Genomic DNA, 57,671 nt, shown 5'->3' with positions numbered 1-57,671 from the left:
GCACGGGGCTGGCCAAGGACCTGCCGCTGCCCTTGCGCACGGCCTGGTCGCTGCTCGGCGCGTCGGTGCTGGGATGGCCGCTGAGCAGGGTCAATCGGCATCTCAACAGCCGCGCCGCCGCGGGCAGGACGCTGGGCGACCTGGCGCTCGGCCTCGCCACGCCACCGGAGGGCCAGGTGTACGCGGCCCTGCGGCGCGGACGGCTCACCTGGCCGGCCCCTTCGGAGCAGGCCCGCAGCGACGAGCTGGCGCGGGTGTTGTGGAACGACAGCGCCGGGCTCGTCGGGCTGCCGGCCCGCTGACGTCACCCGTACGATTTGGCGACCCCGTCGAGCAGGTGCTCCAGCGTGTCGTAGGAGGGGATGTCGACCACGTCGATGAGGTCGGTCGCGACGGGCACGTCGTGCTCGGCGGCGAACTTGGCCAGCGTACTCGTGTCACCGGCCCGGAATCCGTGCTCGGCGGCGAGCCCGCGCAGCTCGGGGTCGGTGCTCAGCAGGCGTCCCACGCGGTCGCCCGAGGCGTTGAGCGGCACCAGCGTGTGCTTGGACAACACGGTCGGCGACGGGTACATCAGCACCATCCCGGGCTTGGTCTGCCCGCGCGTGGCCGCGTCGACGAACTGCGACTCGTAGATCCAGACCATCGGCGCCGGGCCCATGCCCACGGTGAGGTACTCGTTGAACGGGCCCTCGGAGGTGTTGTCGGTATAGCCCTGGCCGGTGAAGAGCCGCGTCACCAGGGGCAGCACCTTCTTCTCCGCCGCGGCGCCGTGCACGACCTTGTTGCCGTTGGCGACATAGCCGGCGATCGCCAGGTACATGGCCGCGGAGTTGGACGTGCGCGGGTCGGTGGTGGAGATCAGGATGTTCTTGCCGACGGGGTAGGCGGTGTTGCCCTTGAGCCGGTTCCACTGCTTGTCGGAGGCGACGAGGTCGAGGTAGCGGCCGACGTCGAGGGTCGGAACGGGTTTCCGTTTCACCACGCCCGCCTTGGCGAGCAGGTCGGCGATGGGCTGGAACGTCGCGATCGCCATGGGCGAGGAGAACGGTGTGTACTTGGTGCCGATCTTGCGCTTGCGCTGGATGTACTCGCCCGCCGGAGCGCTGGAGGGGAAGGCGAAGTCGTAGCTCCCGAGGTCGGGCGAGGTGGCGATCTGGCGGGAGCCCGCCGTCGTCACCTCGACCTTGACCCCCTCGGCGGCCAGGGCCCGCGTCACCCGCGGGTCCTCGAAGAAGGACTTCTTCTCCGAGCCGATCACGCCACGCACGAGCGTGAGCGCGGGTGCGGACGGGGGCGCCGGCGCGGGCTCCTGCCCGAGGTTCACGATGACCACGGCGGCGACCACGGCGATCACCACCACGCCCGCGCCGATCGGCAGCAGCAACTTTCCGCCCCGTGCCGTTCCCGCCGCTGCCTGCGCCGACGAGCCGGCCTCGGCCGGTGCCGTCACCGTTGCGGGCTCGCTCGTCGTGATCTGTGCGGTCAGCTCGGCGCGGGCAACGCGTTCTGCCAGTACGGGGACGAATTCCCGGACGGGGAAACCGTCGAACCGCCGATGGGCCGCCCCCATCGCCTCCTCGACCCGTTCTGCGGAATGAACACCGGCGAAGACCTGAATCAGATGGTCGGTCGTCCTGCGTATCGCCTGTTGCTCGCGGAGGGCCTCGACACTCACCAATTTCTCCCCGACATCGCATGGTCAGAAATCGCGGCAGGCTGCCGTGCCTGCATGCGCGTCGAAGCCCAACCCTATAGGGGTTTTCGGCCAGGTTGATAACCAGTCAGGACCTCCATTCAAATTCGCGGCAAATGACGTCCGGCGCATCGAGCCGCAATTGTTTGTTCATAAAAGCGATCGCCCCGTTCACCATTGAGACCGTCCGAAGGGAGACCACCGCTGTTCACGAGAAGTTCCCTGTGGCGTTCTACCCTGGCGGGCCAGGAGGGCTTCGATCGTCCGGAGCCCGCACCAGATCTCCGGAGGAATCTTGCGCAGCACACGTCGGCCCGCGCAGGCCATCGCGGCCGCGGCGGCCATCGCCCTGCTCGGCCTGGCCGTCCCCACGGCGGACGCGGCTACCGGGGCGGCGGTCCCGGACCGTCCGGCACACGGGGGCGGCGCCCGCTGTTCGGCCGGCGCCTCGCTGCTCGGCTTCACCGACAGCCTGGACAAGACCACGTTCGAGGGCACGCCGGTGGCCGGGCTGTCGGCCATCGCGCCCACCCGGGAGTCGCGGGCACTGGCGCTGGTGGACAACACCGGCACCGTCCCCGCCCGCCTGTACGACCTCGCCCTTGGCTCCCGCCGGGGCAAGGGCCTGACGGCCGAGGTACGGGGCATGACGACGCTGCGGCGGCCGGACGGCGTGCCGTACACGGGCGGCGACTTCGACGGCGAGGGGCTCGTCGCGGAGCGTGGCGGGCGGACCGTGCTGGCCAGCTCCGAGACCGAGCCGTCGATCCGGCGGTTCAGGCTCTCCGACGGCCGGCAGGTCGCCGAGTTCGAGGTGCCGGACAGGTTCCGGGTCGCCCCGGCCGGGCAGGCGGCGACCAACCAGACCTTCGAAGCGCTGGCGGGCACGCCCGACGGGCGGGTGTTGTACGCCGGCATGGAGGGCCCGCTGTCCGCCGACGGCCGCGACGCCGAGAACAGGGGCCTGCAGCGGATCCTGCGGTACGAGGGCAAGCCGGGCCGCGACTACGCGCCGGCGGCCCAGCACGCCTACCGCACCGACCCCGGCCTGGGGCTGGTCGAACTGGCGGCGCTCGGCGACGGGCAGCTGCTGGCTCTGGAACGCGGTTTCACCAGCGGGGTGGGGAACACGGTCCGGGTGTACCGGGTCTCCGCGCGTGGCGTGCCGGACGTCTCCGGTGTTGAGTCGCTGGCCACGCTCACCGACCAGCGTTCCTGGCTCGGCAAGCAGTTGCTGTTCGACCTCGCCGACTGCCCGCCTTCCGAGGCTACCGCCAAGCAGCCGCAGCCCAACCCGCTGCTGGACAACGTCGAGGGCATGGCACTGGGCGACCGCCTGCCCGGCAACCGCCGCACGCTCCACCTGATCTCCGACGACAACAACAACGCCACCCAGATCACCCGCGTGTACGCCCTGAGCATCCGCCTCCCACACTGAACCGGCCCCGCCCCGGTGGCGGCCCCGCCCTTGTGCGCGGGCCGTCCCGGTGGCGGGCCATTCTTGTGGGCGGGCCATTCTTGTGGGCGGGCCATCCTCGTGGGCGGGCCACCCTCGTGGGCGGGCCACCCTCGTGGGCGGGCCACCCTCGTGGGCGGGCCACCCTCGTGGGCGGGCCACCCTTGAACGGGCCGTCCTGGTGGCGGGCGGCCGGTTAGCCGCGTGGCGGGGCGGTGGCCGTTACCAGGGCATGGCCAGGTGAGCGGGTGAGCTCTTGCCAGGGGCCGGCGGCACATCCCGCCGCCTCCAGCCACCCCCGGATCGTCTCCGCCGGATACAGCCCGCCTGCCTGGGTGTGCCACAGGTTGAGCGAGAATCCCGCTGCGAAGGCGAGGTCGGCGGGGTTGCCGCCGCGTTCGGGCAGGCTCTCCATGACGACCAGCAGACCTCCGGCCCGCAGTGTCCCCGCCGCCCTGGCGACCAGCGCGACGGCGTCGGGCGCGGCGAACCCGTGCAGCACGTTGAACAGCACGGTCACGTCCTGCTCACCCGGCAGGTCGGCGGTGAGCACGTCAGCGGCCCGCCACGTCAGCCTCCCTGCCGGCCTCCCCGTCAGCCTCTCCGCCGAACGTTCCGTGACGGCGCTGTCGATGACCGTGCCCGACAGCCCAGGGTGGGCCCGGCAGAACGCCTCGGCGTACAGGCCGTGGCCGCCGCCCAGGTCGAGCAGGCTCTTTCCGCCCTCCGGCAACGGCACCAGCGAGACGACCTCTTCCGCCAGCCACTCGGCCATGCCGCGCTGCAGGTCGTGGAAGGCGGAGGAGAGGTCGGGGCGGGTGGCGAGCCAGGTGTAGAAGCCGCCCGGCGGGGTGCCTGAGCGGACCGCGTCCGCGAGCCCTCCCCACTGCTCCTCCACGATGGTCTGCCAAAGCCCGAGGATCCGGCCGTAGTCGACGGGCGAGGCCGAGCAGAGCCAGGCCGCCGTCGCGGCCGTGTTGGCGTACCGGCCGTCGTGGCGTTCCACGTACCCCGTGGCACGCAGCAGTCCGAGCAGCTCGCCCAGCCCGCCGGGGTCGGCGCCGACGGCGGCGGCCAGCTCGTCCGACGTCAGCGGTCCGGCGGCGAGCACGTCGAACAGCCCCAGCGAACGCGCGGCCCTGACGGCGTGGCAGGCCATGAGGCCGATCAGATCCAGCATCGGCGCGGGGGCCTCACCCCGGCGGAAGGCGGCGGCCTCGTGCGGTGACAGGTCAACGGGCATGAGGTTCCTCTCAGACGACGGGACGGCGACGACTCAGGGCCGGGCGCGGCTCAGGGATGGAGGCGGCTCAGGAATGGGGGACGGTGCAGGCTCGGGGGGTTCAGGGGCGGGGGGTGGTTCAGGGGCGGGGGGTGGGGACCGGCTCGGGTGATAGGGACGGGGTCGGGGGGTGGTCGAGTCGGCGCAGGGCGGGCAGTGCGGCCAGGATGGTGGCCACGGCCAGCAGGAGCAGGCCGTCGAGCAGCAGGACGAGGGCGATCCCGCGGCCCTCGCCGACGCCGACGATCAGGCCCGCGCTGCCGGCGAGCGCCCCGCCGGGCAGCAGGGCCGGGTTCAGCAGGTGCTCCGCGACGGGCGCGGCCAGCAGGTAACCTACGGGGACGGCGGCCGAGCCGAGCGTGTGCACGGTGCCCATGGCCCGTCCCAGCACGGAGGGGTCGATGCGGCTCTGCAGTACGGCGTGCGCGCAGCCGTTCACCACGGGCAGCGTGAACAGGAACCCGGCGGCGGCCAGCCCCACCAGCAGCGGCGACGGGCTCAGCGAGTGCAGCACGAGGAAGACCCCGCCGAGCGCCATGAACGCCGTCATCCCGGCGATCCTGCGGCGCGGCCCGCCCCAGGCGCCCATGACGAGGCCGCCCGCGAGCATGCCCGCTCCCCCGGCGAACATCAGCACGCCCAGCACCCCGGGGTCGGCGAAGGACAGGATCAGCGGCTGCACCAGCACCCCGGCGACGGCAAAGGTGAAGTTGAACCCGGTCAGCGCCGCCACCAGCGCCCCCAGCCCGGCCTGAGCGCGCAGGTGCCGCAGACCGGCCCCGAGATCCTCCAGCACAGCGGGCCGCAGCCCGGCCCCGGCATTGCGTTCGGCCGCGCTGTTGGACTCGGCATTGCGTTCGGCCGCGCTGTTGGACTCGGCATTGCGTTCGGCCGCGCTGTTGGACTCGGCATTGCGTTCGGCCGCGGCGTTGGGCTCCGCATTGCGGTCGGCCGTGGCGTTGGGGCGTAGGACCGCTGTGGGTAACCTGATCAGGAGTAGAGCCAGCATGGCCAGGCCGAAGGTGGTCAGGTCCAGCACCACCACTCCGGCCATCCCCACTGTGGCCAGAAGCGTTGCGCCGAGGACGGGGGCGGCGATCTGGATGCCGGTGGACAGGTGCATGAGCCCGTTGGCGCGGCCCAGGTGCCGTTCGGGGATCAGCAGTGGCGTCATGGCCTGGTAGGCGGTCAGGTGGAAGACGCCGCACGCGCCGCCGACCGCGCCCGCCAGGGCGACGTGCCACACGGCCAGCGCCTGCGTCCAGATGAGCACGGCGACGGCGGCCGTCGCCAGCGCCGCCAGGGAGTCGGTGACGATCATCACCCTGCGCCGGTCGAACCGGTCGACGATCACCCCCGCGAACGGCCCGATGAGGATGCCCGGCAGCATGCCGCTGAGCACGACCAGCGCGAACTCCGTCGGCGAGCCGGTGCTCTGGTACACCCAGACGCCCAGCACGAAGGTGGTGAGGCTGGAGCCGACGGACGACAGCAGCGAAGCCGTCCAGATGAGGGCGAACTTGAGGATGTTCATGCGGGAGCCGCCTCGGCCAGGTGATCGGCGTAGCGCCGGATGAGTGCGTGGTCGGCGGGCGGGCACACGATCCCGGCGCGGGCCAGGACCCGCTCGGTGTGACGGCAGTCGAACGCGGGCCGCCGCGGCTGCGGGGCCGCCCCCGACAGCACCGTCGCGAACGGCGCCATCGGACTGTCCGCGCCCAGCTCACGGGCCCGTTCCCGCCAGGTGTCCCAGGGCACGCACGCGCGGTCCAGTGCCTTGGCGATCTCCCGATAGGTGATCGTCGCGCCGTTGTGATAATGGAAGTCGCCGACTGCGGCGGGATCGGCGACCAGGTGCGCGATGCCCGCCGCGACGTGGTCCACGGGCGCCAGATCCTCCTCGGCCGGCAGGTCGGGCACCATGCCGAGGCGTACGCACGTGGCCAGCAGCCGGCCGAAGTAGTCTTCCGCGTTGCCCGTGCCAGTACGGCTGTGCCCGCTGACCCTGGCGGGCCGGTGCACGACGACCGGCAGTCCCTCGTCCCTGGCCCGGCGTACCAGGCGGTCGGCCACCCACTTGCTCTGGTCGTAGCCCGTCTCCAGCCCGGCCGGATCGTCGGGGGCGGTCGTCTCGGTCACCACCCGGTCCCGGTGAGCCAGGCCCAGGAAGACGCCGAGGGTGGAGACGAAGTGCAGGCGCGCGCCACCGAGCCCGGCCAGCCGGACGGCTTCGAGCGTGCCGCCGACGTTGACCGGGCGCATGCGCAGGAAGCTCGCGTGGAAGTTCACCTGACCGCCGTTGTGACAGATCACCTCCACCGCGCCGGCCAGCTCCGCGAACCGCTCCCGCTCCAGCCCGAACCGGGGCGCCCGCAGGTCGCCGGGCAGCCCCCGCAGCCTGCCCGGCGACCCGTCCAGCCCGTATGACCGCAGGTTGTCCAGTACGCGCTGCCGGGCCTGTCGCTCGTCGGCGGCCCTGACCAGGCAGATGATCTCGGCGTCGGTACGCGCCAGCAACTCGCCGATGAGATGGGCGCCAAGAAAACCGGTGGCCCCGGTCAACAAGATCGCCCGCCCGGCCCGCGCCGGCAATGCGGACGGCAGCCCAACCGAGCGGGACCTGTCCGGCGATTCGGCCGGTGGACGCGCCGTGCTGTGCCCGGCCGAGGGTGTGGCCGGGCGTAGGACGAGATCGGGTGGCAGTGTGGTGAACGGTTCGAGGTCGAGGTGTTCCTCTTCGCGCCCGCCGTCCACGGCGGCGGCGAGCTCGGCCAGGTCCGCGGTTTCCAGCAGCGTGCGCAGTGACACGTCCGTGCCGAGCTCGCGCTTGATCTCCGCCGCGACCCGGGCGGCGAGCAGGGAATGGCCGCCCACCTCGAAGAAGTTGTCCGACCTGCGCACGTCACGCACGCCGATGACGCGCCGCCACACCTCGGCCAGCACCGCCTCCGTACCGCTCGCAGGCTCCTCACCCGCCGGCGCCGGCACGGGCGGCAGCGCGGCCTGATCCACCTTTCCGTGGGTGGTGCGCGGAATGGCGGCGACCATCACGAACGCCGCCGGCACGAGATACCCGGGCAGCCGTTCACGCAGAAACGCCCGCAGGACCCCCGGTGTCAGCCCCGGCGCGATCGGCCCGTCCAGCGCGGCCGGCGCGCGCACGCTTCCCGAGGCGACCGGCTCGGGCGCCGCCCCCGAGGTGATCGGCTCCGGTGCGGTTGGCGCGGGCGGGGCCGATCCTGGCGTGGTTGTGGCCGCGTAGGCGATGAGCTGTTGGCCGGAAACGACGACGGCGCTGTCGGTGACGAGCGGGTGGGTCATGATCGCGTGCTCGATCTCGGCCGGTTCGATCCGATGGCCCCGGATCTTCACCTGGCGGTCGCGCCGGCCCAGGAACTCGATCGCGCCACCGGGCCGTACCCGCGCCAGATCGCCCGTCCGATACAGGCGCGCCCCAAGGGGGCCTTCGGGGTCGGGTGCGAAGGCCGCCGCCGTGAGGGCGGGCTCGCCGGAATAGCCGTCCGCCAGACCGGCCCCGCCCAGGCACAGCTCGCCCACGCCGCCGATCGGCGTCACCCGTCCCGACCGGTTCAGGACGCGGGCCCGTACGTGCGGCAGCGGCGTGCCGATCGGCACCCGGCCCAGCGGCCCGAGCTCGTCCGTGCCGCCGATCCGGTGCACGGTGGCGCAGACTGTGGCCTCGGTGGGCCCGTAGTGGTTGAACAGGACGCACCTGCCCCGGGTGACCCGCTGCCAGGTGCGTACGTCCTCGACCGGGACTTCCTCGCCGCCCACCATCATGATCTCGACCGGCCAGCCCTCGGGGACGCCCGTGCCGTCGAGGTCGGCCACCCAGCGCCGCCACAACGCCACGGGTGCGTCAACGGCGGTGACACCGTACTCGACGCAGAAACGCACCAGCTCCGCGCCGTCCAGCCGGGCGGGCTCGGGGTGGATGACCAGCGTGCCGCCCGAGGTGAGCATGGGGAACAGGTCGCCGACCGAGGCATCGAAGGTGAGCGGCGGCAACATGAGCACCCGGTGCCCCGGCCCGAAGCCGTGCACGTCGACGAACGCGCGGGTGAACTCGGCGACGGCGCCGTGCGGCACCTGTACACCCTTGGGCGTGCCCGTGGAGCCCGAAGTGAAGATCACGTAAGCCGGATCCCCCGGTCGCACCCGCCGGCCACCGGCCGCCTGCGCGGCGCCACCGCCCGGGATCGGCACCTTCGTGCCCGCGAAGGTGTTCAGCTCGGCCAGTCTGCCGGGCGGCGCGACCACCGCGACCGCCCGCGCCCTGCGCAGCAGCAGTTCCGCCCTGGCGGGCGGATGGCCGGGGTCGAGCGGCAGGTACGCGGCCCCGGCGAGCAGGATGCCGACGACGGCGGCGATCCCGTCCGGGCCGGCCGGAAGCGACACGCCCACCACCGCGCGCCCGTCGCCGGACTCGGCGAGTGGCTCCAGCTGTGCCGCCAGCTCAAGGGCCCGTGCCATCAAGCCGCCGTACGACAGGCACTCCCCCTGGGCCAGGACTGCGGGATGGTCCGGGGTTCGCCGGGCCTGCCGAGCAACCAGGTCCGCCACGCTTTCAAAGCCCTGGGATGGCGGTGTGGTGCGGTGGCCGGGGCCGGTGGTGAAGGGGATTCGGCTCACGGGCAGGTCCGGGTCGCCGGTGAGGGCTTCGACGGCGGTGGTCAGGTGGGCTGCCAGGGCCGCCACGGTGTCCGCGTCGAACAGGTCGGTCGCGTAGTCGAGGTACAGCTCGATGTCGTCCCCGACCGTGACGAACAGGGTGAGGTCGAAGCGGGCCTCGGGGGCGGGAAGTTCCCAGTGTTCGATCAGCAGGTCGCCGGCCGCCCGTACGCGGTCGTCCAGGTGGTCCATGACGAGCATGACCTGGAAGAGCGGATTGTGGCTGAGGTCGCGGCGGCCCCCGGTCAGCTCCACCACCTCGTCGAACGGGGTGCCGCCGTGCGCGAGGGCCTCGGCCACGGCGCGCCGGGACCGCCGGAGGAGGTCGGCGACGGTCGGGTCGCCGCCGAGGTCCAGCCGCAGCGCGACGGTGTTGGCGAACATGCCGACCGTCTGGGCGAACTCCCGCGTCCTGCGGCCGTCCATCGGGCATCCAATCACGACGTCGTCCTGGTCGGCGCACCTGCCCAGCGTGACGCCCAGGGCGGCCAGCACCATGGCGTACACCGTCGTCCTGGCCCTGCGCGCGCCGTCCACCAGGCCGTCCCGCAGGTGGGCGGGCAGGGTCCAGCTGTGCCGCGCGCCACGCCCGCTCGGTACGGCGGGGCGGGGCCGGTCGGTCGGCAACCCCAGCAGGGACGGCGCACCGGCCAGCCGGGAACGCCAGTAGTCGCGATCGGCCGCGGCACGTTCCCGGCCGACCCTGCCGAGCCAGGCGACGTACTCGGAGAACGCGACGGGCGTGAGGGGTTCGGAGTCGGAGCCGGAGCCGGAGTCGGAGCCGGAGCCGGAGTCGGAGTCGGAGTCGGAGTCGGAGTCGGAGTCGGAGTCGGAGTCGGAGTCGGAGTCGGCGGTCAGGGTGTCGTACAGCTCGGTGAAGAGGATCTGCAGGGAGCGGCCGTCGCAGATCGTGTGGTGCAGGCACAACACCAGCACGTGATCATCGGGTGCCAGCCGGACCAACAGCGCCCGCATCAGCGAGGTCCGGCCGCGTGCGAACGGCCGGGTCACGAACGCGTCGCACACCGCGCGCGCCGCCGCCTCACCCCCAACCGCCGCCTCGCCCGCGACCGCCGCCTCACCCCGGACCGCCGTTTCGCCCCCGACCGCCGCCTCGCTCCCGGCCGCCACTTCGTCCCCGACCACCATGTCGTCCCCTACCACCACAAGCTCCAGCTCCACGTCCACCGTCTCGCTGACGATCTGGAGCGCGGGCCCGTCCCCGGCGTCGGCCGGTCGGGTGCGCAGTGCCTCGTGCCTGGCGGCCAGGCGGTTCAGCGCAAGGCGGAGCCGGTCGGGGTCCAGGGGGCCGCGTAGCCGGTGTCCGTCCCACACGTGGTAGGCGGAGGGGTTGCGCCCGGCGTGGCGCAGGAACCACAACCGTTCCTGGGCGGGTGTCAGCGGGAAGCTCAGGTCCGTCATGGCTTGGCCACCAGGTCCCGCAGATGTCCGGGCACCTGCTCGCCGAACAGATCGCGGTACGCGGCCGCGTGCGCCTCGTCGGAGATCAGGAACGGCAGGTCGGTCGGCACCATGTGCCTGATCACCAGCATCGGCACCGGGCTGCGCAGCGGACGAAAGTCCGGGTTCCACAGCCCGGCCTTGTCCGGGGGCCCGTCGTGGAACTCGCCGATCATCAGGCCGTGGACGACGTAGGCGTCCTTGAGCTCACGTTGCGCGGCGTCGATCACCGGCCGGGCATCCCGCATGCCGGGCAGCAGGACGAGGATGGTCGTCGACTGCGCGGCGGGCCTGCCCTGCGGGGCGAGGTCGAGGAACCAGTCACGGTAGGGCGCGAGCGCGGCGCTCAGTGACTCGACGGTGTGGCCGCCGCCCGGCTGTACGGCCAGCAGGAACGTCCTGCGGTCGAGGGAGGACTGGGCGTACGGGCAGACCGGCCCGCGCCGCCCCAACTCGGGGTGTGGCCGGCACAGGTAAGCCCGCGCCCACGCGACGACGGCCCGCAGGTCGGCCCGGTGCTCGGCGACCAGGGGATGGGAAACGCGGCCCGATTCCCACCCAACCTCCAGGTCCTGCGGGTGGAGGACGTGCCCGGCCTCGACGTCCTGCGAGTGAAGGACGTGCCCGGCCTCCAGGTCCTGCGGGTCGAACAGGACGAGGGAGGCGTCGTGCGGATGTCTGATCATCGAGGTGTCCTCTCGGAGCGTCGCCCGAGAACGGCGAGCAGGCCGGCCACGGCGACGCCCGCCCCGGCCGCGGCCAGGGCGGCGGCCACCGCGGCGGCCGCCCGGTCCTGGCGCCGGGCGCGTCGCAGCGCCTCGCCGTAGGGCACGGTGGTGTGCGAGACGAGCGTGTACAGCGGCACCCAGGTACGCGGGAACGCCTTGTGCAGCATCAGGTCCAGGCGCTTCCTGGCCAGGCGCAACGGCGAGCGCATGCCGTCGCGCAACTCCAGGAAGTTCTGCGCCGACAACTCGGCCAGCACGTCGGTGTGCGGCTTGCGGGCGCTCTCGTAGGCGGCGAAGGCGGCCCGCCGGTCGTGCGGGTGCCGGCCCAGCATGCGGTCGAGGGTCAGGCAGTCCTCGAAGGAGGCGTTCATGCCCTGGCCGTAGAAGGGGTAGACGGCGTGGGCGGCGTCGCCGACCAGGACCGTGGTGTCGCGGTGGTGCCAGGGCGCGGTGCGTACGGTGGTGAGGTGTGCCATCGGGGCCTCCGACGCCTGCTCGTCGAGGTCGGGCACGAGCTCGGCCAGGCGGGGGAACGCCTCGGACACCGGGTCGGGCGGCTGTTCGAGCGGCAGGAACAGGGTGCAGGTCAGACTGTTGTCGATGTTGGGGTGGGCGACGCCGAGGCCGCGCTCCCCCGGCCACAGGTGCAGCGCCTCCAGCGGGATCGCGGGCCCGCCGCCGGGTGCGGCGCGGATGGTGATCTCCTTGTAGCCCCATTCGAGGTACTCGCGGCTGAAGCCGGCCGGGAGCCCGCGCTGCATCTCGGTCCGTACGAGCGAGGACGCGCCGTCGGCGCCGACCACGAAGTCCGCGGCCAGCCGCCGCCCGTCCTCCAGGGTGACGGCGGCGCCGTCCCTGTCGAGGGCGGCGCACCGGGTCTCGAAGCGCAGCCGTACGCCGGGCTGCTTCTCGGCGTGCTCGACCAGCAGGCAGGCCAGCGCGTCCCGGTTGATCGAGTGCAGGATCTGGGACGGGTCCTTGCCGTAGGGGTAGAACGCCGGCCGCTTGCCGGCGACGTGCACCATGCGGCCGCGCATGGGCACGGACAGCCGCTCGGCCTCCTGCCACAGGCCCGCCTCGCGCAGGGCGGCGATCGCGCGGGCCGACATGCCCAGGTTGATGGATCGGCCGCTGTCATTGCGGGCCGAGCGGGGGTCCGGCCGGCGTTCCACCAGCTCGACCCCGTATCCACGGCGGGCGAGCAGGCCGGCCAGCAGGGGGCCGGCCAGGCCGGCGCCGACGATGACGACGTTGGTGCCCACGGCCCGCTCACCCCCCGCCGCGCGCGCTCAGCGGACGCAGATCGGTCCAAACGGTCTCTATGTGCGCCAGGCACTCCTCGCGGGTCCCGGCGAAACCGGCCGCCCGCCAGCCGGGAGGCAGCTCCCGGTCCGCGGGCCAGACGGAGTACTGCTCTTCGTGGTTGACAACCACCAGAACGTCGCTCATACCTTCTCCTCAAGAGCGCGCCGATCGATCTTTCCGTTCGGGGTCAGTGGCAGGGCCTCCAGGCGGATCACCCGGGTCGGCACCATGTACGCGGGCAGGCGCGCGGCCAGCCGGGCCCGCAGGTCGGGACATTCGCCGGCCACGAACGCCACCAGCGCGTCGCCGGACACGGCCGCGACCGCCTGCCGTACCCCGGGCAGCTCGTCCATGGCGGCCTCCACCTCGCCGAGTTCCACCCGGTGGCCGCGCACCTTGACCTGGGTGTCGGCCCGGTGCAGGAATTCCAGGGCGCCGCCGGTGCGCCGCACGATGTCGCCGGTCAGGTAGAGCCTGCCGCCGGGCTCGCCGTGGGGGTCGGGGACGAACCGTTCGGCGGTCAGGGCGGGCCGGCCGAGGTAGCCGTCGGCCACGCACACGCCGCCGATGGCGAGCTCGCCCTGGCCGGCCGGGTTCAGCCGGTCGTCAACGACGTGGACGGTGGCGCCGGGCAGCGGGTCGCCGAGCGAGATCGTCTCCGGTTCCGGTGGCACCTCCCAGGAGGTGGCCCAGACGGCCGCCTCGGTCGGGCCGTACATGTTGATGAGCCGTCCCACGCGGGGGCGCAGGTCTCTGGCCAGGGCGGTGGGCAGCGCCTCGCCGCCCACCAGCGCGGTCAGGCGCGGGCCGCGGAACCCGGTGTACAGCAGGACCCGCCAGCCGGACGGGGTGGCCTGCATGTGGGTGACGCCCTCGCGCTCGATCAGCGCGGCGAGGTGTTTGCCGAGGATCGCGGCCTTGGGCTCGACGAGGACCAGCCGCCCTCCGGTGACGAGCGGCAGGTAGATCTCGGGTACGGACATGTCGAAGGTGAGGGAGGCGGCCGAGAGCCAGACGTCGCCGGCCGTCGAGGCCACCAGTTCGCGCATGCCGGCCAGGAGGTTGGCCAGCGCCCGGTGCGAGACGATCACCCCTTTGGGGCGGCCGGTCGAGCCCGAGGTGTAGATCACGTACGCCGGGGACGAGGGCGGCCCGGGGACGTACGACGGCGGCGAGCCGCCCCCGGGCTCTCCGAGTCTCAGCACCGGCACGGCGGTCGTGACCGGTTCGCCCTCCGTCACCAGCAGCCGCGCGCCGGAGTCCGCCAGCACGAGCTCGATCCGTGCCGACGGGTGCGCGGGGTCGAGCGGCAGGTAGGCCGCGCCGGTCCGCAGCACGGCGAGCATCGCCGTCACGCAGGCCGCCGTCTTGCCCGCGCAGATGCCGACGAGCGATCCGGGCCCGGCCCCGGCCGCGGCAAGCCCGGCGGCCAGCCGGTCCACGGCCGAGTCCAGCTCGGCGTAGGTCAGGCGGTCGTCGCCGCAGACCAGAGCGATCCGGTCCGGGGTGCTCGCCGCCTGCCGGGAGAACAACTCAACAACGTTTGGGAACGCTCCCAATTTTGGCATGGTCCACTCCGGTGACAGGTCCGGTCGAGTCAGGAGTTCAGCAGGGCTTCGACGGCCTCGGCGGCCGGCCGCAGTCCCGGCTGCGCGGCCTGCGCGTACGTGGCGGCTCTTGCCCGATAACCATCGGCGACCAGCGCCTCACGCAGCAGGGGCACGATCTCCCCGGGTGTCCACCGCCGCTCGGGCAGCCAGGACCCGAGCCCCAGCCTGGCCAGCCGCATGCCGTTGTCGGAACGGTCGAAACCGTGCGCGAGCAGGACCTGCGGGACCCCCGCGGCCACGGCCCGCACGGCGGTGCCGATGCCGCCGTGGTGCAGCACCGCGCGGGCACGTGCCATGACCTGGTGAAAGGGCAGATGCGCGAACCAGGAGACGCCGTCGGGCAGGCGTTCGGGCACGAGGTCCCGATGCCTGGCCACGACCAGGGCGGGAACCCGCGCGGCCGCGCACGCCGCCACCGCGGCCGGGTAGAACCGCTCGTGGATCATGCGCCCGGTCCCGCCGGTCACGATCACCGCGCCACGGTCGAGCAGCCGCCCGGCCTCCGGCGGGACCGGCTCGACGAAGGTGTCGTCGCCGTAGGGCGCGCCGGTCAGGCGCACCCGCGACGGCGCGGGGACGCCGGCCCGGTCGAACCATTCCGGCCACAGGCCCAGGTGCAGCCGGGCGGAGGTGAACCATGCGGCCCAGTCGTCCACCGGCGCCAGCCCGAGCATCGCGCGGACGGCGTCGAGCCGGTCGCTCATGCTCTGCCGGTACATGTGCACGGCGGCCCTTTCCGACATGTACTGCAGCGGCGTCACGGCTATCCAGGCGGTCGGCACCTCCAGCGCCTCGCCGGCGAAGAGCGTCGAGATCGCCGTGGTGTGGCGGCCGACGAACACCGTCTCGCCGGGCACGTGCCGGGCCTTGAGCACCTCGCACTCGAACCTGATCTGGTCGAACAGCCCGCTGGCGTCGTAGAAGCGCCGCCAGCGCTCCAGGCCGGCGCCGAGCAGCAGCGGCGTGTCCGCCAGGTAGCGCTCGTAGTCGCGCTCGGTGTCGATGGGCGTGAACTCCAGACCCTCGCGCCGCGCCACCGCCTCGAAGGGCGCGTGCGTGAGGATCTCCACCCGGTGCCCGCGCCCCCGCAGGATCCGTCCCAGGCTCACGAACGGCAGGACATCGCCGTGCGTGCCGTGGGTGACCATGATCACGGTCGTCAAGAGTGCTCCCCGGCCGGCGTCAGGGTGCCGGACTTCTCGATCGCCCGCGCCGCCTCGGCGACCGTCAGCCCCTCGACGAAGAGCACCTCGACCGGCAGCTCAATCTGAAACTCGCTCTCCACCATCGCCAGGAACTGGACCATCGCCAGCGACTGGCCTCCCAGCTCGAAGAAGTCCTGGTCAGCGGAGGTGACCGCGACGCCGAGGATCTCGGACCAGAGCCGCATGACCTCGGTTTCGAGCACATGGAGCATCGCCATAACACATTCCCCTCGTAGCGAAGAAAAAGAACAGCCGTAGCCAAGCGAGAGAAGAAAAGTTCGCGCCATGAGCGGCGCTCATCGCCTGCGAAAGATGTGACACCCCGAACGCGGATCGCGCGCCGGACTTCCAAGATCGCGGATCGCCCTTATTCAAAACGCTAGGTCCGCCCCGGCGCGCCAGTCAACCTTTTCACGGCCATCTTCGCTTTTGTTAGGATGGTGGTTGGGAGCGCTCCCAAGACGTCACCCCGGCGCCTCCCGCCGTTCGCGCGCGGTTGCCACCGGAAGGGCCTCCGCACCTGCCGTGGGGCGTTCTCCATGCAGTTCAAGCCGCACATACACCGGAGAAGAAGGCGGCCGGGCAACGGCCGTTCGCCGCCACCCGGCCCGGAGCGCCATCCTGCCGCGCGGATCGTGACGACCCACCACGCGGCAGACGGCCGCACATTGATTTTCACGGGACGACTCGCCGGGGATCCCGGTGCGCCGCAGGGAATCAATCACCTGCGAAGAAGCGATATGTGCCGGACCTCTTCCCGGCCCGCAGGAAACGCGTTCAGCTAAATCCGACCACAATTCACGACCGGCTGTGGGGCGATTCTGTCAGCCGATCCGCACGACCGCCGCTCCCCCACCGGCGGCGATCGTGAAAGCCGAATACCACATCGCCCGGGACGCTCAGCGGGCGATCAGGTCGAGCTGCAGGTAGTCCAGGTTGAAGTTCTGGTACGCGTCCTGCGGCATGCGCAGCACCAGTTCGTGCGTGCCCTTGGTGAGCCGGCGGCGCTCCAGGGGCTGCACCGTCAGCGCGTCGTGGCTCGTGGTGTTGGCGATCTGGGCGGTCGTGCCGGTGCCGGAGCCCCAGTCGAGCACGACGCTGCCGGCCGGCGAGTAGGGCGAGGAGACGCGGGCCGAGACCTGGTAGAGGCCCGCCCTCTTCACCTCGAAGCGGTATTTCAGCCACTCGCCGCCGCGGATCCAGTTCACCGCGATCGCGCCCTCGATGTCGCAGATGTCCACGCCTTCCTCGGGCCTGGCCACGGTGCAGCGGTTCGGGTCGAGGTCGTGGTAGCCGACGCCCTCGCCGCCCGGCGCGTAGTCCTCGCCCTCGACCCGGACGGTGCGGTGGCCGGGCTGGCGGCCGTAGCGGGACAGGTCGCCGCCGTCGCGCCAGTAGTCCAGCGCCTCGACGTTGTCGGTCTGGATCATGTTCGCGCCGTAGGTCCTGGCGAGCGCGCGCCAGCCGAGGTCCTCGTCGCGCAGGGACGCCTCGTCGGTGTGCTTGATGGCCAGGCCGTACCACATGCTGTTGATCCAGATCCGGCTGTGCCTGGCGATCTTCCTCAGCGTCTCGGGCGCGACCTGCGGGTCCTCGGCCTTGTCGAACACCACCTCGTACGCCACGGGCTGCCGCCCGGGGAACGTGCCGACGACGCCCGCGGTGGCGTCGTCAATGATGTGCATGTAGAGGATCTCGTCGTCCTTGGCCATGAAGGCGGCGGCCTCCTCTACCGTGGGGGCGCCCTTGAACAGGCCGTGGCCGACGGTCCCCGTCCGCTTCAGCACCTCGTACATCTCCTCGTGGACCGGCCAGCCCTTGTCCAGGTTGACCAGCGCCCTGCCCTTGACGGCGAGCATCGCCTCCTCGAAGGTCGGCACGGTGTGCTCGGTCACCGCGGCCTGGGCGCCGCCCAGGCCCTGCTTGAGGCGGAGTGCCCTGATCTGCTCAAGGGTCAGGTCGGCGACGCGGCCGGTGCCGTTGGTGGTCCTGTCGACGCTCTCGTCGTGCATGAGCACGAGGTGGCCGTCCTTGGTGGGCCGCACGTCGATCTCGACGATCTCGGAGCCGTCCTTGACGGCGGCCTCGATCGCGGCGAGGGAGTTCTCCGGGGCGGCGCGCCACTGGCCGCGGTGGGCGGCGATCATGAGCGGGGCGCCGGGGCCGTGCTTCAGCAGCCGCTGGTGGATCCGGCCGAACCCGTCGGGGGCGCTCGCCGCCGCGGGCGCCTGGGGCAGTGCGGCGAGGGTGACGACGGCCACCAGGGAGGCCAGGCCGGTGGCGGTCAGGGTCCGACAAAACTTCTGAATCATGGACACCAACCCTGTAATGGGGATATGTCGCTCTTATGAACGGATGACGGATAGGTCCGCAAGCACAGGTGACCTTGTGCCCGGCTGTCCCCGCTCCCTCATCCGAATTCCGGTCATCCGGATTGCCCCGACTGTCCGGTCGTGAAGTCGCGCTCCGGGAGGCGGGAGATCAGCCAGGTGGCCACCAGTCCCGCGACGCACATGCCGGCCAGGAGCCAGAGCCCCATGTCGAAGGAGCCGGTGGCGTCCTTGACGGCGCCGAGGCCGTACGAGAAGGCCATTCCGCCGAGGTTGGCGCAGAAGTTGCCGAAGCCCGTGACCAGGCCCGTGTTGGCGGTGCCGACGTAACGCAGCGGGACCGCGAACAGCGGCCCGAAGTAGAGCTGGAGGAAGATCGAGTTCACCGCGATCACCGCGATCAGCGCGGGCAGGGTGTCGGCGAAGGGGATGAGGCCGATCGTGACGGCGAGCATGGCGAGGCACACGCCGATGACGGCCAGGGGACGGCCGAGGCGGTCGGACACCCAGCCGCCGAGGAAGTTCGACGGGGCCGTGACCGCGGCGCCGATGGCCACGACCGCGCCGGCCACGCCGAGGGAGTAACCCTTGTCCTCGACGATGAGGCTGGGCAGCCAGAACGCCGTCCCCGACACCACCGCCAGGCGGACGAACTGCACGAACCCGCTCAGCCACACCGCCCGATGCGCCAGCAACTCGCGGGCGTCCGCCCAGGTCGGCGGCCTCGAACCGGCCTTCGCCGGAGCGGGGTCGCCCAGCTTGGCGAAGGCCAGCAGGACCAGCAGGCCGCTGCCGGCGAACAGGATCAGCAACGAACGCCAGCCGAGGGGGCCGACCAGCACCGGGCCGAGCGCGTTGAGCAGGATGTTGGAGGAGAAGCCGCCGGCGACGTACAGGCCCATGGCCGTGGCGCGGCGGTCCTCGCGGAACTGCCGGCTGATCAGCAGCAGGCCGGGCGCGAACACCAGCGACCTGAAGACGCCGGAGACGGCCTGGTTGACGACGAGCCAGCCGAAGGAGTCCAGCAGCGCGAAGGTGATCGAGAGCAGGTTGATGCCGAGCAGCCCGAAGACGAACAGGCGCTTGGGGTCGAACCGGTCGGCGAGGTAGCCGGACGGGATCTGCATCAGCGCGTACGTCAGCGTGCCCGCCGCGGCAAGCAGGCCGGCCTGCGACGGGCTGATGCCGAGATCCTCACGGATGAGCGGGAGGAAGAGCGCGACACCACCGTAGGCGAGGGCCTGCATGCTCTGGCACACCACGATCAGCGTGGAGTTGAGCACCGGCCCCCGGCTGCGCGGTGGGGTGGCGGGAAGCTGGTCGCCGCTCAGTCCAGCACCGCGGTGGCTTCGACCTCGACCATGATGTCCGGCTCGCCCAGCGCGGAGACGCCGATCAGCGTGATGGGCTTGACCGGGTCGACGCCCAGCTTCGCGGCCGCGCGGCCGACACCCTCGCCCAGCAGCGGATACTTCTCCGGAGTCCAGTCCACGACGTAGATCGTCAGCTTGGCCACGTCGTCGAACGACCCGCCGACCTCCGACAGGGCCCTGCCGACGTTCAGATAGGCCTGCTCCACCTGCGCGGCGAAGTCACCGGTGCCCACCGGACGGCCCTCGGCGTCACGGGCCACCTGCCCGGCCAGGAACACGATCCTGGATCCCCGGGCGATCGCGACCTGCCGGTAGACATCAGGTTTCGGCAGCCCATCCGGGTTGAACAACTCAACGGCCATATCAATCCTCATGTCGGCGGTACGCCCTTCGCACCGGAATGCACTTTACTGCGACCTTGGCCGCCCGGTGGCACCGGTGGAACCTTTGCCATGCGCTGGTCTGGGCGGGCGCTCCTTTGGCGGGCGTACGGGAAGGTTCGAGGTCGGATCGGCTCAAACTCACCGCACCGGGAGATGATCGTGCCCGCCAAGAGCAGCACCACCAAAGCGTCGAAGAAGTCGAGCAGCCAGCCGTGGCTGCACGTGGACGGGACCCAGATACAGGAGTTCGGCACGGTCAGGACGTGGCCGCTGGCCCTGTCCGACCAGGCCCGCACCTACGCCTGCGAGCGGCTCAACCAGGTCCTGGCCGACACGCAGATCCTCTACGCCCTGTACAAGAAGCACCACTGGCTGATGCGCGGCCCGACCTTCTACCAGCTGCACCTGCTGCTGGACAAGCACGCGGGCGAGCAGCTCGAACTCGTGGACATGATCGCCGAGCGCATCCAGACGCTGGGCGGCATCGCGGTGGGCGACCCGCGGCACGTGGCGGAGATCACCGTGGTCCCGCGCCCGCCCAACGGCGCCGAGGAGGTCCCGGCGATGATCTCGCGGCTGATCGAGGCGCACGAGACCATCCTCATCACCGCGCACGACGCCGCCTCGCGCGCCCAGGAGCTGGGCGACGACGGCACGAACGACCTGCTGGTCTCCGACGTCATCCGCACCGGGGAGATGCAGACCTGGTTCCTGGTCGAGCACCTGGTCGACACCCCGCTCGTCGAGACGCCGCACAACGGCCAGGTGCGCGCGCCGCGCCGGAACGCCGCCAAGTCGAAGTAGGCCCGGTACGGGCGGTCAGCCCCGCCCGTACCGGTCCTCGGCCCGCCAGAAGTACCAGAACCCGAAGACCAGCGCGCCGACCGCCCACACCAGGCTCGACACCCACACGAGCTGGGGCGGGTTGTGGCCCTCGATGAGGATGTCGCGCATCCACTCGATGTAGCAGGCCGCCGGGTTCAGGTACATCACCGTGGCGATCCACTCCGGCAGCCCCGCGGCGTTGACCACCTTGTCGTGGATGGCGAAGAACACGCCGGAGGCGTACAACCACGTCCGCATGATGAACGGCAGCAGCTGGTTCAGGTCGCGCATCGTGGACCCGACCCTGGCCAGGATCAGCGCCGCCCCGGTGTTGAACAGCGTCTGCAACACCAGCACGACCGGGATCATCAGCCAGAACCAGGTCAGCGGCTCCCCGGTGATCAGCACGATGACCAGCAGCACGCCCATGGAGACGACGAGCTGCTGCAGCTCCTGGATCGTGTACGCCAGCGGCAGCGAGGCCCGCGGGAAGTGCAGGGCGCGGATCAGCGACAGGTTGCCGGAGATCGACTTGGCTCCGGCGGTGACCGTGCGCTGCGTGTAGGTGAACACGAACATGCCGGTCAGCAGGAAGGCCACGTAGTTGTCGATGTTCTTGCTGCCGCCCAGGATGAGGCCGAACATCACGTAGTAGATGGCGGCGTTCAGCAGCGGGGTGATGACCTGCCAGAGCTGGCCGAGGGCCGAGCCGGAGTACTTCGAGACGTTGCGCGAGGTCGCGTACGTCAGCACGAAGTGCCGCCGCTCCCAGAGCTGGCGCAGGTAGACGGTGAACCGCGGGCGCGCGATGGCGGGGCGGAGCCCGTGCTCGCGGGCCAGCTCCGCCAGCGGCTGCGGCGCGGGGTCTTCCACTTGGCTCATGAGCACCTCGAAGCGTTGCGTTCGCCGGGCCTCGCACCCACCGGCGCTGCCGGTGACCGAGGGTCGTTCATGGGGCGATCATCCCCCCTGACAGGGGGCTTCGGTCCAGTTTCGAGGCCGGAGCGTCGCGGAGTCGAGCGATTCGCCTCCACGGGGCCCGCCTTCAGACCGTGAGGTACGGCCGCAGCGTCTGGTCGAGGGAGTCGCGCATCGCGGCGGGGAGCAGCCCTTCGCCGGTCAGCGCCCACAGGATCAGGGTGCCGTTGTAGGACACCTGGACCGCGCGGGCCAGCGGCGCGATCTCGGCTTCCGCCGCCAGCTCCCCCGCTGCCACCGCCTCCGTCAGCAGGGCGGCGATCTGGTCGCGGGTGCGCAGGGCATGGTCGGCGGCGTGCGCGCGGAAGTCGGGGTCGGCCAGGTCGAGCTGGAGGAAGCTGAGGCTGCCGGCCAGTTCCTCCGGCGTGGCCACGCCCTCCGACAGGCGCACGAGGGCGGCGCGCAGGGCGGCCAGCGGCGAGCCGTACTCCTCGCGGGCCCGCTCGAACGGCAGGCCCGCGGTCTCGGCGGAGTGGCGGGCGAAGGCCAGCAGCAGGCCGCGCTTGGACCCGAACCGCTGCACCAGCGTGGCCGGGGACAGCCCGGCCTGCCCGGCTACCGCGGCCAGCGTGAGTCCCTGCGGGCCGTGGCGCTCGATCGCGCGCGCGGTGGCCGCGAGGATCGCCTCGTCGCTGGTCGTGCGGGGCCTGCCCATGCTCGTTCTCCCCCGGACTTAGTGAATGCGCATTCACAAACTACCAGGCGACGGGGCTGGACCCGGTAGGTGGGGACAATTAGAGCGGCAGCGTTACGCCGGTGATCGCGAAGCGTTCGACGGTCGCGACGTGCCCGCCGGTGTGGGCGACGATGGTCAGCGTGCTGCCCGGTTTCGCGGTGAAGGAGACCCGCGCCGACCAGGGCTCGCCCGCCTCGGCCACGCCACCGGCCGGCACGCAGCACCGCTTGCCCAGCGGCCCTTTCGACCCGGGATGGCGCACCTCGACCGTGATGCTCTCATCCACTCCCCTGATACGCCCCCCGACGGCCAGCGGCGAGCCGACGGCGGCCCCGTAGGCGGGCTTGGTCAAGGTGAACGCCTTGGTGTCGTCGGTGCCGACGACCTCCCAGGGGGCGTCCTTCCCCGGGCCGTACTTCATGAGGTGCACGACGGCCGCCTCGAACCGGCCCTCCTGCCCGTCCATGCCGACGTGCACCCGCGCGTGCGAGCCGTCGATCCTGGTCTTGATGGCCAGGTCGATCTCGGTGAAGCCGAGGAAGTCGCGGGTGAAGGCGATCGCGGTGCGCTTGGGGTCCAGGTGCCAGGGCTCCGCGCCGTCCTCGTGGTAGGCGCGCTGCCAGGTCGCGACCTCCTGCGGGCTGGAGAACGGCCACAGCGGCTGGTAGTGGCCGGCGATCAGGACGTCCCCCGGAGTGGGAGGCGTCCGCGGAGGACTCGGGTCCGGGAAAGGTCTGGTGGTGGGTGTGCCGCCGGCCGGCGGAGGCGAGGCGGTGACCGTGACGGTGGCACCCGCCCGCGACGCCGGCCCGGTCACACCACACCCCGCCAGGGCCACCACGGTCACGGCCAGCAGGGGCACGGCTCGTACGGCGAGCGCTTTCATGCGGTTTCTCCTGCTCTGCGGGGCCCCGTTCGACGAGGCCCCCTAATAAAAACCGTACCCATTCCCACGCGCCTCCGGGCGGCGCATCCGGCACCGGTTCACCTGCGGCAACGGCCCGGCTTCCGAGAGGTCCCGCCCGTGCGGGGGTAACGTCCAGGCATGGCCGCCGGCCGGCGCGCGCCCACACCGGAGGAGACGTGATCATGGCAGGCACAGGAGATCTCGGCCGCCGCATCATCCATCACCGCGAACGCCTCGGCCTGACCCGGGAGCAGGTGGCCGAGCACGCGGAGATGTCACCGGGGTATCTGAAGTACCTGGAGGAGAACGCCGACACGCCCGACACCGGCTCCCTCTACCGCCTGGCGGACGCGCTGCGTACGACGGTGGACGACCTGCTGGGCGGCGGTCATGACCGGCCGCCGGGGCACGGCCCCGCCATGGCCCACCCCACGCTGGAGACGATGGACGAGGCGGAGTGCCGGCGACTGATCGAGCCAGGCGGGATCGGGCGGGTGGCTTTCAACGGCTCGCACGGGCCGACCGTGCTGCCCGTCAACTACAAGGTGCACGACGGCGCCATCGTGTTCAGGACCGCCGCCGGCGGGGCCATGGACCAGGACCTGAGCACCGGCCTCGAAGGCGTCGACATCAAGATCGCCTTCCAGATCGACAACATCGACGAGGCCAACCGGGAGGGGTGGAGCGTGCTGGTGCAGGGGCCGGCGCACCACGTGCCGCCAGGAGAGGTGGCGGCCGTGGCCGGCGCGGGGGTCACCCCGTGGGCGGGCGGCGAGCGTCAGCTCTTCATCCGCATCGTCCCACAGCAGATCACCGGCCGCCGCATCCACGGGATGTGAGTGACCTCAGCGGCACCCCTTGGCGGCGAACGCCATGAGCTGCGTGACCTCGCTCTTGTCGAAGTTGTCGTCGGAGCCGATCACCAGCGTGCACTCGCCGCCGGCCAGCCGCGGGCCCCAGGCCAGGCTCTCCAGGTTCTGCACCGGGGGCCGGAAGTCGCCCAGGTCGTAGACCAGGCGCTTGGAGACCGGCCGGTAGGGGCCGTCCTCGGCGAGGGAGTCGCGCTTCAGCACGTTCGTGGCGCCGCGCAGGTCGATCTCGTACAGCTTGGCCCGGTAGCCGACGCCCTCCATCCAGGAACGCTCCAGCGCCAGGTAGCGGTAGTCGTCGATGGACAGGAGCTCCGACACGCCGCTGTCGGCCAGCCCGGACGGCGGGTTCGGCGGGGCGGCCAGTGCGTCCAGCGCGTAGGCGTACTGGCCGCGCGTCCTGCCCTGGCGGTCCCACATCGTCAGCCGGGTCACCGCGCCCCGTCCGGCCGTCGGCACCGGCCCGTCCTCGAACTTCGGCCCCTCGGTCACCGCGGTGATGGCGTGCTGGGAGACGGCGAGCCCTTCAAAACCGAAATTGCGCCGCTGCCCGCGATCGGTGTGGGCCAGTTCCAGATTCCACGGCACCGGCAGTTCGGCCACCGTACGACCCCGGAGGTTCGCTCCGTGCACCGCGGATTGCGAGACGGGAATTTCCGGATTCCGCGCGTCGGGCCGGTCGCCCTCGTCGCCCCAGAGCAGCCGCCCGGTCTCCGGGTCGTACCTGATCGACTCGGGGTCGGCCGAATCCCGCCGGCCGTAGCCCGCGTACGGCTTGCCGTCCTCCCGGGTGAGCGTCGTGACGCCGGTGAGACGTACCCCGGTGAAGTCGCCGGTGGCCTTGTTGATCGCGAGCTTGCCGGTGTAGAAGCGGGCCGGGTTGTAGCGGTCGCGGTCGTCGGAGATGAAGTACCAGTTCCCGGTGCGCGGGTCGCGGTCGATGCCCGACAGGCCGCCGACCGTGGTGCCGTCGAACTTCATCAGGTACGGGATGCGCTGCTCTCCGAGGAAGCGCGTGATGCGTACCGGCTCGTCCGGATCCGCCGCCGCGGGTGGAGCCGTGCTCACCACCATCGCGCAGGTGAGGGCGATTCCCATTGTCTTGCGTGAAATTGTTCTGCGTGAACGAGCCATCTGACCCTCCGTGCCGAAAATAGACGGGGGACATGAAAGCGCGGATCCACGAGAAAGTCCACGATGAAACAATGGCATGCCGCACTGCAAAAGGTGCGAATGCGTGAGAAAATACGGCCCCTCGCCGGACGGACGGTGGCGACATCTCGCTCGAATACGGCCGGACCAGACGCAAGCCGGGAAATTACCATGGAATTTCCCGGCGGCGGCACTTACCAGCCATCGACCCCTGGGGGGCCGCGTGCCGTGGACGGGCCGAGGTGTCACCGGGGATCGGGAAGGGCGCCGATGACCGCCGTGGCGTCCAGTTCGTCCGAGGTGGCCACCCGGGCCGACAGCCCGGCGGCGCGTACCGCGTCGGCGGTCTCGGCCGCCTGGCGTTCGCTGGTCTCCACCAGCAGGTGCCCGCCGGGCGCGAGCCAGCCGGAAGCGCCCGCGATCACGCGGCGCACGACGTCGAGCCCGTCGGTGCCGCCGTCCAGCGCCAGCAGCGGCTCGTGCAGGCGGGCCTCGGGAGGCAGCAGGCCGACGGACTCCGACGGCACGTACGGCGGGCTGGCGATCAGCAGGTCCACCCGGCCGCGCAGGGTGGCGGGCAGCGGCTCGTACAGGTCGCCCTCGTAGACGTGCGCGCCCGTCAGGTTGCGCCGGGCGCAGCGCACCGCGACGGGGTCGAGGTCGGCGGCGTGCAGTTCGGCGCGGGCAGGCCCGGCCGCGACCGCCGCACCCATCGCGCCGGTCCCGCAGCACATGTCCAGGATCACCGGCGTGCCCGCGACCGCGCGAGCCAGGGCGACCGCTTCTTGAATGAGGAACTCGGTACGCGGCCGGGGCACGAACACCCCCGGCTCAACGGCCACCCGCAGGCCGCAGAACCGCGCCCAGCCCAGGACGTGTTCGAGGGGCTCACCCGCGACGCGGCGCTCGACCATGGCGGCGAGGGCGTCGGGGTCGGGCGCGGCGGAGACGAGCAGTTCGGCCTCGTCCTCGGCGAAGACACAACCGGCGGCACGGAGCCGGGCGACGATGGCAGAGGCAGGGATAGATGACGAAAAAACCGACATGGGAGCCTTTCGGGATGCCGATGGGCGCTCCCGCGGTCACCTAATCCTGGTGGCCCGCACGGCCGGCAGAAGGGAGCACCCAGCCTGACACAGCGGTAATGGGTCTCACCTCCCAAGGCCGAAGGACGTTCGCGTACGAGACCGTCACAGTATCAGCCCGGCGCACTCTGTGTTGAACGATGACAGATGATGTCACGTAGCGCTATTTATGCAGGTAAGGCATGTTCGCATGGACCGGTAGGTGACGCAAGGACCGTAGCCGTACCCCTTGGCGAACACCTGCCGCCCGCCCGAGACCACCGATACGGCCGCGCCGGGCAGCTCATATTTCTCGAGCTGTGCCGGCACAACGCTGTCGATCAGCCGGCCCACGTCCGCCGGGCTGTCTGCGGACGCCTGGCCGGCGGCGTTCGCCTGGCCCGTGCCGGAGAGGATGGCAAGCACGATCACCGCGGTGAGGAGCGCCGCTTGCTTCATGCGTTCAACACACCGCAGCCGGACAGGCTGACGACAAGAGCCACGGTCAGCAGCATCGCGCGCGCCGGCATTGACTCCCACGACCGTGGGGTGGCCCCCGCGGTGGTCGCGCGGGCGCCGGGAGACGCGCTTCACCCGAGCCTCTTCCAGAAGGAACAGCGGTGGTCGGTGCCATAGTCGATGGGCCGGACGTCGTCCGGTACCAGACCGAGCACGGGTCCTTGCCCGGTGAACCGGGACCAGCGCGGAGAACCCTTTGCGTTGGGGTCGCCGGTCCGGGCGAAGGTGGTCCAGTAGCCGACCATCTGCGCGCCCAGTCGCTGCTGCGGCGGCGTGCGGAGGAGGTTTACACCACCCAGGTCGAACAGGGATGGCAGGTCGGTGGCGTGGGTCGCGCCCAGGGGGAACCCGGGGACGTCGATGCCGTTGACGTTCGGGGCGTCGCGGTCACCGAACTCGTAGACGTAGACGTCGGTTTTCCGGGCGAGCAGCCGGTCGGCCTGCAAGGTGGGGCAGGCCCAGGACCGGTCGGTGACCACCGTTGCCCAGGCGATCGCCGGCGAGTCGTACGCGGAGAGCGGGTAGCGGGCCTGCACCTCGTCGGCCTTCTCCCCGAACGCCGTCTTCATCAGCTCGGGGTAACGCTCGGCGGTGTACTTCTGACCGGCCATGATGGCGCCGCCGATGAAGGAGCGCATCTCGTCGCGGTTGCCGCCGGAGATCACCGGCACTCGGTGGAACGTTCCCTCGCGCAGCGCCTTGGCCGGGTTCGTGGGAAGCAGGGAAGTGCCGTACGTGACGTGATCGCTGAACGAGACCATGTGCGGCGGGAAATCGGCGGCGGGTCGTTCACGCAGGCAGTCGAGGGTCTTTCTGGCCGAGCCCTTGTCACACTTCATGCGGGCGGCGAGCGCGGCCCCGTCCTTCCGCGTCGTGGCCAGGGACGTGTACGGCGTGTGCGCGGGAGAGCTGGGAAAGAGCCCTCCGGCCGACCAGGCAAACGCATGGGGGCGTCACCGATCACATCGGCGGCGCCCCCAGACGACTTCGCCGACCCCAGAAGTCTCACAATTACCGATCAGTCGCCCTTCGGGACATACCGGATGTTTTCAAGATTCCCGACAGAGGCAAACTCAGTGAATCCAGGTGCGCGGTCAGGACCCGGGCGGCCCAGCCGGTGTCGCCCGGCGGCTCGTAGACCAGGTGAAGAGCCAATCCGTCGATGACGGCGTGCAACCTGCGGACCTCCAGCTCCAGGTCGCGCCCCGGCGACAGATCCACGCCGTTGTCGAGCAGGCTGACCATCCAGCGGCAGGTGTCGCGCAGCGCCTGGCGGGCCTCCTCGCGCGGCGCCCTGAGGGACTCCTCCGCGTTCGCCGCGCTGAACAGTGCCAGCCAGACCTCCATCTCCGCGCGGCGCCCCGCGTCCAGCGGCAGCAGCTCGCGCGCCACGGCCTCCACGGTCTGGCGGATGGTCGGATGCGGCGGCAGCGCGGCCACCCGGGCACGTACACGAGTGAGCACGAGCTGCAGGGCGAACACCAGCAGCTCGCCCTGGCTCCTGAAGACGTGGCGCAGCGATCCGGCCGACACGCCCGCCTCGGCGGCCACCGCGCGTACGGAGACGTGCCCGACGCCGTCACGCATGATCACCCGCCAGGCCGCCTCGGCGAGTTCCTGGCGCCGCTGTTCGTGGTCGATGAGCTTCGGCACGCGGCCATGTTAGCTCATCCGTGCTAGCATGATCCACTATGGCAACACGGTCGTATCAACAAAGGGCTGTCCCGTCTTCTCTCTGCCTGCTCGTCCCTGGACTGATCGTCCTGGTGGTGCTCTACATCGCCCTGCCTGTCATGATGGCCGTCGACCGCGACTACACCAGCGCGTCGATCATGCGGAACAACCCGTCGCTCAGCCCTGCCGACCTGGACTTCGCCGTCAACGCCGCCATCGTCTACGCGATCGTGCTGCATGCCGTGAGCAGCGCTGCGGCCGTCTGGCTCGTCGTCAAGGCGCTTCGTGGCCGCCGCTGGGCCCGCATCGCACTCACCGCGTACCTGATCCTCGCCACCCTCGGCAGCCTCGTCTCCGCAGCGGCAGGGGCCGAATACCTCTGGGCCGTCATCCCGAGCGACGCTATCCAGCTCGCCATGATTGTCCTGCTCTGGTTGCCTGCCCCCTCCAGGCGCTTCTTCGGCTCCTCCTGAAGCAGCCACCCGTAATCGATCTTCCCGGCAGGAGGCCCACGGGCCGGCCGACGTAACCCCAGGAAGCCCCTTGCGGGCGTTTCGGTCGAGACACGTCCTGGACAGCCTTACGTGCCTGCCGGGAGGGCCGGGCACTGTCGCAGTGCTCCGGGTATCGGGTGAGGGTTCGGCGCAGGTGTTTCTCGTTGCGGATGAGTGTGCGGTCGAGGAGTTCGCGGCGCAGGGTGCCGATCATTCTCTCGCAGTGTGCGGTGGTTTTCGGGACTTGTGGCGGGCTCTTGAGGACACGCAGGCCCGCGTCGGCGATGGACCAGGCAGCGGTTGCCGGTCCCGCGCGGGTGGTCGGCCTCGGTGAACAAGCTGGCTCCGCGGCCGGGAACCACGCAGGTGTACGCCTTCGGCACGGCTCATCCGGAGGATCCCCGTGCACACAGTGCGCACGGGATCCCGGTGAAGGCGAACGCGATGATGTGGCGGATCAAGGGATGAGCGAAGCGGACACGGTGGGTGCCGTACCGCTTCCGTCTCCCGGGTGACCCGGAGTTCGCGTACACCGCACAGGCGCGATCCCCTGCACCGACGGCAGGGGCATGATCGCGCTCGCCGGCTGACGTTCCGTCGAGCGCGCAACTTCGTGAGACCTCAGTAGGCGCGCGTGCGCCCGACCCATACGTTCCGGGCGCGGAAGTAGGTGTCGCCGGTGGGCCCCGGCAACTGGTCCTTCCAGCCCGGGGAGCTGTCGTCCAGGCCAGATGCGTAAGTGCCCATCTGCAGGTTGATGATGAGCCACATCGGGATGCCGGCCCAGCCGAGGCCGAGATGGTCGGCCACCCAGTTCCCGCCGAAGGAGTACTCGAGCTTGACGTTCTCGCCGTCCTTGTACATCCAGACGCGGTATTTGATGAATTGGCTACTGGGATTGCTCTTGTCGTCGGTCAGCTTGGTCGTCCTGGTGACGTAGTTGCCGCTGTCCGGGAACTCTCTGGTGTCCTCTGTCGGATTGGCGTTCCGGGTGTTGAAGAGGTTTTCGGGGAATGCGCCATCCTGCCCGACGTATTCGAGGATGTCGGTCTCCGGCGGCCACACGTCGGCCCCGGTCATCCAGAACGCCGGCCAGATGCCCGGGCCGGTGTCGGTCCTGAACTCGCCCTCGATGTCGTACTCGGGGAACTGATCGTTGATGACGATCTGCTGCTTGGCATGGACGGCGCCGGAGTGCCACCAGATCGGCGCGCGCGGCTGATGAGTGCTGGACTCGACCGACTTGGACAACCGGGTCGCGGTCAGCGTCATCACGCCTCCGGAGAGGGAGACCTTGCTGTCCTGCATCTTGGCGGCGCCGTTGTGCGTCCGGACATCGCCGAAGGTGACGGGGTAGTTGAGGTTCCACACCTGGTCGAAGGCCGTCCTGCTGTCGAAGGACGTCTTCTCGATGATGTTCTCCCACGTCTCGGCGCTGCGCGCGGCGGCGCGGGCGGCGCGGCGGGCGGTGCTGCCCGCGGACGAAGAGGCCGCCTGGGCGGTGGCCGGGAGACCCGCCAGTCCCATGGAGATGCCACCGACGGTTAAAGCCGAGGTCAGGAGTCGTCGCCGGCTGATGCCCTGGTCGAAGTTCTTCACCGCAGAAAGTCCTCATAAGCGTCATGGATCTTGGTCAGGCTCAGTATGACCAAGGGATTTCGATTCGGGTAGGAGTGATCTTTGCGTGCGGTTACGGCGACCCGGAGTAGCCGTCTCCGGACGGCCGAATCGCGTGAGTCTCTTCCATCTGGCGGGCGTCCCCAGCTACATCGTGGTCGCCGAACTCGGCATCAACCAGGTGCTTCGCGGGACGCTGCCACGTCCCGAGTTCCCTCAGGCGCTGCGCGAGGCGGCCCCGCCGGTGTGGCGCGGCCGGGCGGCGATGACCCTCCGGTACGCCAGCGGCTCCTACGTCCCGCGCGGCCAGGCCGCCGAGGTGGCGGGAGCTCCGACTGTCGCGGCCATGAACACGGGACACGCGGTGCCGGCGGTGCGCGGCGAGTGGGTCACCAACGAAAAGAGACTCCTGCGGCAGGCCGGCCTGCGCGACCTCAACGCCATCGTGGGCGAACTGCGGCCGGAGCCCGGAGTGCTGGCGCGGGCGATCACGGAGGCGGCCAAGCTGTTCGACGCCGCCGTCTGAGCAGCAATCGCCCTCCGAGAAGCAACCGCCGTCTGAGTTCACGTCCAGGGAGATGGTGTACGCGTTTGACCTGGTCAAAGCGCGGGCGGGCGAGAGGGGACGCTCTGTTGCCCGCCTCCCTGTCCCTGCCGGCCGAGCCGCAGCAGCGAAGTGTGCGACGCAAGGACGAGCGAGCTGAAGGCTTCCCCGACGGCTGGCTAGCCAAGGGATCGCCAGAACCCGCAGTGATGCTCGCGATCCAGGTTGACCGTGGTGATCCCGCCTTCACCGGGGGCGAGGGACATCACTTGATGGTCAGAGGGCCGATAGGCCGGCCAGACCGGCGCCGTCTGGTTGCCGTTGGGGCTTCCGTCGTGGGCAAAACTGGTCCAGTAGCCGATCATCTGGTCGGACAGGCGCTGCTGCGCTGTGGACAAGGCGCGGCCCGCGTACGCGCGCGAGAACAAATACTGAAGCTCGCCCGCGTGGTAAGCCCCGGTCGGATAGCTCTGCGGAGGCGCCTGCTTGAACCAGGGCGCCGTGCGATCGGCGAATTCGAACGCGTAGGTCGGGACGTGCCGGCTGAGCAGCGTGTTCATTTCGACGGCGGGGCAGGCCCAGGCCCAGTCGGTGATGGTGGCGGCCATGGCCCAGCTCGTGGAACCGCGGTAATCGCGCAGGGGGTAGCGGCGGATCACCTTTGCGTTCTCCTGTTTGGTCAAGTCGAGGAAATTTCCCAGCACCGCCGGATATTCGGCGGCGGGGAGCGGACCGCCTGCTTCGGCGTCGAAGCCCACCTGGAAGGTCACGTGTTCATCGCGTGTGATGCCGTGCATGACGGGCACTCGGGTGAAGCGGCCGGAAGCCAGTTGACGAACGGGATCCTCGGGCAGGACACCACCCCCGTAGGTGGGCGCGAGCCCGTGCGGACCGACCGCTTTGAGCAGAGCGGAGACCGGCTTCGCCCGCAGACAGGCTGCCGCTGTACGCAGGTCGCCGCAACCGGCTGCGGTGGCGATCTCGATGGCCTGCTTCTGTGCCTGCGCCCGTGGCTTGGGGCGCCAGGTCTCCGCTTGCGGCCCCGCGGTTCCGGGCGCCCATGGCCAGCGCAGGGTGCAGGGCCCGCTCTGCATGATGACACGGTGGAAGAGTCCGCGTGAGCCCGGCGCGGTCAGGTGGGCGCAGCTCGACATCCCGCCGGCCGATTCACCGAAGATCGTGACATTGTGTGGGTCGCCGCCGAACGCGGGGGCGTTCGCCCGTACCCAGTGCAGGACTGCCTGCTGATCCTCGATGCCGAAATTTCCCGATCTGTGCCGTGCCGGCCCGCCGTCGAGCGCGGGATGCGCGAGGAAGCCCAAGGCATTGAGACGATAGTTGAAGGTCACCACAATGACGTCGCCTTTGGCGGCCAGCCGTTCGGCGCCGTAGATGGCGCCTGAGCCGCCGAGGAAGCCACCTCCGTGGATCCACACCATGACCGGGGTGGGCCGCGCGTCGGACGCCTTGACGTGCCGCGGCGTGGTCACGTTGAGGAAGAGGCAGTCTTCGGCCATGCTCGGTTTGTCGCCGATGAAGTCCTGGTCCTGGGCGCAGGCCTGGCCGGGCCGGGTGGCGTCGCGTACTCCCGTCCAGGCGGCGGCGGGGCGCGGTGACCCCCATCTCAGGGCGCCCACGGGGGGCGCCGCGTACGGGATGCCCTGGAAGAGCCGATGGTCTTCGTGGACCGTGCCGCGAATCGCGCCGGTCCGCGTCTGGACCACCGTGGGGTCGCCGTCCTGGCTGCTCGCGGCCACCGCCGCGGGACAAGCGGTGAGGACGGCGGCCGTGGCGAGGCAGACGGCCCTGGTCAAGGTCCCCCTCAACCGATTGATGATCTTATGGTGGGTGTTCTTCATGGAGATGGCTCACTGTCGGGTCGATGGGTGATAAGGAATGTTCGGGTACGGGAGACCGGCGCGTGATCAGGTCTTGATCTGCTGATCGAAGCAGCCACCGGTGGCGCGGACCCTGCTCAGGGCGCGGAGCTTTCACCCGCCGCCGGGAGAATTGATCACGTTCATGGGGCGGGGGCGCAGGGCGAGCCGAGAGGTTGCGAGCGTGGTCGCAGCCACGGTCAGCACAGTGGTCGCGATGACCGCGAGGATGACCCAGAAGGGGCCTGTGGGCATGATGGACCCCACGGCGACGGCCATGGGAAAGACGGTGAACACGGCGATCAACGCGCCCAGGGCGATGCCGGCCATGGCCACGATGGTGCTTTCGACCAGCAGCATCCGCCGTATCTGGCGAGGGGTCGCACCGGCCAGGCGTTGCAGGGCGAACTCCCGCCGCCGGGACACCACCAGCACCGCCAGCGCGTTGACTGCGGCGATGGTGGCGTACGCGATGGCCAGCGCGGCAAGCAGGTAGCCGATCCACGCCTGCACTCCCCCGGCGTCGGGGAATATGTATGACAGCCGGCTTTGATCGCCGACGGTGGCACCGGGCCAGGCCTGACTTGTTCGTTTCAGTGCGCTGACCATCGTGGAGACGTCCTGGTTCGCGGCCGCGCGCACCAGGACCGCCGATGCCAGGCCAGTGGTCGTGTGCGCGGCGAGCACGTCGACCGGAAGTATGACACTTCCGTAGTCGGCGGAGCTGCCCAGCAGCGCGATGACCTTGACGTCGATGGCCGCACCGTCGCCGAGCCGCAGCCTGATCCGTTCGCCGAGTTCGATCTCAAGCTCGGCGGCCTGCGCCTCGGACAGGGCCACGGTATTGCCGGCCAGGTTGCGCAACGAGCCGGAAACTAGGGGCGTGGCCAGGATCGACGCCGTGTCCTGCGCGGCGATTCCCAGCAGGGTCCCCGGGTCGCTGCCGCGGGAGTCGTAGGGCTGCTCGATCCACCCCCTGCTGGAGACCAGTGCCGACGCGTGCGCGACCCCGGGACTCTGGCGGATCTGCTCCAGGAAGCCGCCGGAGACGCCGGCAGCGGAGGTGATCATGGCATCGGCCCGGAACTGCTCGAGACGTCCCTGCAGTACGGCGTCGTCGTGCGTCGTCTGCGCATAGATGTTGCCCAGCGCGATGGCCGTGGCCAGGGTCAAGGGTGTCAGGAGGGAGGCGAACTGCCCTGCTCGGGCCCGTACGTTGATGATGGCCAGCTCGTTCGCGGATCCACCGGCCCGGGTGATGAAGCCGCCCGTCCGGGCAAGCAGCCAGGTGAGGACCTCCGGCCCGAGCAATGCCACGGCGATCCCTCCGGTGAGAACGGCCGGGCCGCCCACCGCCGATGCGGTCTCCGGATCGAAGAACATCGTTGTCGTGGCCAGAACCACCGTGACGCCCGCCAGGACGACGCCGAGCAGTCGCCGCGTCGGTCCGACGGTGACGGGCGGAATCGCGGCATCGGCCAGCGCCTGGATGGGGCGGACCCGGGCTGCGGTCACCGCCGCGATCGCAGCCGCTGGCCAGGGGATGAGCAGCGCAAGCAGCAAGCCCGCGGCGAAGGTGATGGTGCTCGGGTGAAACTCCAGTTCCGGGGGGATGACGCCGTACTCCACGCTCAGCGCGAAGATCACGCGACCGAGGAGTACGCCCGGCAGTGCGCCGGCCAGGGCGGCCAGAACGGAGACGATCATCGTCTCGGCCACCACCATGCGATGGACCTGCCGGGGAGTGGCCCCGCCGGCCCTGAGCAGTGCGATCTCCCGCAGGCGGCCTCGTATGCCCAAACCGATGGTGGCGGACACCACGAGGGCCATCACCACGATGACCAGGCCGCCGAAGATGCCGGACAGCAGGATCATGGGGAGCCGACCGGCGGCGATGGCGGTGAACTCGGCATGGCCGCGATCGTTGCCCGTGAGGATCGTCAGGTGGGGCCATCGCTGGTTGTCCAGACGCCGCGCCAGCTCTTGTGGCGACACACCACGGACAGGGAACACGCCGATGACGTCGTACGTGCCGGAGTGCCGGGAGAAGCGCCGCACGTCCGTGGCGGAGAAGAACAGAGCCGGCGCGTCCACCCGGTGATGCGGGAGCGCGACACCGCTGACCACGAAAGTCTCCGGCCGGCCGCCGACCATGACGGTGACCCGGTCCCCCGGCGCCTTGCCGGTGCCGCGCGCGAGCGCGCCGTCCAGCACGACCTGGCCGGCAGCCTGTGGCTGTTGACCCAGGCTCAGGGTGTACGGGGTGAGCGCAGCTGATTCCCACCCGTGCCCGGACCCGGCACCACCGAGCAACCGGCCCTTCGCGACGACGGCCGCGGGGAACGATACGTCCGGCACCACCCGCTCCACCCCGGGGAAGGCGCTCAACTTCTCCGCCACGTTCGCGTCGAGGCGTGAGCGCTCGGTGTAGGGCACGGTTTCGGATTCCTCGTCGGGCAGGCGGAAGCCAGCCGATCCCGCGACGACCACGGCGGCCGCGCCGAAGCGTTGCGCCGGTGCGTCAAGACGGACGGCCGACTCGAAGACCCCGGCGCAGGCGACCAGGAGCGAACAGCCCAGCGACACGGCGGCGAAGGTGGCAAGGGAGGCCACAACACGAAAGCGCACACCGGCCAGTGCGAGCCTGATCACTGCCCGTCCCGAGCAGCGGCTGCTTCGCGTGCCTGGGAACCAAGTTCGGCCAGGCGGGCGGCCACCTGCGAGACCGTGGGCGCGGTGATCTGACCGGCGAGCAGCCCGTCCACGAGGAAGACCGCGTCGTCGGCGTGGGAGGCGGCGACCGGGTCGTGGGTCACCATGACGATGGTCTGGCCTTCATCCGCCAGGCCGCGGATCATGGTGAGCACCTCGGCCGCCGTGTGGCTGTCCAGCGCACCTGTCGGCTCGTCTGCGAAGATCACCGACGCGTTGCCGGCCAGCGCCCTGGCGATGGCCACGCGCTGCTGCTGGCCACCGGAGAGTTCCCCGGGCCGATGTGCGATGCGGCCTTCCAGACCTACTCGGCGGATGACCTCATTCACCCAGACCTGATCGACCTGCCGGCCGGCCAGCAGTGCGGGCAGCGCGACATTCTCCCCCACGGTGAGGGCGGGCATGAGGTTGAACGCCTGGAAGATGAAGGCGACATGGTCGCGGCGGAGCAGAGTCAGATCCGCCTCGTTCATCGTGGCCAGGGATCGGCCGAGCAGGGTCACGGTCCCGGACGTCGGCTCGTCGAGCCCGGCCGCGCATTGAAGCAGCGTGCTCTTCCCGGAACCGGATGGCCCCATCACCGCGGTGAAGCTGCCGGCGGGGAAGCCGATCGACACGTCGGCGAGGGCCGTAACCGTGTTCGGGCCGCTTCGGTACGTCTTGCGTACCTGGTCGAGGACCACCGGTGCAGGCGCCGACGTCATCGGGGGTTTCCCGAGGTCAAGCGGCGATCGCGGTTTCCGGTGACATGCAGGCGTTCCTGGAGTGTCTTCAGTATGCGTTGGCGGCTCATGTGTCCCCCACTTTTGATCCACACGAATTAGTGTAAGGCACGAACAGTTTCAGGGGACCATCCCACACCCCCGCATAAGGCGCCGGTGGACCTGCCGGCCGGTATCACGCCGGCCGTGGCGAGTTCAGCGGCAGCACGGCAGCCGGTCCCGAGCGGGACCATCCGCACGTTTCAGTGTTCGGTGCCTCGCTCGCCGATCAGGGTCTCGATGCCGTCCAAGATCCGGTTCAGCCCGAATTCGACGTCGCCCTGGGGAAGGTCGTCCTCGATGTAGGCCATGTTCGTCATCAGCGCGGCCGTTCTCGGATAGCCGCGGTCGCCCAACAAGGGCAGCAAGAACTCGAGCGCCGCCGACGTCGCCTTCGCCCGGCCGGACTGGTTCAGGCTGTGCGCCAGGTTCGCCACGCTACGGGCATAGCCGTCGAGCAGCAGGGCGCAGCCGAGTGTGTCCTGCTCGCCCAGCCCCGCGTCAGCCATGCCCTCCAGGAAACATTCCAGCCATCCCACCAGGTGGGGGGTCACGGGAGCCGTGTGGACGGGCACGTCCAGGACCCATGGGTGGGCCAGCGCGCGAGCGATCATGGCGCGGGTCCACTCGGTTGCCGCGTCGCGCCAGTTTCCTGCCTGCCGCACGGATTCGGGAGGCGGCCCCCAACCGGCGTCGGCCAGCAGTACGACCAACTCCTCCTTGGAGCGGATGTAGCGGTAGAGGGCGTTGCCGGTGACGCCCAGCCGCTCGGCGATCTTGGGCATCGAAAGCCCGGCGAAGCCCTCCGCGTCCGCGACCTCGACGGCGGCCTCAACGATCCGTTCGACGCTGAAGGCCGGCTTGGGTCCGCGCCGTCCCGCCGACGGCATGACGCCCCACGCCAGCGCGATGCCGGGCGGCAGGCCCGTGTGCCTCTTGTCGTCCACCACCAACGATTATTCCACGACAAGAAAACTGTTCGTGCCTTACACTGATCTGTACTACCAACTTCTGGGAGATGGCGAGTGAGCGAGATCGACAGCGCGGAGACACCACTGTGGCGCCTGCTCAGACCCGGACAGATACCTGTGTCGGCGGCGGAGCGGCAGGCGGCGGCCGACCGGATCGACCGGGCGGCGGCCGGCGGATCGCTCTCCGCCGAGCAGGCGGCCGTGCGGCACGCACAGTTGTCCGCCGCCAGGACGCGGCGCGATGTGGCGGTGGCTCTGAGCGGGCTGCCCGGCGCGGACCCGGCGGTCCTGCCGCGCCTGCTGAGCCTCGTCACGCTGGTGTGGCTTGGGCTGGTCCTCATTCAGCTCGCCGTCTGGTTGATGATCTGTTTCGTCGGCGGGGAGTTCGTCGACGCGTGGTGGTTGTGGAGCGTGATCGTCGGCGGTGCGGTGGTGGGCGTACTGTGGCTTGGCACCGAAGCGCAGTACCGCGACCTGTTGTCGAAAGACCGTCGATGACGGCCGGCCCCGCGCTCCCTGCGCCCACCGTATGAACGCGCCCTGTGTGCGGACGGTCGCCGGCAATGGACCCTGAGGGCGCCTGGCGCAGGTCGGAGAGCGCGATTCGCGCTAGGCGCGCCGACCGGCCCCCGGATGCTCGGCGATGGTGGCGCGGAGCGCGGTGCGGTCGATCTTCCCGTTACGAGTGACCGGCAGCGATCCGCAGCGGACGAAACGGGCGGGAACCATGTAGGCCGGCAGCCTCTGCCGGGCGAACGACCGCAGTCCGCGTTGGTCGAAGGTGCCTGACGGCACGACGAAGGCGACCAACCGGGGATCGGCGCGGTCATCGCGCAGCAAGGCCACCGCGATCTGGAGGACGGACGGGTGGGCGCCGAGCACGCTCTCCACCTCGCCCGGTTCGACGCGGTGGCCCCGCAGCTTGACCTGGTCGTCGGTGCGTCCGCGGAAGTCGAGCAGGCCATCGGGCGTCCAGGAGGCCAGATCCCCTGTGCGGTAGAGCCGCCGACCGGGTTCAGGGTCGAAGGGATCGGGTATGAAACGCTCCGCGGTCAGGGCGGGACGACGCCAGTATCCGCGCGACACGCCTGCTCCACCGATGTGGAGCTCGCCGACGGAGCCGGGTGGGACGGGTGTTCCGTCAGGGCTGAGCACATATGCGGTGGCCCCCTGCACCGGTGTGCCGATCGGTACCCGTGAGCCGAGGTCGTCGTCCCTGGCGACGATGTGGCAGCTGCTGAACGTCGTGCACTCGGTCGGGCCGTACCCGTTCACGATCCGGCAGCCTGGAGCCGCCGCGCGCAACGCGGCCACGTGCGGCACGGACAGCGCCTCGCCTCCGGCGAGAACCGCGCGCAGGCCGTGGAAGGCGGTGAGGTCCTCGTCGATCTGCCGATGGAACAGCGCGGCGGTCAGCCACAGGATCGTGGCACCGGACGTGCCGACCGCGTCGGTCAGCTCGTGCGAGGCGAGCATGCCCGGCGGGGCGATCGCCAACCGCGCGCCGTTCAGCAGTGCCCCCCAGATTTCGAAGGTGGACGCGTCGAAGGGGGCCGGCGCCAGGTGCAGGACGACGTCCGCAGGGGTGATGGCCAGGAAATTGGGCTCGGTGACGAGGTTGGTGATGTTGCGATGCTCGACCATCACGGCCTTGGGTGTGCCGGTCGAGCCTGAGGTGTACATCAGGTAGGCGAGGTCGTTCGTGGCGACGGGCACGCTAGCTCCGATGCCGTCCCCGGTGCCCTCCAGGCCGACGACCTTGACCGGTTGCGCCCGCAGAAGGAGTGTGCCCGCCGCGTCGGCGAGCGCGACGGCGATGCCGGCGTCCTCGATGGTCCGGCCGAGCCTGACCGCTGGTTCGGCGAGGTCGATGGGCACGTAAGCCGCGCCTGCCTTGAGCACGCCCAGCAGGGCCGCCACCAACACCGGGGAGCGGGGGGCCACCACGGCGACCCGGTCACCCGGGCGCACCCCTGCGGCGATGAGCCGGCCGGCGAGCCCGCTCGCCCAGGCATTCAGCCGGGCGTAGCTGATCTCTCCTTCTGCGGCGGAGATGGCGATCGCCTGCGGGCTCGACCGGGCCCGCAGCTCAAAGAGCTCGTGGACGCCTGCGGGCCGGGTCACGTCATGGACACCAGGACGCGGCGCTCGCCGGTGAACGCCTCGCGGCCGTGCATGACCAGCTCGTTGTCGACGATCATCACGTCGCCCGCCGCCCATGGCACGCTCAGAGTGTTCCTGCGCACCGCGTCGCGCACCTCGTGCAGGTCCGCGGCATCGATCGGGGTGCCGTCGCCGAAGGTCACCGAGTGCGGCAGCTCCGCTTCGGTCTCGACCAGGGTGAGCAGCGCCTCGGCCTCCTCCGCCGGCAGGCCCGAGGGGTGCCACTGCTCGGCCTGGTTGAACCAGATGAGCTCGCCGGTGACCGAGCGCCGCAGCACCGCCGGCCTGAGCTGGGCGGTACGCAGACCGCCGTCATCCGTCCAGGCGAACTCGGTCTCCGTGTCGCGCAGAAAGGTTTCCACGGCGGCCGCGTCGGACGTCTGGTACGTGTCCTGCCAGGACTTCCCGAAACCGTAACCGCCGTGCAGCTGCTGACGGTACACCACGCCGTGACGTTCGAACCGGTCCCTCGTGTCCTCCGCCAGGTCGGCGAGCACGGCCCTGCCGTCGCAGACCGGGGTGGCCCCTCCGGTCCTGGCCGGCACCAGGCAGCAGAAGAACAGCCTGGCGGGCCAGTGGTGCGCGTAGGACAGCTCGTTGTGCGGCGAGATCGGGTATTCGGCTGGATATTCCGTCGAGGTGAACACTCCTGTCGTCACCTTCCGCCGCGGGGTGTTGCCGCCCCGGTAGCTGGTCATCGGGCTGCCGAAGGTGCTCACCAGGCTGTGGAACTCCTCGGGCGTACGCAGTCCCAGGCCGCGTAGCAGGACGGCGCCGTCCCTGGTGAGAGCGTCGTCGACATCCTCACCAGGGACGTCCGTCCCCGCCAGGGTCAGGACGGTCATCGTCGTCCCGCCCGAGGTGATCTTGTCAGTGGGCATGGTCGCCTCCTGATAGGGCGCTCAAGGGCCGCTCGGGATGGTCGGCCATGTGAGACAGCAGCGTGACGTAACGGGTGGCGAGCCTCCGGGCCGTGCCCGCGTCGTACAGCTGGGTCCGGTACACCAGCGTCCCGCGCAGCGGGCCGCCGTCGTCGGTCAGGTCGACGAAGACGTCGCATTTGGCGCCGCCGTTGTCGACCTCGATCCACTGCACTTCCAGGCCGGACAGCCGCGGCCGCAGACCGGGCTCGTTGTGCATGGTGAGCATCACCTGGCACAGGGGCCGGTAGGCGGGATCCCGCAGCGGAGCGAGCGCCCGGACGATCGAGTCGAAGGTGGCCGTGGAGTGATCGAGCGCGGCCAGCGTGGCGTGCTGGACACGGCGTGACAGCTCGCGGGCGGACGGGTCGTCCGAGCTGTCGGTACGGATGGCCATCGTGTTGATGAAGCAGCCGACCACGCGCTCGGCCTCCCATTCCGAACGCCCTGCCGTCGATGTGGCGACCACCACGTCGCGCTCGCCCGAGAGCGAGGCCAGCAACGCGGTCAGCGCCGCCATGCAGACGGCGTACGGCGTCACCCCCGTGACCGCGGCCATGCGGCGGACGCGGTCGCTCAGCCCGGCTCCGATCTCCAAGGGGACCAAGCCGCCCGCGTCCGACAACGTCGCCGGGCGCGGCGCGGGCGAGGGAAAGGTGGTCCGGGAGGGTGCGCCCCGCAGCCGGTCCGCCCACCAGGCGACGTCGGCGGGATCCTCCGGCACGCGGGCCACATCGCTGTATTGAACCGCCGCCGGCGGCGCCTTCCCCGTCCCGCGGTGGAAGGCGTACAGCGCGTCGAGGTCGTCCAGCAAAATGGATCGGGACCAGCCGTCCGCGGCGATGTGGTGCACCACGATCGACAGGACGTGATGGTCTGTGCTGATCCTGCACAGCGTGGCGCGAACGGGAAGCTCCGCCGCCAGGTCGAACGGCCGGCGGGCCTGGGTGCGCAACCAGCCGGCCAGCCGGTCTGCCGGCACGCGTACCTGGCCGACGGCGAATCTGTCGGCGGACTCGATCCGCGGCCGCGGCTGTCCGTCCTGCTCACCATAGGTGGTGCGGAGGATCTGGTGGCGGGTCACCAATTCCCGAAGCGCGCGCCGCAGCGCACGCGGATCGACCAAGCCTCGCAACCGCAGAGTCAGCGGGATCGTGTAGGGAGAGTGCCCGTCGGAGAACTTCTCGGCGAACCATTGCAGCCGCTGCGTCGGCGACATGGTTGGCGACATGCCCGGCCGCTCGGCGTGCCCGGCTGACGCTGGAAGCGCCGGGTTCGCCGCGGGCACGGCCGCCGTACGGGCGCCCGCGGCTATGCGGGCGGCCAGCCCGGCCGGCGTGCCCGCGGCGAACACGGCGCTGACCGGCAGATCAACGCCGAACAAGCGCCGGACTCTGGCCGTCAGCCGGGCCGCCGCCACCGAGTGGCCTCCGAGAGCGACGAAGTCGTCGGTCGGCTCGACCTGTGGCACCGCGAGAAGTTCCGCCCAGATCGGCAGGAGCCGTTCGAGCTCGGCGTCCGCCGTCACCGTGCCACCTCCGGAACACCGCCCAGCCGGACGAGCGGAGAACAGAACTGGAACACCAGCGGCACGAGAACCCCGACGGCGCAGATAAGGATGGCCGTCCGCAACCCGAGGGGCTCGGCCGCGAAACCGGCGGCCAGCGCGCCCAGAGGCGCGATGCCCAGCCCGAACGCGCGGAACGTCGCGGCGACCCGGCCCTGCAGGTGGTCGGGGGTGACCGCCTGCCGCACGGTCATGGTCACCATGCCGCCCAGCGGCATGCCGACGCCGAACATGAGCTGCGCGCCGGCCAGTGCGGCAACAGCCGACCAGGTCGAGCCGCCCGCCAGCGGAATGAGCAAGTAGGAGACGTTGCCGAAAACACCGGCGATGATCAGCATCCGGCCCAGCCCCATCCGCTCGACCATCCGGGGCGCGAGCGCGGAGCCGATGATCGCGGCCGGCCCGCCGCAGGTGAGGATGATCGCGACCAGGCTCGCGTGAAGGTGCAGTTCCTGGAGCGCGAACGGGTAGTACAGCGCCTGGATGCCGGTCACGAAGAACATGTAGAACGACGTCGCGAGGAGAGTCGGACGCAGCAGGGGCTGCGACCAGACGAAGCGCACGCCCTCCCTGATCGACAGGAGCACTTTCTGCGGCTCGGCAGCAGCCGACGGCGTGGGTTCGGGCCGCCGGATCAGCAGGCACGCGAACGCCGACGCCAGGAACGTCACCGCGTCCACCACGATCGCCCCGGCCGCGGAGAACCAGCTCAGCAGCAGCGCCGCCAGCCCGCGGCCGGCCACTTCCGCCGTCGATATCGACAACTGCGTCTTACTGTTGGCCTCGGGCAGTTGCTCGCGTCTGACCAGCGACGGCAGATACGCGTGGTCGGCGACGTCGAAGACCACCTGCAGCACACCCATGATCACCACGACGGCGCAGAGCCAGGCGAGGGTGAGCTGGTCGGTGAAGTAGAGCACCGGAACGGTGATCAGCAACAGGCCCTGGCCGAGGTCCGTCCCGATGAGCAGCGGTCTGCGGCGCACCCTGTCGGCCCACACGCCGACGAACAGGATGAAGACGAAGGGCAGCTTCTGCAACGCCGACAGCACGCCCATCTGCGCGGGCGAGACGTGCAGCAATGTCACCGCCACGATCGGCAGCGCGACGGCGGTGACCTGCGAGCCGACCAGCGACAGGCTCTGGCCGATCCACAACTTCATGAAGTCCGCGTCACGCCACAGGCTGGACGTCCTGTCAGTGGCCTGCGTTGACACGGTCGAGCACCTCCCGAAACACCGCGGCGGTCCCTGGGACGTGCGGTTCCTCCGCGGTGCTGCTCCTGCTCCCGGGGATGGGGACCAGTTCCAGCTTGCCGGTGACGACGTCGTCCCATCCGTGGGCGTGCTCGGGCCCGAATTCTGGGTCGCCGACCGGTTTGAGCAGCACGACATCGCCGTCGTAGGGCGCGTGCACGTTCCCGAGCAGCGCGCCGACGTTCGCCCGGTACACCCGCAGCATGCGTTCCGCCTGCGCCAGGTCCGTGACCGCCGGGTCGAGCGCGCCCGCCCGGCCGGCGCCTTCGACGATCGCCGCGAGCCGTTCGCGAGGAGAGAGCCGGGCCAGGCGTTCGGCATCGACGTCATAGTCCCCGCCCGCCAGCGCGCTGGTCATGAGGGCGACGTCGTCGCCGAGACCGGGGTCGACCGCGTCGGTCGCCTGCGACCAGAACACCGCCACCAGCGGAACCTCGCCTCCTTGCGCGCGGAGTCTGCGGGCCACCTCGATCGCGATGTTGCCGCCGACGCAGAAGCCGGCCAGGATGACGGGCCCGCCCGGCCGGATGTCCCGCACCCGCCGCGCGTAGTCCTCGGTCATCGCCTCCAGGCTGACGTGCGGGGTTCTGCCGTCGCCGAATCCCCGGGCGGGTATTCCGTACGCCGGCTGGTCCGAGCCCAGGAGCATGGCGAGCTTGCGGTAGCGGAAAACCTGGCCGCCGAGGGCGTGCACGAAGAAGATCGGCGCCCGCGCGCCGGAGGCCCGTAAGGCGACGACGCGATCCGCGGGCGCGAGCTGGTCGGGCGATCTCAGCAGCGTGGCGAGCTCTTCGATGGTGGGGTGGGACATGAGCGTTTCCACCGGTACGTGATGGCCGAACTCCTTACGGATCCGGGTGACGAGCCGCAGTGCCCGCAGTGAGTGGCCGCCCAGCGCGAAGAAGTCGTCGCGCATGCTGACCGCACGAACGTCGAGGATCTCTTCCCAGAGCGCCTCCAGCCTGGATTCGACCAGGTCGCGGGGCGGTGCGAACGCGCGGGGAGCGGCGGCGGGTCCGGGCAGGGCCGCTCGGTCGAGCTTGCCGTTGGGCAGCACGGGGATGTCGTCGACCAGCTCGAATCTACTCGGCACCAGCGCGGCCGGCAGCCGGTGGGCGCAGAAGGCGCGCAGATCCCCCTCCGCGCCCTCTCGCGGGCCGGACCACACTACGAAGGCGGTGAGCAGGCGCTGGTGCGGTTCCGCTCCCGACAGAACGACGACGGCCTGCATGACCGCAGGATGTTCTGCCAGGCGTACCTCGATCTCGCCGAGTTCCACGCGCACGCCGCGGATCTTCACCTGGTTGTCCCGGCGGCCGGCGAATTCGAGCTGTCCGCCGGGCAGCCAGCGGGCGCGGTCGCCGGTGCGGTAGAGCCGCCCGCCTGCCGTACCGGAAATGTGGTCCGGCACGAAGCGTTCGGCCGTGAGCCCGGCGCGACCGAGATAGCCCCGGGCGATCTGGTCCCCGCCGACGAGAACCTCTCCTGCGGTGCCGATGGGGACCGGCTCGCCGCCGTCGTCGAGCACGTGCAGGACGACCCCAGGGCCGGGGCGTCCGATCGGCACCACCGCGCCGGGGTCGCCCCACTCCGTCGGCCACTGCGTCGCCGCGATGCCGAGTTCGGTGGGGCCGTAGATGTTGTGCAGGATCGCGCTCGACTGGGCGGCGAATGACTCCACCACCGCTCTGGGCAGCGTCTCGCCACCGGAGACGACCAGGCGCAACCGGTCGCAGCGGCCGAAGGCTCCTTCCTGGGCGAGCAGCGTGATCAGGCTCGGCACCAGGTATGTCGCCGTGACGCCGTACCGGTTGACCACCGCGGTGAAGGCGTCGCCGTCGACCACCGCCTCGGTCGGCACGATCACCACGGCCGCTCCCACCGCATAAGCCATCACCAGTTCAATGAAGGTGCCGTCAACGCTGAGCGGGGCACGCTGCGCAACCCGGTCGCGGGCGGTGAGCCCAATGTGCTTGGCATGCCAGGAGCAGAACTGCGTCGTGGCCCGGTGCGTGAGCATGACCCCTTTGGGCCGGCCCGTCGATCCGGAGGTGAACAGCACGGCGGCCAGGCTGTCCGGATGCGCGGCGCGGGCGGCCGCGAACGCGCCGGCCGGGGCCTGTCCGACCGGCCCGACGGTCACGGCCCGCCCTTCGAGACCAGTGCCCTTCCTGGTGATCACTACCTGCGCGCCGGAGTCGTCGATCAGTTCCTGGAGCCGTCCGACGGGGTGGTCCAGGTCGAGCGGCAGGACGGCGCCGCCCGCCTGCATGACGGCAAGGATCGCGACCACGGCGTCGGCCGAACGAGGCAGGCCTACCGCGACCACCGACTCCTGGCGCACCCCGGCCTGGGTCAGCCTGCCGGCCAGCGACGTGACCCGGCTCCACAACTCGCCGAAGCTCAGCACGCCTGTCTCGTCCACCACGGCGTCGGCGTCGGGCGTCGTGGACGCCCAGCCGGCCACCATGGCGTGCAACGTCTGCGGCGGGGCGGCCGGACCCGCCCGGCCGCCCCAGGCGGCCATCCGGTCGGCGTCTCCGCGCAGGAGCGGACGGGCCGGTCGCGGGTCACGGCCGGGGTCCGCGCTCAGCTCCGCCAGGGCGGCCAGGTAGTACCCGCCGATGGCGGCGATCTGCTCCGGCGGGAAGAGGGTGCGGTGGTAGGACAGCGTCAGGCCCGCCTCGTCCACGGAACGGGCGAAGACGGCGGTGAAGGGTATGTCGGTCGTCTCCACGTGGTCCTGGCGCAGCACCCGGACAGGTCCGCGGGCAGGCAGCCGTTCGTAGACGTGGAAGTCGTGGAAGTCGAAGGCGGTCTCGAACAGCGGCGAGCGACCTGCCAGGCGCTGGATCTCGAACAGCGGGTAACGGCGGTGCGGCATCAGCCGCACCAGCGCCTCGTCCACGGCACCCACCAGGTCGCTCCACCTACGCCGATCGGTGCGGACTCGCACGGGCACAGTGTTGAGGAAGAGCCCGGCTATCTCGGCGCCGCTCTCGATCTCGGGCCGGCCGTGCATGACGACGCCGGTCATCACCTCGGCTTCGCCGGTGAGCAGGGCGAGCACGCGCAGATGGGCGCTCAGCAGCAGCGTGCGCAGCGGTACGCGCAACCGGTCGGCGGTCGCGGTGAGCCCGTCGAACAGTGGCCGCTCGAACTCGATCACGTGCCGGTCGCTGACCACGTCGGCACTGGTCGGATGGCCGGGCAGTACGGGCAGCCGGGTGGACGGGGCGCCGGCGACAACCCGGCGCCAGTGCTCGGCATTGTCCGGCGAGCTGACGGCCTGTCGTTCGGCGGCGACGAAGTCGCGGAAGGTGCCGGGAAGCGGTTCGGCCGGCGTCTCGGTGCCCTCCAGCCGCGCGGCGTACCTTCGCAGCAGCTCCGTGATGAGGCCGGCCACGCTCCACCCGTCCAATATGGTGTGGTGGAAACTGAGCGACAGGGCGAAGGCGCTGCCGGGCAGCAGGTGGACGGCAGCTCGCAGCAGCGGCGCGACGGCCAGGTCGTAGGAGCGGAACTGCTCGGCCGCCCGCCAGCCCGCCAGCCGGTCCTGGGCGTCGCGGGCCGCTCTCCAGTCGAGCAGTTCGAAGGGGACTGTGGCGTCGGTGTGGACCAGCTGCATGGGCTCGGAGAAGTCCGTCAGGTTGATGGAGGTCCGCAGGACGGGGTGCCGCGCCACCAGATCGCCCAGGCTCGCGCGGAGCGCCGCGGCGTCGAAGCGGCCCTCCAGCGTCACGGTCACCACGTCGTGGAACACCGCGTTACGGGCCCGTTGTTCGCCGTGGTAGAGCATCCCGGACTGCAGGGCGGCGAGAGGATAGGCGTCCTCGATTCCCGGCTTCACTGATCTTCTCCGTTCTGGCCGGCGATGCGGGCCGCATCGGCCGGGCTGAGCAGGCCGAACGCGCCGGCCGGCGGGCTGGGATGATCGTGCGGCGCCGTGGTCGGGCGCCGGGACAGTTCCCGGGACAACTGCCGGGGCGTGCGGTGACGGAACAGGTCGGCGAGGGTGACCTCCAGTCCCGCCCTCCGTAGCCTGGAGATGACTTTCAGGCTGCGGATGGAATCCCCGCCGACGGTGAAGAAGTCGTCGTCCGGGCCGACCTCGGCCAGCCCGAGCGCCGCACGCCAGATCTCGGCGATGAGCTGTTCCGTGCCGTCGGCGGGGCGCTCGCCGGGTACGGCCGGGGGTTGCGCCACGAAGTGCGGCAGCGCGGCGCGGTCCAGTTTGCCGTTGCTCGTGACCGGCAACCGGTCGAGCCGCCGATAGTGAGCCGGGATCATGTGCGCGGGCAGGCGGTCACGTAACCGCGCGGCCCAGTCCACGGTGGCGGCTGTGACCAGGTACGCGATGAGGCGGTCGCCCTGGGCGAGGACGGCGGCGGCGCGTACCTCCGGCTGCTCGGCCAGTGCCGCCTCGACCTCGCCGAGCTCGATGCGGAAGCCGTGGATCTTCACCTGGTGATCGAGGCGGCCCAGGAAATCGATCGCGCCCGAGGAGCGCCGCCGGGCCAGGTCGCCCGTCCGGTAGAGGCGCGATCCCGGCGGGCCGTACGGGTCGGGCACGAAACGCTCGGCGGTCAGTCCCGGCCGGCCGACGTAGCCGCGCGCGAGCTGGAGCCCGGCGATGCACAGCTCACCCGGGACGCCGAGCGGGACCCGCCCAGCGGCGGAGTCCAGGATCTCGATCCGCGTGCCGGGAACGGGCTCGCCGATGGGAACCGCCGTGTGCGGGCTCAGCCCGCGCAGAGGCTGCCAGGTCACGTCCACGGCGGCTTCCGTGGGACCGTACAGGTTGTGCAACTCGACGTGCGGCAGGGCGTCCAGGCACCGTGCGGCCAGGTCGGCCGAGAGCGCCTCGCCCGAGGCGAACACCCTGCGCAGGTCGCCCAGCCGGTCGCCCACGTGCGGTTCCTCGCAGAACGCCGCCAGCATGGAAGGGACGAAGTGCACGGTGGTGACGCGTGCGCGGGCCATGAGATCGACGAGGTATCCACTGTCGCGATGGCCCTCCGGAGCTGCCAGGACGAGGGCCGCCCCTGCGGTGAAAGGCCAGAACAACTCCCAGACCGAGACGTCGAATGAGGCCGGTGTCTTCTGCAGGACTCGGTCGGCGGGGCCGAGCGGGAAGAACCTCTGCATCCAGTCGAGCCGGTTGGCGATCGCCTGGTGTGAGACGCCGACTCCCTTCGGTACGCCCGTGGAGCCGGAGGTGTAGATCACATAGGCCAGCGCGTCCGGCGGCGGGTCCGCCCGTACGTGGTCCCGCTCGGGCACCTCTGCGGGCTCTTGATCGGGCTCTTCATCGGGCCGCAGAACGCGCACCGCTGTGCCGTCGAACACCGCGACGTGCTCCGCGAGCGTCACCACGGCCACCACCCGGGCGTCGGAGGCCATGAACGACAACCGCCGCGCGGGATAGTGCGGTTCCAGTGGCAGGAACGCTCCTCCCGCCGCGTGCACCGCGTGCAGGGCCACGACGAGGTCCAGACCGCGTGGAAGGCAGACGCCGACCACTGTGTCGGTGCCGACGCCGGCCATCCTCAGCCGTCCGGCGAGCCGCTCGACGCGGTCGGCCAGCTCGCCGTAGGTCAGCCAGGCGCCCTCGAAGCAGACAGCCGGACGTCCCGGATGTGCACGTACGGCGTCCTGGAACCGGTGTGGCAGGCTGCGGTAGGGTGCCCGCTCGTCCGTACGGTCCCAGGCGGACAGCAGCGCCTGCTCCTCCAGGGTCAGCAGCGGCAGCTCGGACACCGGCCGGCCGGGTTCGGCGACCGCATGGGTGAGCAGGTGCCGATAGTGCCCCACGAGCCGGCTCATCCGGCCGCTGTCGAAGAGGTCGGCCGCATGGTCCAGATCGCAGCGCAGCCTGCCGCCGACCTCGGTCATCTGCAGGTTCAGGTCGAACTTGGCCGTCTGGGGAGCCATGTCCAGGGGCACCAGCCGCAGGCCGCCCGCGGCGTCCAGCGCCGGCGGCGTGTTCTGCAGCACCATCATGACCTGGAACAAGGGGTTGTGCGCCAGATCACGCGACTCGGCCAGCTGGTCGACGAGCCGCTCGAAGGGAAAGTCCCGGTGCTCGAAACCTGCGAAGGCCCGCTCGGTCGTGCGCCGTACCAGGGTGGCGAAACTCGGATCACCGGACAGGTCGCCGCGCATCACCAGCGTGTTGAGGAACAGGCCGACCACGCCGTCGAAGTCCGCGCCGGGACGGATGGAGATCGGGGTGCCCACCGGGACGTCCTGGCTGCCGGTGTAGCGCGACAGCAGAGCCTGCCAGCCGGCGAGCAGCACGGTGAAAAGCGTGCCGCGCAACGATCCTGCCAGGTCGCGCAGTGCGCCTGTCAGGTCCTCATCCAGCCAGAACGTCACCCGCGCGGCGGGGAAGCCGAGCCGGGAGGCTCTGGACCGATCCGTGGGCAGTTCCAGCGACTGGGGCATACCGTCCAAGGCGCGGCGCCAGTAGTCGAGATGGGCGTCGTCGTCGTGGCCGGAGCGCTGGAGGAAGTCGGCGTAGGTGGCGGGCAGCGGGTCCCACGTGACGACGCGGCCCGCAACCGCCTCACCATAGGCACGCAGCAGGTCCGACACGACGAGTGCGAGAGACCAGCCGTCCAGGGCGATGTGGTGCGCGGAGATGATCAGACGGTGCTCTTCGGCTGACATCCGCAGAAGGCGGAGCCGGATCAGCGGGCCACGTGCGAGGTCGAAACGGTGCTGGGCCTCCTGCCGCGTGACGCGCTGGGTGGCCGCGTGCCACTCCTCGGAGGCCATGCCTGACAGATCCTCCACCACCAGGGGAAGATCCTCCACGAACGGCCTGACGTACTGGCGCGGCTCTCCGTCGGTTTCCCTGAAGGCGGTGCGCAACATGGGATGCCGCTCCACGACGGCGCTGAAGGCGGCATGGAGTGCCGCCGTGTCGAGGTCCCCGTCGACTCGCCAGCCGGCGACGATCGTATAGGCGGGGAACTCGGGGCCAAGCCGGTCGAGGAACCACATACGCCGCTGCCCAGGCGAGAGCGGGGCACTCTCGTGCTCGTCGTTGCCACGGGCGACGGTCGTCAGCGCCGCCTGCCGGGCGCGGACCTTTCGCTCCAGTTCGGCCCGCTGCCGCGGGTCGAGGGCTGAGAGCCTGTCGAGCGCGTCACTCATGCGATCGCCCCTCCATCGCCGCGTCCAGCAGGTCGGCGCCCTCATCCAGTCCGTCGAGCTGGGCCGCGAGCACGGCCAGTGCCAGGCTTTCGACGGTCGGGTGGTCGAAACACCAGCGCAGCGGGATGGATACGCCGTAGGCCTGACCGATCCAGCCGACCACCCTCGTGGCCAGCAGCGAATGTCCTCCGACGTCGAAAAACCTGTCCGCGATGCCGATGTCGTCGTTGCCGATCAGGTCGGACCAGAGCATGCACAGCTCTCGCTCCAGGTCGGTGCGCGGCGCGACATACTGCTCGACGGGCTCGCCGCCTGCCTCGGGCAGGGCCTGCGGGCCGGTCCTCTCTGGCAGGAAACGTGCGATCGGCACATCCGGGTCGGCCAGAACGGCGGTGAACACCTCCTCGAACCTCGCGGCGATCGGGGCGATGCCTTCGGCGGTGAACAGATCCGTCCTGAACTCCAGCTCCCCGGCCAGCCCGTCGTCGACGACCTCGAATAGAGCGACCAGCTCGGCCTTGGCCGTACCTGTGTCGATCGGTTCGGCCTGGAAGGTGACCTCGTCGAGCACGACCGTCGGCCGCTGCTCTTCCGCGACCATCATCATGACGTTGACCAGCGGTGTGTCGCCCAGCCTGCGCCTGGGCCTGATCTCCTCGACCAACGCCTCGAACGGCAGGTCGCGATGAGCGACAGCGTCGAGGGTGGCGATGCGGATGCCTCCCAGCAAGGCGCGGAAGGACAGGTCCCGGTCAACGTCCGTACGCAGGACCAGGGTGTTGCCGAAGAAGCCCACCGTGTTCTCCAGTTCGGGACGCGGGCGGAAGGCCACAGGGATGCCGACGGCGACGTCCTGTTGATCGGTACGCTCGGCGAGGACCAATTGGAACCCGGCAAGAAGGATCATGAACAGGGTCGCGTTCTCCGCTGTCGCGAACGCGCGCAACCGGCCGGTCAGCTCCTCGGACAGGTGGAACCGGATCCGGCTCCCCGCCGGGCTGACCTCGGACGGCCGGCGCAGATCGGTACGCAGGTCCACCCTCGGGGGCATGCCGGCCAGCCGTTCGCGCCAGAAGTCGAGCTGGCGGGCATAGGCACCGCGCGCCAGCAGGTCCCGCTGCCAGACGGCGAAGTCGGCGTACTGCACCTGCGGATCCTTCAGCGCCGGGCCGCGGCCGTCGCGCAGGGCGGGGTAGAGCAGGCCGAGCTCACGGTGCAGGATGCGCATCGACGGGCCTTCGGTCGCGACGTGATGCATGGTGAGCAGCAGCAGGTGCTCATCGCCGGACAGCCGGGCGATCAGGACCCGGATGGGGATCTCGGCCTTCAGGTCGAAGGGACGTTCGGTGTGCGTGGCGATCAGGCGGCGCAACTCGTCCTTGCACCGGGCCTCGGGCTCCCCCGACAGGTCGACGAACGCGAAAGGGATCCGTGGCTCGGGCTCGATGTGCTGGAGCAGGCCGTGGGCGCTGGGCACGAGCCTGGTCCGCAACACCTCGTGGCGGCGGACCAGCTCGGTGACGCAGGCGCGCAACACCTCCAGGTCCACCTCGCCCATGACGCGGACACCGAGGTTGGTGTTGTACAGCGGGCTGTCCGGGTCGAGCTGGTTCAGGAACCACAGCCGTTGTTGCCCGTGCGAGGCAGGCAGCTGCGCGGTACGCGGCACCTTGACGACCTCGGGAAGCCGGCTGTCACCACGGACGCGGGCCGCCTCGACCGACCTGGCGAGGGCGGCCACCGTGGGGGCCTCGAAGACCGCGCGTACCGGAATCTCGGCGTGGAAGGCCGCGCGCAGCCGGGACAGCAGCTTGGCCACCAGCAGAGAGTGCCCGCCGAGGGCGAAGAAGCTCGCCTGCCGGTCCGCGACCCGCAGTCCGAGCAGTTCGCCGAACACCTCGGCGATCGTCTGCTCGACGTCCCCGAGCGGCGCCTGCTCCTGGCCGGAGGAGTCCCAGACGGGCGGGGGCAGACGTTCCCTGTCGACCTTCCCGTGCCGGTTGAGCGGTAATGCCTTGAGCACGACGAGCGCGGCAGGCACCAGGGGGGCGGGAAGAGCGGCTTCGGCGTGCCGCAGGACCTGCCGGGTGTCGAGCTCGGCCCCGTGCCGGGCGGTGAGATAGCCGACGAGCCGCGCCTCGCCGCTCGCGTCCGTGTCCGCCGTCACGAAGGAGCCGGCGACCCCGGGATGGCCGGCGAGCACGTGAGCCACTTCGCCGGGCTCCACCCGGAAGCCACGGATCTTCACCTGGTCGTCGAGACGGCCGAGGAACTCGAACGTCCCGTCGGCGCGGTGCCGCACCCGGTCTCCCGTCCGGTACATCCGGCGGCCGGGCGTGAGCGCCGTGGGATCGGGGACGAACGAGGCCGCGGTGAGTCCCGGGCGATTCAGATAGCCCCGGCCCACGGTGGGACCTCCGACGCATAACTCGCCGGGCTCTCCTTGGGGCACCGGATTCAGCAGGTCGTCAAGGACGTGCAGCGTCGCATGAGCCATCGGCGGTCCCAGCGGGGTGCTTCCGTCGCCGGCCGGGTGATGGCGCCCGGCGCCGTCCAGAGCGCAGACGCCGACCGTCGTCTCGGTCGGCCCGTAGTGGTTGACAATCCGGCATCCGGGCCGCGTGGCACGCAGCCCGGAGAACCACTCCCAGCGCGACGGCTCGCCGCCCAGCAGCAGCGCCTTGCGCGGCATGAGATCGTACGCCGCGACATTCGCGCTCTGAAGCGCGGCCAGGTGCGACGGTGTGATCTTCAGAAAGTCGGCGCGGGTGTCGCGAAGGTGCCCGGCCACCCACCCCGCGTCGATGGCGAGGTCCGGCGGGGCCACCCACAGCGTCCCACCTGCGGCCAGCGCCGGATACGACATCGTCAGGCTCGAGTCGAAAGTGACCGGCTGAAGCATGGAGAAGACGTCACCGGGCCGAGGCTTCAGCAGCCCCAGAATCTGATCGACGTAGGCGGCCAGGTTGGCGCGGGTGATGCCGACTCCCTTGGGACGGCCGCCCGATCCGGACGTGTATCGCACATAGGCAAGCGCATCCGGAGGTACGGGCTCCGCGTCGGCGAGCAGGACGTGCTCCAGCGCCTCGGAGAGCCGTACCACGGGCAGTCCCTGCCAGGCTTGCCTGACCTCGTCGGCGAGCACCAGGGCGGCGCCGGCGTCCACGACCGGCATCCTGAGCCTGCTTTCGGGATCTCGCGGGTCGAGCGGCAGGTAGGCGGCGCCGGCTCGATCGACACCCAACATGGCGACGATCAGATCGACGGTCGGCTCGAATGCCAGGGCGACCAGGGTGTCGGGGCCGGCCCCCGCTTCGTGCCGCAGATATCCGGCGAGCCTGGCGGTCCGCAGTTCGAGCTCGGCGTAGGTGAGCCGGCCCCCAGCGGCGTCGGCGACGGCCAGATCACCGGGCCGGGCATGGGCGTGCACGGCGATGAGTTCAACCGTGGAACGCGCTGTCACAGCTGGTCCATCACGCGGCGAAGGCTGGCGGGCCGCATGTCCGTCCAGGTGTGCTCGATATGCGCCAGGCACTCGTCTTTCGATCCGGAAAGACCTCCGTCCCGCCAGCCGGGAGGAAGGGTTCTGGCGCTGGGCCAGATCGAGTACTGCTCTTCGTCGTTGACGACTACCAGCCAATTATCGGACAAGAATGCCATCTCCTACTCTTCGTGCGGCCGACGTGACGAGGGGAAGGGGAACGCCTCTCCCCCGCTACCCCGGCTATGTCGCTAACCCCTGCGCCACGACTGGCTGGCGACGCCGTTCGCGCATCTGTAAAGACCGACGGAGCTGCCGTTCCTGGCGTTCTTCGGCCACGGCACGTCGAGACACAGGTTGTAGGCGCGATTGCGCAGCTTGTAGAAACCCGCGCCGCCGCGGGTGTCCCACTTCTGATGCGCGCCACCGTTGCAGTCGTAGAGCCGGACCGCGTAACCCCACGTGACCGTGGAAACGGGCCAGGCCTCCAGGCACTTCGCCGGGCCGGCCGGACGACCGGGAGTTCGCACCTCGGTGTTGGCCTCACCCCAGTGGGCCCACCATTGTTGCTGGGGTTGCCTGTTACAGTCCCATACCTGAACTCGGGCGAAGTTGTAGTGCCACTTGTTGCGATCCGCGTCCAGGCAGTCGGGACTATCGGCCATGTTCTCGAGAGTGACGCCCTGCCAGGCGGCGCTCGTCGTGGCGGCGGCAGCGGACGAGCCGGCGGCGATGCCGCACACGGCCAGCCCCGATCCGAGCAGCATGCGCAGAAGACGGCTGTACTTCGGCCTCACAATATTCCTCTGGTCGATCGTTGATTTCCTCGCCGGGCAAACGCCGGCGTTTCCGTGAGACGACCTGCTTGTCGTCATCGGTGGGCGGTATCTGCCCCTGTGCCCCGTGGGCGGTAGCCTCTCAGCCCACCTCCGTCGTCCACCCGTCGTCCTGCTGTCGGGGCCTGCAGGTGCCCGGCGACGTCTCGGTCATCGGCCGCGACGGCTCCTTCCGCATCGGCTCCACCAATCCCCCGCGACTTCGAAGCCTGCCCACCCGCTCCGCGGCCGTGATCCACATCGCCATGATCGACCTCATGGCCCGCCGCCTCACCGGCGGGAACACCCCCACCTGGCGCGGCACCTGAACCCGGCACCCGACAGGACTAAACGCCCACTTGCAGGAATGCGATACCTGACCGTCACCGCCGGGCTATGGCCGCGTGTCGGTCGCGAGCGCCTGGAGCGGGAGAGGTACGAAGTGATCTCTGACGTCGTGAGCGCGGTCGAGGGGACGACTGCCGTCCACGAAGCTTGTGGGGGTGGTTCCAGTGAACTCGCGGAAATCACGGGCAAGATGGGCTTGATCGGCATAGCCGCACTCGGCCGCGATCTGCTGCCACGCGGGTGGCGCGGAGCGATCCAGGCAGGCCAGGAGCCGGTTGAAGCGCACCAGCCGGGCGGCGGTCTTGGGCGGCAAGCCGACTTGTTGTCTGAACTTGGCGATCAGATGCTTGTGACTCCAGCCGACGTCCGCCGCGATGGTCCTTATAGCGGCGGTGCCTCTGCTGGCCAGCAGCTGTTTCCAGGCGAACGCCACTTCCACGGCCGGCCGCGGCCCGTCCTGCGCTCGCCGCAGCAGATAATGGTCGACGAGCTGAAAGCGGCGGTCCCACGAGGGCGCTGCGCGCACCTGCTCCAGCAGCCGGTCGCTGTCACTGCCGAGCAGTTCGCTCAGGTCCGCCAGGCGCGCGCTCACCTCGCTCGTGGGCACGCCCAGGATGGTGTACGCGCCCAGCGGTGCCAGCCGCACCTCCAGGTAGGACGGTGCGCAGGTTCCCTCGATGGTCACGAATCGGTCATGGCCCCCGTTGACAAACGCGGGAGGACGTTGGGGTGAGTCACAGATCTTGAGGATCAGCGAGACGGACGCTGTGGCCGGGCGCACCATGTGATCGCGCCGCGCGCTACCGGCCTCGTAGCCGGAGTACGAGCGGGCGAGGAGTGGGCGCAGCCCGGGATGCGGCGCGCCGACAATATGAGGGTTTCGCGCCTGCTCGAAACCCGCAGCAATATGCGCAGACATTGCTCTTCTACGAAGAATAAGAATTGTGCACGGATTAGCTACTTTTGTAGTCGACGATCCGGGCGGACCGCCCCCTCGGCGGTGTTCACGCTGCCCGCTGTCACGTCCTGCCCGGTCCTGGACGCTTCGCCGGATGGCCGGCGAATAGGTCAATGAGTCCATGCCGACGGCGTGTCTCATTGTGGCGATCGGCGCCGTCTTCCTGCTGTCGCATGAACGTCACCAAAACGGAGGGCCCCTTCGCGGACGCGCCGGCCGCGACTGCCGGCGACATCACCCCGGACAAGTCGTGGCAGGTGCCTGACGTCGCTACAGCAAAAATGCAGCACGACTCCAGAGCACGCTGCCACGCTGCCACAACACAAGCAGGCATGCTCCTCGTTGAGGTGTGGTGATATGCAATCTGATTTCTCTTTCGGCGACAGCGGAACGCCGATGCGGCGTTCGACCTTCGTCAAAGGTATGGCGGCCGCCGTGCTCGGTAGTGGCTGGCTACTCGGCGGGCCGGCGTCTCCGTCCCGAGCGGCGGTGTCGTCGGGTGGGCTCAGCGTGACCAAGGTCGCCGATCTGACCGGTCCGGGGCTGACCGACCGGTACCGAATGCAGGCTACCGACCTCGGTGTTCCCGCGCGTACGCCGGACGGGCGGATGCTGTTCGTGTTCGGCGACACCTTCGAACAGGCCAAGGTCGGCGGCGGCTGGTGGCGCTCGCCGGTGGCGCTCTACTCTGCCACCACCGACCTCAACGGCGGGGTGCGGTGGTCGGGCGCAGTCGGAGGCGCCGCCGCGCAGCAGTTGTGGCCCTACGAGCACAACAACCCGGTCTTCTCCACCGTGCTGCCCTCCGACGTGATCACCATCGGCGGCACCATGTACCTGCACGCCATGGTGAACCAGGGCCTGCACAACGTGGTGTGGAGCGAGATCTGGCGGTCGAACGACTCCGGGGCGACGTGGGTGAACACCGGGGCCAGGTTCGAGCGCGGCTTCGGCAAAGGGCTGTTTCAGCTGCTCAGCTGGGCCCTCGACCCGGACGGCTACGTCTACGTCTATTCCACTTCTTTCACGCGAACGAACCCGATCGTGTTGCACCGCGTACGCAAGGAGCGCATCACGGAACCGGCGGCCTACGAGCCGTGGGGTTACGACGGCACCACGTGGAGATGGGGGCTGGGCCCCGATCCGATCCTCAACGGCGCCTTCGGTGAGCTCTGTCTGCGTCCCATCGATGGAAAATGGATCCTGACCTGGTTCAACGCCGGCGACTACCGCATTGACGGCATCATCATGGACCATCCCACATCCAACCTGCACACCGCCCTGCGCCGGACGCTCCTATGGGGCGGCCAATGGGGTTCCGAGGACGACGCCCATGTCGCGCAGCTCTACGGCGGCTACATCATCCCCGGATCCACCCTGAACGACCTGCATCTCGCTGTGAGCCAGTGGAACACCTCGACCGGCTGGCCCTACCGGGTCATGCAGCACCGCATCAGAGGGTTCGGCGCTCCGTCCGGGGACAAAGTGGTGGTCGTGCCGGGCGCCGACGGGAGGTTGGAGGCGTTCGCAGGCGCGGCCGACGGCGTCTGGCACACCTACCAGACCGCCGTGAATGGCGGCTGGGCGCCATGGGAGTTCTGGGGCGGCCCGAAGAGAGCGAACCTCGCCGTAGTTCCGGCCTCGGACGGCCGGCTTGAGGTGTTCGCACTGAACACGGAGGCGTTCTGGCACCGGGTGCAGAAGGATCCCGCCGGATCCTGGCATGTGTGGGACGGCAACTTCGGGGGCGGCGGATACGGCCTGGCCGTCGGCACCAACCAAGACGGCCGCCTCGAAGTCTTCGCCTCCAACCCCACCGGAATACACCACCGCCACAACAC

Annotated in this window: 44 protein-coding genes and 2 pseudogenes (1 of these 46 running past the window's edge); 9 read left to right on the top strand and 37 right to left on the bottom strand. The window is 70.4% G+C overall.

Annotated elements, in window-relative coordinates:
- Window positions 1–302, top strand: the final stretch of a protein-coding gene (locus tag AB0I81_RS59675; protein WP_360678526.1) for an SDR family NAD(P)-dependent oxidoreductase. 592 nt of this gene lie to the left of the window's left edge; 302 of the gene's 894 nt are visible here — the last part of the coding sequence; its start codon lies beyond the left edge, outside the window; its stop codon occupies window positions 300–302.
- Window positions 303–304: 2 nt separating this feature from the next.
- On the opposite strand, the gene AB0I81_RS59670 is transcribed toward AB0I81_RS59675, so the two are convergent.
- Window positions 305–1,678, bottom strand: coding sequence for a three-helix bundle dimerization domain-containing protein (locus tag AB0I81_RS59670; RefSeq protein ID WP_360678524.1), 1,374 nt, complete (start codon window positions 1,676–1,678; stop codon window positions 305–307).
- Window positions 1,679–1,991: 313 nt separating this feature from the next.
- Here AB0I81_RS59670 and AB0I81_RS59665 point away from each other — a divergent pair, with 313 nt between their 5' ends.
- Window positions 1,992–3,134: an esterase-like activity of phytase family protein gene (locus AB0I81_RS59665; RefSeq protein WP_360678522.1), complete on the top strand. Its 1,143-nt coding sequence runs from the start codon at window positions 1,992–1,994 to the stop codon at window positions 3,132–3,134.
- 214 nt (window positions 3,135–3,348) lie between these two features.
- Here the strand turns inward: AB0I81_RS59665 and AB0I81_RS59660 are convergent, their stop codons facing one another.
- From AB0I81_RS59660 to AB0I81_RS59605, 12 genes are all read right to left on the bottom strand, one after another.
- On the bottom strand, window positions 3,349–4,395 hold the full coding sequence (locus AB0I81_RS59660; protein ID WP_360678520.1) for a methyltransferase: 1,047 nt from the start codon (window positions 4,393–4,395) through the stop codon (window positions 3,349–3,351).
- A gap of 118 nt (window positions 4,396–4,513) precedes the next feature.
- Window positions 4,514–5,968, bottom strand: a complete 1,455-nt coding sequence (locus AB0I81_RS59655; RefSeq protein WP_360678518.1) for an MFS transporter — start codon at window positions 5,966–5,968, stop codon at window positions 4,514–4,516.
- Window positions 5,965–10,548 carry an amino acid adenylation domain-containing protein gene (locus AB0I81_RS59650; protein ID WP_360678516.1) on the bottom strand — a complete coding sequence of 1,528 codons (4,584 nt, stop codon included), beginning with the start codon at window positions 10,546–10,548 and terminating at the stop codon, window positions 5,965–5,967. The genes AB0I81_RS59655 and AB0I81_RS59650 overlap by 4 nt, the downstream gene beginning before the upstream one ends.
- On the bottom strand, window positions 10,545–11,273 hold the full coding sequence (locus AB0I81_RS59645) for a DUF6875 domain-containing protein (protein ID WP_360678514.1): 729 nt from the start codon (window positions 11,271–11,273) through the stop codon (window positions 10,545–10,547). The genes AB0I81_RS59650 and AB0I81_RS59645 overlap by 4 nt, the downstream gene beginning before the upstream one ends.
- Window positions 11,270–12,577: an NAD(P)/FAD-dependent oxidoreductase gene (locus AB0I81_RS59640; RefSeq protein WP_360678512.1), complete on the bottom strand. Its 1,308-nt coding sequence runs from the start codon at window positions 12,575–12,577 to the stop codon at window positions 11,270–11,272. The genes AB0I81_RS59645 and AB0I81_RS59640 overlap by 4 nt, the downstream gene beginning before the upstream one ends.
- Window positions 12,578–12,584: 7 nt before the next feature.
- Window positions 12,585–12,764 carry an MbtH family protein gene (locus AB0I81_RS59635; protein ID WP_360678510.1) on the bottom strand — a complete coding sequence of 60 codons (180 nt, stop codon included), beginning with the start codon at window positions 12,762–12,764 and terminating at the stop codon, window positions 12,585–12,587.
- Window positions 12,761–14,179 carry an amino acid adenylation domain-containing protein gene (locus tag AB0I81_RS59630; protein ID WP_360678508.1) on the bottom strand — a complete coding sequence of 473 codons (1,419 nt, stop codon included), beginning with the start codon at window positions 14,177–14,179 and terminating at the stop codon, window positions 12,761–12,763. The genes AB0I81_RS59635 and AB0I81_RS59630 overlap by 4 nt, the downstream gene beginning before the upstream one ends.
- A 38-nt stretch (window positions 14,180–14,217) precedes the next feature.
- Window positions 14,218–15,384, bottom strand: a complete 1,167-nt coding sequence (locus tag AB0I81_RS59625) for a nucleotide disphospho-sugar-binding domain-containing protein (protein ID WP_360678582.1) — start codon at window positions 15,382–15,384, stop codon at window positions 14,218–14,220.
- A gap of 5 nt (window positions 15,385–15,389) precedes the next feature.
- A complete protein-coding gene (locus AB0I81_RS59620) occupies window positions 15,390–15,653 on the bottom strand; it encodes a phosphopantetheine-binding protein (RefSeq protein WP_360678506.1) in 264 nt (87 codons plus the stop codon).
- Window positions 15,654–16,334: 681 nt separating this feature from the next.
- Entirely contained in the window at window positions 16,335–17,747 is a 1,413-nt protein-coding gene (locus AB0I81_RS59615; protein ID WP_360678504.1) for a glycerophosphodiester phosphodiesterase family protein, read from the bottom strand.
- Between the two features lie 113 nt (window positions 17,748–17,860).
- On the bottom strand, window positions 17,861–19,048 hold the full coding sequence (locus tag AB0I81_RS59610; protein WP_360678502.1) for an MFS transporter: 1,188 nt from the start codon (window positions 19,046–19,048) through the stop codon (window positions 17,861–17,863).
- A gap of 44 nt (window positions 19,049–19,092) precedes the next feature.
- Window positions 19,093–19,500, bottom strand: a complete 408-nt coding sequence (locus tag AB0I81_RS59605; protein WP_360678500.1) for a RidA family protein — start codon at window positions 19,498–19,500, stop codon at window positions 19,093–19,095.
- Between the two features lie 180 nt (window positions 19,501–19,680).
- Here AB0I81_RS59605 and AB0I81_RS59600 point away from each other — a divergent pair, with 180 nt between their 5' ends.
- A complete protein-coding gene (locus AB0I81_RS59600; RefSeq protein WP_360678498.1) occupies window positions 19,681–20,325 on the top strand; it encodes a DNA starvation/stationary phase protection protein in 645 nt (214 codons plus the stop codon).
- A 15-nt stretch (window positions 20,326–20,340) separates the two neighbouring features.
- On the opposite strand, the gene AB0I81_RS59595 is transcribed toward AB0I81_RS59600, so the two are convergent.
- The 3 genes from AB0I81_RS59595 to AB0I81_RS59585 all read right to left on the bottom strand — a co-directional run bounded on the left by AB0I81_RS59595 (window position 20,341) and on the right by AB0I81_RS59585 (window position 22,886).
- Window positions 20,341–21,228 carry an ABC transporter permease gene (locus AB0I81_RS59595; RefSeq protein WP_360678496.1) on the bottom strand — a complete coding sequence of 296 codons (888 nt, stop codon included), beginning with the start codon at window positions 21,226–21,228 and terminating at the stop codon, window positions 20,341–20,343.
- A gap of 163 nt (window positions 21,229–21,391) precedes the next feature.
- On the bottom strand, window positions 21,392–21,979 hold the full coding sequence (locus tag AB0I81_RS59590) for a helix-turn-helix domain-containing protein (RefSeq protein ID WP_360678494.1): 588 nt from the start codon (window positions 21,977–21,979) through the stop codon (window positions 21,392–21,394).
- Between the two features lie 79 nt (window positions 21,980–22,058).
- Window positions 22,059–22,886, bottom strand: a complete 828-nt coding sequence (locus tag AB0I81_RS59585) for a hypothetical protein (protein ID WP_360678492.1) — start codon at window positions 22,884–22,886, stop codon at window positions 22,059–22,061.
- A gap of 203 nt (window positions 22,887–23,089) precedes the next feature.
- Between AB0I81_RS59585 and AB0I81_RS59580 the strand changes: the two genes are divergently transcribed.
- A complete protein-coding gene (locus AB0I81_RS59580) occupies window positions 23,090–23,746 on the top strand; it encodes a pyridoxamine 5'-phosphate oxidase family protein (RefSeq protein ID WP_360678490.1) in 657 nt (218 codons plus the stop codon).
- 6 nt (window positions 23,747–23,752) lie between these two features.
- Here AB0I81_RS59580 and AB0I81_RS59575 read toward each other — a convergent pair whose 3' ends face one another.
- The 5 genes and pseudogenes from AB0I81_RS59575 to AB0I81_RS59555 all read right to left on the bottom strand — a co-directional run bounded on the left by AB0I81_RS59575 (window position 23,753) and on the right by AB0I81_RS59555 (window position 28,164).
- Window positions 23,753–24,874, bottom strand: a complete 1,122-nt coding sequence (locus AB0I81_RS59575) for an esterase-like activity of phytase family protein (protein ID WP_360678488.1) — start codon at window positions 24,872–24,874, stop codon at window positions 23,753–23,755.
- A gap of 299 nt (window positions 24,875–25,173) precedes the next feature.
- The gene (locus AB0I81_RS59570; protein ID WP_360678486.1) at window positions 25,174–25,974 is read right to left on the bottom strand and encodes a putative protein N(5)-glutamine methyltransferase; all 801 of its coding nucleotides are present in this window, start codon (window positions 25,972–25,974) and stop codon (window positions 25,174–25,176) included.
- A 192-nt stretch (window positions 25,975–26,166) separates the two neighbouring features.
- Window positions 26,167–26,451, bottom strand: a complete 285-nt coding sequence (locus tag AB0I81_RS59565; RefSeq protein WP_360678484.1) for a hypothetical protein — start codon at window positions 26,449–26,451, stop codon at window positions 26,167–26,169.
- 131 nt (window positions 26,452–26,582) lie between these two features.
- Window positions 26,583–27,404 (bottom strand): annotated as a pseudogene (locus tag AB0I81_RS59560) (carboxylesterase family protein); the annotation flags it as partial.
- Between the two features lie 118 nt (window positions 27,405–27,522).
- Window positions 27,523–28,164 (bottom strand): TetR/AcrR family transcriptional regulator, encoded by a 642-nt coding sequence (locus AB0I81_RS59555; RefSeq protein WP_360678482.1) that lies wholly within the window; start codon window positions 28,162–28,164, stop codon window positions 27,523–27,525.
- 38 nt (window positions 28,165–28,202) lie between these two features.
- On the opposite strand from AB0I81_RS59555, the gene AB0I81_RS59550 reads away from it, so the two are divergent.
- On the top strand, window positions 28,203–28,658 hold the full coding sequence (locus AB0I81_RS59550) for a hypothetical protein (protein WP_360678480.1): 456 nt from the start codon (window positions 28,203–28,205) through the stop codon (window positions 28,656–28,658).
- Here the strand turns inward: AB0I81_RS59550 and AB0I81_RS59545 are convergent.
- Together AB0I81_RS59545 and AB0I81_RS59540 are read right to left on the bottom strand one after the other, a co-directional pair.
- Complete coding sequence (locus AB0I81_RS59545) at window positions 28,588–29,088, bottom strand: integrase core domain-containing protein (RefSeq protein ID WP_360678478.1); 501 nt, start codon at window positions 29,086–29,088, stop codon at window positions 28,588–28,590. The two genes, AB0I81_RS59550 and AB0I81_RS59545, sit on opposite strands and share 71 nt — an antisense overlap.
- Window positions 29,089–29,300: 212 nt before the next feature.
- Window positions 29,301–30,278 carry a hypothetical protein gene (locus AB0I81_RS59540; RefSeq protein ID WP_360678476.1) on the bottom strand — a complete coding sequence of 326 codons (978 nt, stop codon included), beginning with the start codon at window positions 30,276–30,278 and terminating at the stop codon, window positions 29,301–29,303.
- A 133-nt stretch (window positions 30,279–30,411) separates the two neighbouring features.
- Here AB0I81_RS59540 and AB0I81_RS59535 point away from each other — a divergent pair, with 133 nt between their 5' ends.
- Window positions 30,412–30,822 (top strand): DNA polymerase beta domain-containing protein, encoded by a 411-nt coding sequence (locus AB0I81_RS59535; protein ID WP_360678474.1) that lies wholly within the window; start codon window positions 30,412–30,414, stop codon window positions 30,820–30,822.
- A 197-nt stretch (window positions 30,823–31,019) separates the two neighbouring features.
- Here the strand turns inward: AB0I81_RS59535 and AB0I81_RS59530 are convergent, their stop codons facing one another.
- The 4 genes from AB0I81_RS59530 to AB0I81_RS59515 all read right to left on the bottom strand — a co-directional run bounded on the left by AB0I81_RS59530 (window position 31,020) and on the right by AB0I81_RS59515 (window position 37,137).
- Window positions 31,020–32,699, bottom strand: coding sequence for a carboxylesterase family protein (locus AB0I81_RS59530; protein ID WP_360678472.1), 1,680 nt, complete (start codon window positions 32,697–32,699; stop codon window positions 31,020–31,022).
- Window positions 32,700–32,831: 132 nt separating this feature from the next.
- Window positions 32,832–35,369 (bottom strand): FtsX-like permease family protein, encoded by a 2,538-nt coding sequence (locus AB0I81_RS59525; RefSeq protein WP_360678470.1) that lies wholly within the window; start codon window positions 35,367–35,369, stop codon window positions 32,832–32,834.
- A complete protein-coding gene (locus tag AB0I81_RS59520; protein ID WP_360678468.1) occupies window positions 35,366–36,133 on the bottom strand; it encodes an ABC transporter ATP-binding protein in 768 nt (255 codons plus the stop codon). The genes AB0I81_RS59525 and AB0I81_RS59520 overlap by 4 nt, the downstream gene beginning before the upstream one ends.
- A 260-nt stretch (window positions 36,134–36,393) precedes the next feature.
- The gene (locus tag AB0I81_RS59515) at window positions 36,394–37,137 is read right to left on the bottom strand and encodes a TetR/AcrR family transcriptional regulator (protein WP_360678466.1); all 744 of its coding nucleotides are present in this window, start codon (window positions 37,135–37,137) and stop codon (window positions 36,394–36,396) included.
- A gap of 78 nt (window positions 37,138–37,215) precedes the next feature.
- Between AB0I81_RS59515 and AB0I81_RS59510 the strand changes: the two genes are divergently transcribed.
- Window positions 37,216–37,659 carry a DUF1707 domain-containing protein gene (locus tag AB0I81_RS59510; protein ID WP_360678464.1) on the top strand — a complete coding sequence of 148 codons (444 nt, stop codon included), beginning with the start codon at window positions 37,216–37,218 and terminating at the stop codon, window positions 37,657–37,659.
- A gap of 111 nt (window positions 37,660–37,770) precedes the next feature.
- On the opposite strand, the gene AB0I81_RS59505 is transcribed toward AB0I81_RS59510, so the two are convergent.
- The 9 genes from AB0I81_RS59505 to AB0I81_RS59465 form a co-directional block, all read right to left on the bottom strand.
- Window positions 37,771–39,285, bottom strand: a complete 1,515-nt coding sequence (locus tag AB0I81_RS59505; protein WP_360678462.1) for an amino acid adenylation domain-containing protein — start codon at window positions 39,283–39,285, stop codon at window positions 37,771–37,773.
- Entirely contained in the window at window positions 39,282–40,205 is a 924-nt protein-coding gene (locus AB0I81_RS59500) for a TauD/TfdA family dioxygenase (RefSeq protein WP_360678460.1), read from the bottom strand. Before AB0I81_RS59500 ends, AB0I81_RS59505 begins: the two co-directional genes overlap by 4 nt.
- A complete protein-coding gene (locus tag AB0I81_RS59495) occupies window positions 40,195–41,772 on the bottom strand; it encodes a condensation domain-containing protein (RefSeq protein ID WP_360678458.1) in 1,578 nt (525 codons plus the stop codon). The genes AB0I81_RS59500 and AB0I81_RS59495 overlap by 11 nt, the downstream gene beginning before the upstream one ends.
- Complete coding sequence (locus AB0I81_RS59490; protein ID WP_360678456.1) at window positions 41,769–43,028, bottom strand: MFS transporter; 1,260 nt, start codon at window positions 43,026–43,028, stop codon at window positions 41,769–41,771. Before AB0I81_RS59490 ends, AB0I81_RS59495 begins: the two co-directional genes overlap by 4 nt.
- Window positions 43,009–46,917 (bottom strand): amino acid adenylation domain-containing protein, encoded by a 3,909-nt coding sequence (locus tag AB0I81_RS59485; protein WP_360678454.1) that lies wholly within the window; start codon window positions 46,915–46,917, stop codon window positions 43,009–43,011. The genes AB0I81_RS59490 and AB0I81_RS59485 overlap by 20 nt, the downstream gene beginning before the upstream one ends.
- Window positions 46,914–50,228 (bottom strand): amino acid adenylation domain-containing protein, encoded by a 3,315-nt coding sequence (locus tag AB0I81_RS59480; protein WP_360678452.1) that lies wholly within the window; start codon window positions 50,226–50,228, stop codon window positions 46,914–46,916. The genes AB0I81_RS59485 and AB0I81_RS59480 overlap by 4 nt, the downstream gene beginning before the upstream one ends.
- Window positions 50,221–53,691, bottom strand: coding sequence for an amino acid adenylation domain-containing protein (locus AB0I81_RS59475; RefSeq protein WP_360678450.1), 3,471 nt, complete (start codon window positions 53,689–53,691; stop codon window positions 50,221–50,223). Before AB0I81_RS59475 ends, AB0I81_RS59480 begins: the two co-directional genes overlap by 8 nt.
- Window positions 53,688–53,888, bottom strand: a complete 201-nt coding sequence (locus tag AB0I81_RS59470; RefSeq protein WP_360678448.1) for an MbtH family NRPS accessory protein — start codon at window positions 53,886–53,888, stop codon at window positions 53,688–53,690. Before AB0I81_RS59470 ends, AB0I81_RS59475 begins: the two co-directional genes overlap by 4 nt.
- A 72-nt stretch (window positions 53,889–53,960) precedes the next feature.
- Window positions 53,961–54,476 (bottom strand): ricin-type beta-trefoil lectin domain protein, encoded by a 516-nt coding sequence (locus AB0I81_RS59465; RefSeq protein WP_360678446.1) that lies wholly within the window; start codon window positions 54,474–54,476, stop codon window positions 53,961–53,963.
- A 275-nt stretch (window positions 54,477–54,751) separates the two neighbouring features.
- Here AB0I81_RS59465 and AB0I81_RS59460 point away from each other — a divergent pair.
- Window positions 54,752–54,853, top strand: a pseudogene (locus AB0I81_RS59460) (IS5/IS1182 family transposase); the annotation flags it as partial.
- Between the two features lie 65 nt (window positions 54,854–54,918).
- Here the strand turns inward: AB0I81_RS59460 and AB0I81_RS59455 are convergent.
- Window positions 54,919–55,791: a helix-turn-helix domain-containing protein gene (locus AB0I81_RS59455; protein ID WP_360678444.1), complete on the bottom strand. Its 873-nt coding sequence runs from the start codon at window positions 55,789–55,791 to the stop codon at window positions 54,919–54,921.
- Window positions 55,792–56,226: 435 nt separating this feature from the next.
- Here AB0I81_RS59455 and AB0I81_RS59450 point away from each other — a divergent pair.
- On the top strand, window positions 56,227–57,671 hold a 1,445-nt coding region (locus AB0I81_RS59450; RefSeq protein WP_360678442.1), incomplete at its 3' end, for a DUF4185 domain-containing protein.

It is taken from the genome of Nonomuraea sp. NPDC050404, assembly GCF_040655495.1.
Classification (GTDB): Bacteria; Actinomycetota; Actinomycetes; order Streptosporangiales; family Streptosporangiaceae; genus Nonomuraea.
The sequence above is the reverse complement of the archived record's forward strand: the minus strand, read 5'-3'. Positions and strand labels throughout refer to the sequence as shown.

What these genes read in the sequence shown, in the direction of transcription:
- AB0I81_RS59660 (WP_360678520.1), bottom strand. Translation starts at nt 4,395, where the DNA reads ATGCCCGTTGACCTGTCACCGCACGAGGCCGCCGCCTTCCGCCGGGGT.
- AB0I81_RS59655 (WP_360678518.1), bottom strand. Translation starts at nt 5,968, where the DNA reads ATGAACATCCTCAAGTTCGCCCTCATCTGGACGGCTTCGCTGCTGTCG.
- AB0I81_RS59650 (WP_360678516.1), bottom strand. Translation starts at nt 10,548, where the DNA reads ATGACGGACCTGAGCTTCCCGCTGACACCCGCCCAGGAACGGTTGTGG.
- AB0I81_RS59645 (WP_360678514.1), bottom strand. Translation starts at nt 11,273, where the DNA reads ATGATCAGACATCCGCACGACGCCTCCCTCGTCCTGTTCGACCCGCAG.
- AB0I81_RS59635 (WP_360678510.1), bottom strand. Translation starts at nt 12,764, where the DNA reads ATGAGCGACGTTCTGGTGGTTGTCAACCACGAAGAGCAGTACTCCGTC.
- AB0I81_RS59620 (WP_360678506.1), bottom strand. Translation starts at nt 15,653, where the DNA reads ATGGCGATGCTCCATGTGCTCGAAACCGAGGTCATGCGGCTCTGGTCC.
- AB0I81_RS59615 (WP_360678504.1), bottom strand. Translation starts at nt 17,747, where the DNA reads ATGATTCAGAAGTTTTGTCGGACCCTGACCGCCACCGGCCTGGCCTCC.
- AB0I81_RS59605 (WP_360678500.1), bottom strand. Translation starts at nt 19,500, where the DNA reads ATGGCCGTTGAGTTGTTCAACCCGGATGGGCTGCCGAAACCTGATGTC.
- AB0I81_RS59595 (WP_360678496.1), bottom strand. Translation starts at nt 21,228, where the DNA reads ATGAGCCAAGTGGAAGACCCCGCGCCGCAGCCGCTGGCGGAGCTGGCC.
- AB0I81_RS59590 (WP_360678494.1), bottom strand. Translation starts at nt 21,979, where the DNA reads ATGGGCAGGCCCCGCACGACCAGCGACGAGGCGATCCTCGCGGCCACC.
- AB0I81_RS59585 (WP_360678492.1), bottom strand. Translation starts at nt 22,886, where the DNA reads ATGAAAGCGCTCGCCGTACGAGCCGTGCCCCTGCTGGCCGTGACCGTG.
- AB0I81_RS59580 (WP_360678490.1), top strand. Translation starts at nt 23,090, where the DNA reads ATGGCAGGCACAGGAGATCTCGGCCGCCGCATCATCCATCACCGCGAA.
- AB0I81_RS59575 (WP_360678488.1), bottom strand. Translation starts at nt 24,874, where the DNA reads ATGGGAATCGCCCTCACCTGCGCGATGGTGGTGAGCACGGCTCCACCC.
- AB0I81_RS59570 (WP_360678486.1), bottom strand. Translation starts at nt 25,974, where the DNA reads ATGTCGGTTTTTTCGTCATCTATCCCTGCCTCTGCCATCGTCGCCCGG.
- AB0I81_RS59565 (WP_360678484.1), bottom strand. Translation starts at nt 26,451, where the DNA reads ATGAAGCAAGCGGCGCTCCTCACCGCGGTGATCGTGCTTGCCATCCTC.
- AB0I81_RS59550 (WP_360678480.1), top strand. Translation starts at nt 28,203, where the DNA reads ATGGCAACACGGTCGTATCAACAAAGGGCTGTCCCGTCTTCTCTCTGC.
- AB0I81_RS59530 (WP_360678472.1), bottom strand. Translation starts at nt 32,699, where the DNA reads ATGAAGAACACCCACCATAAGATCATCAATCGGTTGAGGGGGACCTTG.
- AB0I81_RS59520 (WP_360678468.1), bottom strand. Translation starts at nt 36,133, where the DNA reads ATGACGTCGGCGCCTGCACCGGTGGTCCTCGACCAGGTACGCAAGACG.
- AB0I81_RS59500 (WP_360678460.1), bottom strand. Translation starts at nt 40,205, where the DNA reads ATGCCCACTGACAAGATCACCTCGGGCGGGACGACGATGACCGTCCTG.
- AB0I81_RS59480 (WP_360678452.1), bottom strand. Translation starts at nt 50,228, where the DNA reads ATGAGTGACGCGCTCGACAGGCTCTCAGCCCTCGACCCGCGGCAGCGG.
- AB0I81_RS59470 (WP_360678448.1), bottom strand. Translation starts at nt 53,888, where the DNA reads ATGGCATTCTTGTCCGATAATTGGCTGGTAGTCGTCAACGACGAAGAG.
- AB0I81_RS59465 (WP_360678446.1), bottom strand. Translation starts at nt 54,476, where the DNA reads ATGCTGCTCGGATCGGGGCTGGCCGTGTGCGGCATCGCCGCCGGCTCG.
- AB0I81_RS59455 (WP_360678444.1), bottom strand. Translation starts at nt 55,791, where the DNA reads ATGTCTGCGCATATTGCTGCGGGTTTCGAGCAGGCGCGAAACCCTCAT.